We start from the raw sequence: 50584 nt of genomic DNA, 5'->3' as shown, positions 1-50584 counted from the left end.
CCCCGACCGGGGTTCGACAACTGGCGACAGCCAGTTGGACAGACTGAGAGCGCAGCGAACAGTCTGCCCGCAGGGCGAGCGAAGCGAGTCAATCCCCCCCTCACCGCCATATTTAAAGAAGAGCTCGCATGAAAATGCGGGCTTTTTTTTCGCATATTGCACGCCTGTGGGGGGGATGAGAACCCCCGACCGGGGTTCGACAACTGGCGCAGCCAGTTGGACAGACTGAGAGCGCAGCGAACAGGCTGCCCGCAGGGCGAGCGAAGCGAGTCAATCCCCCCCTCACCGCCATACTTTAAGAAGAGCTCGTACGAAAGTACGGGCTTTTTTTTCGCATATTGCACGCCTGTGGGGGGATGAGAACCCCCGACCGGGGTTCGACAACTGGCGCAGCCAGTTGGACAGACTGCGAGCGCAGCGAACAGGCTGCCCGCAGGGCGAGCAAAGCGAGTCAATCCCCCCGGTGCGAACTCAGCCGCCTCACTTATAAAAAAGCCCGTGCGTTGGCACGGGCTTTTTTATTTTAATCCTCAGCTATTCAACTTCCCTGCCGGCTGCTTTCCTTCAGGAGATGCAACCTGCCCAGGCTGAGCACCCCCCTCATCCCTGCGCTCCCCCAGCCAGTAATCCGCATTTTTGATCCCAAGCCGAACCGGATCAAACTGCGGATCAAGCCCCTGCGCGTTCTGGGTCTCGTAATCCTTCAGGCTGGCAAAGGCTTTTTTATGCAGGAGGACAATGGCAATAATGTTGAGCCATGCCATCAGCCCTACCCCGATATCCCCTAATCCCCATGCCAGATCCGCGGTGCGGATTGTGCCATATACCGTGGACGCCATCAGACATAATTTAAGCAGGAATGTCAGCCACGGGCGGTGAATTTTACGGTTAATGTAGGCGATATTGGTTTCGGCGATATAGTAATAGGCAATGATGGTGGTGAAGGCAAAGAAGAACAGCGCGATAGCGACAAAGTAATTGCCAAAGCCCGGCATCATACTTTCCATCGCCGTCTGCACATAGCCGGGACCTGCCGCGACGCCCGAAATACCGGTATAAAGCGCAGCGCCGTCAACGCCCTGGACATTATACAGCCCGGTGATCAGCAGCATAAATCCGGTCGCGGAGCAGACAAACAGCGTATCGATATAAACGGAAAATGCCTGAACCAGCCCCTGCTTCACCGGATGGCTCACTGCCGCCGCCGATGATGCATGCGGTCCGGTACCCTGCGCGGCCTCGTTGGAATACACGCCGCGCTTAACGCCCCACATGATAGCCTGGCCCAGGATTGCACCAAAGCCCGCTTCGAGGCCAAAAGCACTTTTCCAGATCAGCAGAATAACGGAAGGCAGTTTTTCAATATTGATGGCGATAATAACGCAGGCAACAATAATATAGCCGAGCGCCATAAACGGAACCACCATGCTGCTAAAGCTGGCGATCCTTTTCACGCCGCCGAAAATAATGAAGCTTAACAGTACAGCCAGCAATGCTGCCGTGACGTTTGGGTTAAGGCCGAAGGCAATATCCAGGCTGGCGGCAATGGAGTTTGCCTGAACGCCCGGCAGTAATAATCCGCAGGAGAAAATGGTGACGATAGCAAATAACCATGCGTACCACTTTACCCCCAGCCCTTTCTCAATATAAAAGGCGGGGCCACCACGGTATTCACCGTTAATTTTTTCTTTATATACCTGCCCTAACGTGGACTCTACGAATGCAGAGCTGGCGCCCAAAAACGCCACTACCCACATCCAGAAAAGCGCGCCCGGCCCACCAAAGGTAATGGCGGTGGCCACACCGGCGATGTTCCCGGTACCCACGCGCCCCGCCAGCGTCATCGTCAGCGCCTGAAACGACGATACGCCGGCATCGGTAGCCCCACCCTGAAACATAAGGGTAATCATATGTTTTATATGGCGTAACTGCAGAAAACGACTACGCAGTGAAAAATAGAGGCCAACACCCAGACATAAAAAAATTAACGCCGGGCTCCAGATAACACCGTTAATTGCACTAACCAGTTCGTTCATGTATGACCCTCAGCGTGATGTGCCAGGGAAAATGCTTCCCTGGTGTATTTCTTCTTAGAATTGTGTTTGAACAAGTACGAAACATAGATAATTAACCAGAATACACCAACTTAATTTTTACGCCTTAGCAAGGTTATGTGACAATATTCACGTTTAAATTTAGCGCAACAATTAGCACGATCATTATATTCACAGATATTTTGTGGGTATTATAAATACATATCACACTTCTGCGATTTTTATAAAACCGACCACCGCAAAATAATACGTAAACCCCGCCCCGTTCGACAGGAAATTAATATGAGCTAAGCAGAGAATTATATTATAAAGGGAATAAGCGAAGCTTCCCGGCATTATGCCGGGAAGGAATGGCTTAGTAAGTGGAATGATGAAGCTTTGCCTTAATCGGAATAAACTTCCAGCGTGCGCTGACACAGCGCCGAGCGGACGCAGTCCTCTTTGGTAAAGCGAACAACGCCTATCATTTCATCTTCCTCAAAACGTGACATGGCATCGCTGAGGCCGGACTTAACGCCCGACGGCAGGTCACACTGGGTAATATCGCCATTGACGATAACCGTCACGTTCTCCCCGAGGCGCGTTAAAAACATCTTCATTTGCGCAGCGGTCACGTTCTGAGCCTCGTCAAGAATAACGACCGCATTTTCAAATGTACGTCCGCGCATATAGGCGAACGGCGCGATTTCCACCTTGCCAATCTCTGGCCGCAGGCAGTACTGCATAAAGGAAGCGCCCAGCCGCTTCACCAGCACGTCATAGACGGGCCTGAAGTACGGGGCAAACTTCTCCGAAATGTCGCCGGGCAGGAAGCCAAGATCTTCATCAGCCTGCAGTACCGGACGGGTCACGATGATCCGTTCCACGTCCTTATGAATCAGCGCCTCCGCCGCTTTGGCTGCGCTGATCCACGTTTTCCCGCATCCGGCTTCCCCGGTTGCAAAGATGAGCTGTTTACTCTCGATAGCATTCAGGTAGTGCGCCTGAGCTTCATTTCGCGCCACAATTGGCGATGCATCGCGGCTATCCCGCGCCATGCCAATGGATTCTACGCCGCTCATCTGCACAAGCGAGGTGACCGATTCTTCTTCACGTTGCTTATGGCTACGTGAATCCCGTCTCAGCACACGTTTTGCTTCACGACGAGCTTTGATCACTGCTTTTTGTCTTCCCATGGATAGCACCTTGAGTTGTTGGTATTCATCACACGCGCCAGCGTCGGCACGATTATGCGCACGAACATCAGAGGGTTGGCTTCCTTGTAAGCCATTGCTTGCATTACCGGATGACGATACAGAACGGCTACGCGCACCGCTATGCACGTCGGTAGAAACAGGTTTTTGAGGTGAAGGGGAGATTGTAGTGGTGAGGAAATCGCTGCCGGAGTCTGAGCCTCCGCGCCGGGTGCTGCGGTTGATGTGTTTACCTTGTCCAGTACAGGACGCAACCATTCGCGATCTCCATAGTGAGTAACATCACTGCCGGGAACTACCGCTGTCTTATCTTAAGTACATCAGGCTTTATCATAAATGCAACATTTATTTTACCTGAATGCAACTTTTCAGACTGTCCCTACATGGAAAATCAGTCTCATATAGAAATATTACAGAAATATAACAATAAGATAGTCTATGGAAAAAATAATGTCCCTGCGAACGGTCGCAGGGACGATTATCAGGCTTCAATCAGCCCTTGTGCGAGATACGCGTTCCCGTCGCGCGGGCCAGGCAGGGCAAAGAAATAGCCGCCACCGATGGGCTTAATATACTCCTCCAGCGCTTCGCCGTTCAGCCGCTTCTGTACGGTGAGAAACCCTTTCTCGAGATCGTGCTGATAGCAGACAAACAACAGCCCCATATCAAGCTGCCCGGAGTTGGTCACCCCCAGCGAATAGCTGTAGCCCCTGCGCATCATCAGGCTGGACTGCGTCTCTCTGGTGCGTGGATTGGCGAGGCGAATATGGCTGTCCAGCGCGATGACATCGCCATCCGGATCGCGGGCATAGTCTGGCTCATCGTGCTCACTCTTCATGCCCAGCGGTGCGCCGGTCTGCTTGTCGCGGCCAAAGATAGTCTGCTGCTCCTTTAGCGGCGTGCGGTCCCAGAACTCCACGTGGAACTGAATGATACGGACAGCCTGATAGCTGCCGCCCACCGCCCAGGCCGGTTCGCCCTGGTCCGCCGTAACCCACACCACGCTGTCCATCAGCGCGCCATTGCTGCTGTCCGGGTTAGCGGTGCCGTCCCTGAAGCCCAGCAGGTTGACCGGCGTCTCTTTGCCTTTGCTGCGCGCCGCGTGGTCAGAGATAAACCCTTCCCGCTTCCAGCGCACGCTCAGCAGATCCGGAGCGTGCTTGATGATATCGCGCAGGGCGTGGATCACCGTGTCCTGGGTGTTGGCGCAGATCTGCAACAGCAGATCGCCGTGGCACAGCGCCGCGTCAAGGGAATCATTCGGGAAACGCGTCATTTTTTGCAGCGCTTTCGGCTTCTGCTTCGCCAGCCCGTAACGGTCATCAAACAGCGATGCCCCTACCGAGACGGTGATGGTCAGGCTATCGGGCGCAATAAACGCGCCGAGAATACCGGAATCCATCGGCGGCAGGCGCGGATTGGGCGTTTCCGGCGCCGGGCCGCCCGCGGTAAGAAAGGCGATGCGCGCGGTCAGCAGCCTGAACAGGCGCTCAAGGTCGGCCCTATCGCTCGCCAGGGAATCAAACGCCACCAGCATCATGGAAGCCTGCTGCGGCGTCAGGATCCCCGCCTGGTGCTCGCCGTAAAACGGCTGCGTTTCCATACGCGCATCCGGCGACAGCGTGCCCGGCGCGCTTTGCGGTTTGGCCGCATGCGCCACGGGACAGCCCCCCGTCAGGGCAAGCGCGCCGCCCAGCGCCCCAGCCCCTTTCAGTAAACGACGGCGGGAAGGCTCCGCTACGTCGTACTCGTCATGCTTGTTCATCGCGCTTAGTCCAGACCCAGCACGCCACGCAGCAGGGAGAGATCTTCCGCCAGCGTGGTAATCGGGCCTTTCAGCGCGTTACGATCGGCATCGGTCAGCTTATCGTACGTTACAAACCCGTCTCTGGTGCGGTATTTCGCCAGGATAGCGTCCACTTTTTTGAAGTTGGCATCCACCTTCGCCAGCAGCTCGCCGTTCTCTTTTTGCAGCTGAGGACGCAGCAGGTCGACAATTTTCTGCGCGCCGTCAACGTTCGCCTGGAAATCCCACAGGTCGGTGTGGCTGTAGCGATCTTCTTCCCCGCTGATTTTGCTCGCGGCGACTTCTTCTATCAGTCCCGCCGCGCCGCCAACCACCTTCGACGGCGGGAAGGCCAGCTCGCTGATGCGTTTTTGCAGCTCCAGCACGTCGGTGTTCAGCTGTTCGGCGTATTTCTCCATCCCTTTGGTGGAGTTATCGCCAAACAGGGCTTTTTCCAGACGGTGGAAGCCGGTGAATTTCGGGTCGGCGGCCTTCTGCTCGTAGTCGTCTTCACGGGCATCGATGCTGCCGTCAAGGTCAGAGAACAGCTCGGCAATCGGCTCAATGCGCTCGTAGTGCTGTCGGGTTGGCGCATACAGGGATTTTGCTTTGTCGATATCCCCCGCCTTCACCGCATCGGTAAAGGCCTTGGTGCCCGCCGCCAGATCCGCCGTCTCTTTGGTGACGTAGGCTTTATAGGCGGTAATGGCGTCGCCCAGGCTAAGTAAGGCCGTGCCTTTGGCGGCGTCTGCCGTCGCTGCACCTTTGACAATCAGCTTGCCCTTAGGGTTAGTCAGCAGGCCGCAGGTCATCTCGTACTCACCCGGCTGCAGGCTGGCGGTCATCTTCTGGCTGAAGCCCGGCGCGATATTCTCGCGCTCTTCCACCACCATCACGCCCTTCAGGATCTCCCACTCCAGCGCCTTCTGGCTGTGGTTCTGAATAATAAACTGGGTTTTGCCGCTGTTAACCGTGATGGTCATCGGTTCGCACTGCTTATCGGTTACGGTCACTTTAACCTGTGGAATATCCGCAGCCTGCGCCGCGAATGCGGACGCAATCAGCGCCGCCACACCAGCCCGTAACGTACTACGACGAAATTGAATTGCCATGGTCCTTCCCTTTTAAAGTATGTTGTAACTAACCGAGACGCGTCAGGATGCAGTACGCGACGCCTGAGCGCCCGGGCGTGCTGGTATGAAAAACAGCACCAGCGCCGGAATGAGGTAGATAAAGTACATCGCCACTTCGCTGACGCTCGGCGTTTCCTGATAGCCGAAGATGCCTTCGAGCAGGGTGCCGGTCAGTGAATGGGTGGAGAGGACGTTGCTGAGATCGAACGCCACGTCCTGGAAGTGGTTCCACAGCCCCGCCTCGTGGAAGGCGCGGATCGCGCCTGCCGCCAGCCCGGCGGCTACCAGCAGGATAAACAGGCTGGTCCACCTGAAGAACGCGCCGAGGTTCAGGCGAATGCCGCCCCAGTAAAGCAGGAAGCCCAGCATCACGGCGGCGGCAAGCCCCAGCACGGCGCCCAGCGGCGGCCAGATGCCAACGTCCTGCTGGAACGCCGCCAGCAGAAAGAACACGGACTCCAGGCCTTCACGCGCAACGGCAAAAAAGACCATCAGAATCAGCGCCCAGCCGTGGTTGCCGCTTTTTTGCAGCGCGTTATCCACCGCCTGCTCCAGCTGAACCTTCACGTTGCGCGAGACTTTGCGCATCCAGAACACCATCCAGGTGAGGATGAACACCGCAATTACCGCGACGATGCCCTCAAACAGCTCCTGCTCTTTCTGGGGAAACTCGCCGGTAGTTTCGTTGATGAGGATCCCGAGCCCCAGGCAGAGCGCCGCGGCGAGGAAAACGCCAGCCCACATCGCGCCAATCCAGCGTCCACGCTGAGTACGCTTCAGGTAACTGGCGATAAGGCTGACGATCAGGGCCGCTTCAAGCCCTTCACGTAACATAATGAGAAAAGGAACAAACATGCAGACACCTTTAAATGTTTATCTCGGTCAACTCATGCAAAGAAAAGTAAATTCTTGTGATAGTGATTATCATTACGCAAACAAGAAAAACAAGCGAAATGTAGGGCGTTTTGATGACCAGATGTAAACGCATTGCCGGGTAATCATTCGCAGGAAAACCGTTTTGTTCAGAAGATATAACAAAAATGTTCGTTTACGGTTAACCGCCGCTATGGCTAAATGTCCGCCTCGAAAACCAACTGAAAATAAACCATGTTTAAGATTGTCCATTTCCTGCTGGCGCTGGTGATTATTCTTGCGCTTGCCTGGCTGGTGAGTTTCGACCGCCGAAAAATTCGCATCCGCTTTGTTTTACAGCTGATCGTCATTGAAATCGCGCTGGCATTCTTTTTTCTGCACGCGGAAAGCGGTCTGTTCATTATTAAATACGTCTCCGGCTTCTTTGAATCGCTGCTGAAATTCGCTGCCGAAGGGACTAATTTTGTCTTTGGCGGGATGGGCGATAAAGGGCTGGCGTTCATTTTCCTTGGCGTGCTCTGCCCCATTATTTTTATCTCGGCCCTGATTGGTATTCTTCAGCACTGGCGCATTCTGCCGATCTTTATTCGGATCATCGGGACGCTGCTGTCAAAACTTAACGGCATGGGCAAGCTGGAGTCGTTTAATGCGGTGAGCTCGCTTATCCTCGGCCAGTCGGAAAACTTCATTGCCTACAAGGGCGTGCTGGGCGATCTCTCCTCTCGCCGCCTCTTTACCATGGCGGCAACGGCGATGTCGACGGTCTCCCTGTCGATCGTCGGCGCCTATATGACCATGCTCGACGCCAAATTTGTCGTCGCGGCGCTGATACTGAATATGTTCAGCACCTTTATTATTCTCTCGGTTATTAACCCGGCGCGCCCGGAAGCCGAGCCGGATATCAAACTGGAAAAGCTGCATGAGTCCCAGAGCTTCTTCGAAATGCTGGGCGAGTATATTCTGGCAGGCTTTAAGGTGGCGATGATTATTCTGGCGATGCTGATTGGCTTTATCGCCCTTATCAGCGCCGTTAACGCCCTCTTCTCCAGCGTATTCGGCATGAGCTTCCAGCAGATTCTGGGCTACGTATTCTATCCGCTGGCGTGGCTGGTCGGTATTCCGCTGAGCGATGCCTTAAGCGCGGGCAGTATTATGGCAACCAAGCTGGTGGCGAATGAATTTGTGGCGATGATTGAGCTGCAAAAAATTGCCCATCAGATGTCGCCGCGCGGGCTGGGTATTTTGTCGGTGTTCCTGGTGTCGTTTGCTAACTTCGCCTCTATCGGCATTGTTGCCGGGGCCATTAAGGGGCTGAACGAGCAGCAGGGCAACGTGGTCTCGCGGTTTGGTTTACGCCTGGTGTACGGCGCGACGCTGGTGAGCCTGCTGTCGGCGAGCTTTGCGGGGCTGGTGCTGTAAGCGAAAACGGCGGCTGAGGCCGCCGTTTTTGATTCAGAACTGCACGCACGCCGGCAAATCGACCCGCATTACCGACTCCTGCGCGAAGCGGGATTTATAGATCCCGCGCAGCGCTTCAATATTCGTCTCGCTCTGGGCATCTTTTGCGTGGATCAGCATCAGCGCCTTGCTCGGCTCGCGGGCCACCTTCCCGTCGTTCCCCAGCCACTGCCCGCGCGCGTCCATCACCGTTAAGCCGTCGCGAAAGCGCGGCGTCACGTCCCGGTCAACGAACTGCTGCCACTCGCTGGCGGTGATTTGCGCCCCGGCCGGGCGATTTAGCCCGAAATAGAGCGTGGTCTGCTGCATCTGGTTTTCCGCCTTGCAGGTTTCAGCTGGCGCGCGCTGCGAGGGTGCATTACAGCCCGCCAGCGTCACTAATGCTGCCACCATTAACCCTGTTTTAATCATCATTTATCATCTCGCACTGGTGAGCGGTCTATCCCCTCTCCCCTGTGGGGAGAGGGGATATGTTTTTACTCAGCCTGAAGCTTAGCTGGCGGTGCAGAGTGATAGTGCGCGTCCGCTTCAGCAAAGCGTTTCTGCATCGCGGCAGACGGCGCTTTACCCAGCAGGCTGAACACCACAATCCCGATGCTGCCGAAGATGAAGCCCGGAATGATTTCATACAGCCCCAGCCACGCGAACTGTTTCCAGACGATGACGGTCACCGCACCGATAATCATCCCCGCCAGCGCGCCGTTGCGGGTCATGCGTGACCACAGCACGGAGAACAGCACCACCGGACCAAACGCGGCGCCAAAGCCCGCCCAGGCGTAGCTTACCAGGCCCAGCACGCGGTTCTCCGGGTTCGCCGCCAGGGCGATGGCAATCAGCGCCACCAGCAGCACCATAAAGCGCCCTACCCATACCAGCTCTTTCTGGCTTGCGCCCTTGCGCAGGAAGGCCTTGTAAAGATCTTCCGTGATGGCGCTGGAGCACACCAGCAGCTGGCAGCTCAGGGTGGACATCACCGCCGCCAGGATGGCGGAGAGCAGAATACCGGCAATCCACGGGTTAAACAGGATCTGCGCCAGCTCGATGAACACGCGTTCGGCGTTCTGGTTCACCGCGCCCGCCTGTGCCGGGTTGTTATTGAAGTAGGCAATGCCGAAGAAGCCGACCGCGCACGCGCCCGCCAGGCACAGGATCATCCACGTCATGCTGATGCGGCGCGCGTGGACGATGGTGTGGTGGGAATCCGCCGCCATAAAGCGCGCCAGAATGTGCGGCTGACCGAAGTAGCCCAGCCCCCAGCCCATCAGGGAGACGATGGCCACGAAGTTCAGCCCTTTCAGCATGTCGACGTTTTCGATGCTCTTCTGCTTGATGACTTCGAGCGATTCGCCAAAGCCGCCGACGGTGAAAATCACAATTACCGGGGTCAGGATCAGCGCGAAAATCATCAGGCTCGCCTGCACGGTATCGGTCCAGCTTACCGCCAGGAATCCGCCCACGAAGGTATAGAGGATAGTCGCGGCCGCACCGGCCCACAGCGCCGTTTCATAGCTCATGCCGAAGGTGCTTTCAAACAGGCGCGCGCCCGCCACGATGCCGGAGGCACAGTAGATGGTGAAGAACAGCAGAATAACTACCGCCGAGATAATGCGCAGAATACGGCTGTTATCCTCAAAGCGTCCGGTGAAGTAGTCCGGCAGCGTCAGGGCGTTGTTGTTGGCTTCGGTATGCACGCGCAGACGGCCTGCCACCAGCTTCCAGTTGATCCACGCGCCAACGGTCAGGCCGATGGCGATCCAGCTTTCGGAGATGCCGGAGATGAAAATTGCGCCCGGCAGGCCCATCAGCAGCCAGCCGCTCATGTCGGATGCGCCCGCAGAGAGCGCGGTTACCATCGGGCCCAGGCTGCGCCCGCCCAGTATGTAGTCGTCAAAGTTTTTAGTGGAACGCCACGCCAAAAACCCTATCAGGATCATGCCAAAAATATAAACGAGAAATGTCACCAGCATCGGTGTGCTAATAGCCATTCAAATTCTCCAAAATGTCGAGCGACAGCCGTCCGGGCTGCCTTGTTATGTCATCACCGGAACGTAGTGATGTGTGTATGTGTTTCCGTTGGGCGCGCTATCCTGCCGTATACGCCTCCCACTGACAAACGATTTAACACTGCATTTACATGAATTTCATCCCTGGTTTTATACGTCTTTCCTATAGGTTGCACTCGCTCACGCTTTTACGGGTTGCACCTTTAAAAAGTGTTAAGCACCGCATAAAAACTGGGCCCGACAACATCGACCGGTGCATTTTCTCAGCTAACTAATCGTTAACAATCCATTCATTTTCCAGCTTGCAGACCAGGTCACATTTAACACGGTTGCACAAAGTTGCAACATGGTGGATATTTCACGCTATCTACAGAACGCTATTACAGAACAACAGGAGTTTTGGCATGGGGATGACCACCATGGGGGTTAAGCTTGATGACGCTACCCGCGAACGGATTAAAAACGCGGCGACCCGCATTGACCGCACGCCGCACTGGTTAATCAAGCAGGCGATTTTTAACTATCTGGAAAGGCTGGAGAGCGAAGACGGTCTGCCGGAGCTGCCTGCCCTGCTGGCGGGCGCGGCGAACGAAAGCGAAGACGCCGCGACGGCTGTTGAAGAGAACCATCAGCCGTTCCTCGAATTTGCCGAGCAGATCCTGCCCCAGTCCGTCAGCCGCGCCGCCATTACCGGAGCCTACCGTCGTGCCGAAACCGATGCCGTGCCGATGCTGCTGGAGCAGGCCCGCCTGCCGGAAGCCGTTGCCGCCCGGGCGCACAGCCTGGCGTACCAGCTGGCCGACAAGCTGCGTAACCAGAAAACCGCAAGCGGCCGCGCCGGGATGGTGCAGGGCCTGCTGCAGGAGTTCTCCCTCTCCTCACAGGAAGGCGTGGCGCTGATGTGCCTGGCGGAGGCGCTGCTGCGTATCCCCGATAAGGCTACCCGCGATGCGCTGATCCGCGACAAAATCAGCAACGGCAACTGGCACTCCCACATTGGCCGCAGCCCGTCGCTGTTCGTCAACGCCGCCACCTGGGGCCTGCTGTTTACCGGCAAGCTGGTCTCCACCCATAACGAAGCCAACCTGTCACGCTCCCTGAACCGCATCATCGGCAAGAGCGGCGAGCCGCTGATCCGCAAGGGCGTGGACATGGCGATGCGCCTGATGGGCGAGCAGTTCGTTACCGGAGAAACCATCGCGGAAGCGCTGGCGAACGCCCGCAGGCTGGAAGATAAAGGTTTCCGCTACTCCTACGACATGCTGGGCGAAGCGGCGCTGACCGCCGCCGACGCGCAGGCCTATATGGTCTCCTATCAGCAGGCGATCCACGCCATCGGTAAAGCGTCTAACGGTCGCGGTATTTATGAAGGCCCCGGCATTTCCATTAAGCTTTCCGCCCTGCACCCGCGCTACAGCCGCGCGCAGTACGACCGGGTGATGGAAGAGCTGTACCCGCGCCTGAAGTCCCTGACCCTGCTGGCCCGCCAGTACGACATCGGCATCAACATCGACGCCGAAGAGGCCGACCGCCTGGAGATCTCCCTCGATCTGCTGGAAAAACTCTGCTTCGAGCCGGAGCTGGCCGGCTGGAACGGCATTGGCTTCGTTATCCAGGCCTACCAGAAGCGCTGCCCGTTCGTCATTGATTACCTGATTGACCTGGCCAGCCGCAGCCGTCGCCGCCTGATGATCCGTCTGGTGAAAGGCGCGTACTGGGACAGCGAAATCAAGCGCGCCCAGATGGAGGGCCTGGAAGGCTATCCGGTATACACCCGCAAGGTCTACACCGACGTCTCCTATCTCGCCTGTGCGAAAAAGCTGCTCGGCGTGCCGAACCTGATTTATCCGCAGTTTGCCACCCACAACGCCCACACCCTGGCGGCGATCTACAGCCTGGCGGGGCAAAACTATTATCCGGGACAGTACGAGTTCCAGTGCCTGCACGGCATGGGTGAACCGCTGTACGAGCAGGTGACCGGTAAAGTGGCCGACGGCAAGCTGAACCGCCCGTGCCGTATCTATGCTCCGGTGGGTACTCACGAAACCCTGCTCGCGTACCTGGTGCGTCGCCTGCTGGAAAACGGCGCGAACACCTCCTTCGTTAACCGCATCGCCGACACCACCCTGCCGCTGGACGAGCTGGTGGCCGATCCGGTGCAGGCGGTTGAAAAAATGGCGGCGCAGGAAGGCCAGATTGGCCTGCCGCATCCGAAGATTGCCCTGCCGCGCGAGCTGTATGGCGCAGGCCGCGTCAACTCGGCGGGCCTGGATCTGGCGAACGAACACCGTCTGGCGTCGCTCTCCTCTGCCCTGCTCAACAGCGCGCTGCAGAAATGGCAGGCCAAGCCGATCCTTGAGCACTCCGTTGAGGACGGCGACATGCAGCCGGTGATCAACCCGGCCGAGCCTAAGGATATCGTCGGCTACGCGCGTGAAGCGACCGAAGCGGAAGTGGACCAGGCGCTGGAGAGCGCGGTAAACAACGCGCCAATCTGGTTTGCCACCCCGCCGCAGGAGCGCGCCGCGATTCTGGAGCGTGCCGCGGTGCTGATGGAAGATCAGATGCAGTCGCTCATCGGCATTCTGGTGCGCGAGGCGGGTAAAACCTTCAGCAACGCCATCGCCGAAGTGCGCGAAGCGGTCGACTTCCTCCACTACTACGCCGGTCAGGTGCGCGATGATTTCGACAACGAAACGCACCGCCCGCTCGGCCCGGTGGTCTGTATCAGCCCGTGGAACTTCCCGCTGGCGATCTTCACCGGCCAGATTGCCGCCGCGCTTGCCGCAGGCAACAGCGTGCTGGCAAAACCGGCGGAGCAAACGCCGCTGATTGCCGCGCAGGGCATCAATATCCTGCTTGAAGCGGGCGTGCCGGCGGGCGTGGTTCAGCTGCTGCCGGGCCGCGGTGAAACCGTCGGCGCTAAGCTGACGTCCGATAACCGGGTGCGCGGCGTGATGTTTACCGGCTCCACCGAGGTGGCCTCCCTGCTGCAGCGCAACATTGCTACCCGTCTGGATGCGCAGGGCCGTCCAACGCCGCTCATCGCCGAAACCGGCGGCATGAACGCCATGATCGTTGACTCCTCTGCCCTCACCGAGCAGGTGGTGGTTGACGTGCTGGCCTCCGCGTTCGACAGCGCCGGTCAGCGCTGCTCCGCCCTGCGCGTGCTGTGCCTGCAGGACGACGTGGCCGACCACACGCTGAAGATGCTGCGCGGCGCAATGGCCGAATGCCGCATGGGCAACCCGGGCCGTCTCACCACCGACATCGGGCCGGTGATCGACGCGGAAGCCAAAGCCAATATTGAAAACCATATTCAGACCATGCGCGCCAAGGGCCGTCCGGTGTTCCAGGCGGTGCGCGAGAACAGCGAAGATGCCCGCGAATGGCAGACCGGCACCTTCGTGCCGCCTACGCTGATTGAGCTGGCAAGCTTCGACGAGCTGAAAAAAGAGGTCTTTGGTCCGGTGCTGCACGTGGTGCGCTACAGCCGCAACAGCCTCAACGAGCTGATCGACCAGATCAACGCCTCCGGCTACGGCCTGACGCTCGGCGTGCATACGCGTATCGACGAAACCATCGCGCAGGTTACCGGCAATGCCAAAGTCGGCAACCTGTACGTCAACCGCAACATGGTCGGCGCGGTCGTGGGCGTGCAGCCGTTCGGCGGTGAAGGCCTCTCCGGCACCGGTCCGAAGGCTGGCGGCCCGCTTTACCTGTATCGTCTGCTGGCGAACCGCCCGGAAAACGCGCTGGGCGTGACGCTGGCGCGCCAGGACGCTGACTATCCGGTGGATGCGCAGGTGAAAGCCGTGCTGACCCAGCCGCTGGAGGCGCTCGTTAAGTGGGCAGAAAACCGCCCTGAACTGCGCGCCGTTGCTCAGCAGTACGGCGAGCTGGCGCAGGCCGGTACCCAGCGTCTGCTGCCGGGTCCAACCGGCGAGCGCAACACCTGGACGCTGATGCCGCGCGAGCGCGTGCTGTGCGTGGCGGATAACGAGCAGGACGCCCTGGTGCAGCTGGCTGCCGCGACGGCTACCGGCTGTGAGGTGCTATGGCCGGAAGATGCCCTGCATCGCGATCTCGCTAAGCAGCTGCCAAAAGCGGTCTCGGCCCGCATTCGCTTTGCCAAGGCCGACGCGCTGCTGGCCCAGCCGTTTGACGCGGTGATCTACCACGGCGACTCCGACCAGCTGCGCGAGCTGTGCGAGCAGGTCGCGGCCCGCAGCGGGGCGATTGTTTCGGTGCAGGGCTTTGCGCGCGGGGAAACCAACCTGCTGCTGGAGCGCCTGTACGTGGAACGTTCGCTCAGCGTCAACACCGCGGCGGCAGGCGGTAACGCCAGCCTGATGACAATCGGCTAACGCTGTGCTAATAAGGCTCCGGAGACGGAGCCTTATTTTATTGGGGAGAGTATGAAACGATTTCTTATCGCAGGGGCAGCCCTGCTGCTGAGCGCCAGCGCGCTGGCCGACGAGTGCGGCAACGCGACCACCCAGGCTGAACTGAACGCCTGTAGCGCGCAGCAGTACCAGGCCGCGGATAAAAAGCTTAACGAGACGTATCAGGCCGCCATCAAGCGCGCGGCAGCGCCCCAGCGCGACCTGCTTAAAAAGGCGCAGCAGGCGTGGATTACCCTGCGCGACGCGGACTGCGCGTTTATCGGCTCGGGTACGGAAGGCGGAAGCGTTCAGCCAATGATCGTGAGCCAGTGTCTGGCTGAGAAAACCGTAGAGCGCGAAGCGTTTCTGGCCTCGCTGATGCAGTGTGAAGAGGGCGACCTAAGCTGTCCCCTCTCCCCATAGGGGCGAGGGAGAAAAGACAGCACAGAACAGTCCCCTCTCCCCTTGGGAGAGGGTTAGGGTGAGGGAAACTAGCGCACGCGGATCCCTTCGATAATCATCCGCTGCACGTTTTCGAGGGTGCTCTGGAAAAACACCTCGTCCTGGAGCGTTTTTCCGGTTACCGCCTCAACCTGGGCCGCGAAGTCAGCGTAATGCTGGGTGGAGGCCCAAATCATAAAGATCAGGTGCTGCGGATCGACGGGGGCCAGCTTGCCGCTGGCGACCCATCCGGCAATAATCGCCGATTTATCGTCCACCAGCTGCTTTAAATCTCCCGTCAGCTCGGCCTGCAGCAGCGGCGCGCCCTGCAGCATCTCCAGACAGAACAGCCGCGAGGCCTGCGGATAATCGCGCGATACCTCCAGCTTCAGGCGAATGTATTCCCCGATTGCCACCAGAGGAGCCAGCTCTTCGCGAAACGCCTTAAGCGGCGCAAGCCAGATATCCAGGATCTGCTGCATCACGGCCACGTACAGGGCCTCTTTCGACGGGTAGTAGTAGAGCAGATTGGTTTTGGACACCCCGGCCTGCTCCGCCACCTGCTCAAGGCGCGTGCCGTGAATGCCAAACTGCGAAAACGTCTCCAGCGCGGCGCTGAGGATCGCCTGCTTCTTGGCGCTCACCGCCTGCGAACGTTTACCGGGTGTTTTCACTGCGCCTTGCGTCATTTCCGCTCTCCATTTTCTTTTCTGCGCTCAGCATAGCAAAACCGCCGTCTCGCCACGACCCTGTGCACCCCCATCGCGCATGAGTGCCTGTTTTGTGTGCAATGTTTTTGACCATTCAGTCCACATTTAACCGTATCAAACCATCAACCCGTGATTAACACATTAATAACATAGCAATTTTCAAAACTGGCACTCCCTTTGCAAAACACCGTTACACCTGCGACGTAATGAAGAGAGGTTCGTGATGAAAATTGGCGTATTTGTACCGATCGGCAACAACGGCTGGCTTATCTCGACCACTGCCCCGCAGTACATGCCGAGCTTTGAGCTGAACAAAGCCATCGTGCAGAAGGCGGAGCACTACCATTTCGACTTTGCCCTCTCGATGATCAAGCTGCGCGGCTTCGGCGGCAAAACCGAATTCTGGGACCACAACCTGGAGTCCTTCACCCTGATGGCCGGGCTGGCCGCGGTGACCTCCCGCATCCAGATCTACGCCACCGCCGCCACGCTCACCCTGCCCCCGGCGATCGTGGCGCGCATGGCCTCCACCATCGACTCCATCTCCGGCGGACGCTTTGGCGTCAACCTGGTCACCGGCTGGCAAAAGCCGGAGTACGAGCAGATGGGCATCTGGCCGGGTGACGAGTATTTCTCGCGTCGCTACGACTACCTGACCGAATACGTGCAGGTGCTGCGCGACCTGTGGGGCACCGGCAAAAGCGACTTCAAGGGTGACTTCTTCACCATGAACGACTGCCGCGTTAGCCCGAAGCCGTCAGTGCCGATGAAGGTCATCTGCGCCGGCCAGAGCGACGCGGGGATGGAATTCTCGGCGAAATACGCCGACTTCAACTTCTGCTTCGGTAAAGGCGTGAATACGCCTGCCGCCTTCGCCCCGACCGCCGCGCGGATGAAAGAGGCCGCCGACAAAACCGGGCGCGACGTCGGCTCCTACGTGCTGTTTATGGTCATTGCCGACGAAACCGACGACGCCGCCCGCGCCAAATGGGAGCGCTATAAGGACGGCGCGGACGAGGAGGCGCTGAGCTGGCTTACCGAGCAGAGCCAGAAGGATACCCGCTCCGGTTCGGACACCAACGTTCGCCAGATGGCCGACCCGACGTCAGCCGTCAACATCAACATGGGAACCCTGGTGGGCTCGTATGCCAGCGTCGCCAGAATGCTCGACGAGGTGGCCGCCGTACCCGGTGCGGAAGGCGTGCTGCTGACCTTCGATGATTTTCTCACCGGGGTGGAAACCTTCGGCGAGCGCATTCAGCCGCTGATGCAGTGCCGCGCCCACATTCCCGCCGTGACGAAGGAGGTGGCGTAATGACGACCCTTAACGCTCGCCCGGAAGCCATCACCTTTGCGCCAGCGCAGAGCGCGCTGATCGTGGTGGATATGCAAAACGCCTACGCCAGCCGGGGCGGTTATCTGGATCTGGCGGGGTTCGACGTTTCTTCCACCCGGCCGGTGATTGAGAACATCAAAACCGCCGTCGCGGCTGCCCGCGCGGCAGGCATGCTGATTATCTGGTTCCAGAACGGCTGGGACGACCAGTACGTGGAGGCCGGCGGCCCCGGCTCGCCCAACTTCCACAAGTCGAACGCCCTGAAAACTATGCGCAAACGGCCAGAACTCCAGGGCAAGCTGCTGGCGAAAGGCGGCTGGGACTATCAGCTGGTGGATGAGCTGGTGCCGCAGGCCGGGGATATCGTGCTGCCGAAACCGCGCTACAGCGGCTTTTTCAACACGCCGCTCGACAGCCTGCTGCGCAGCCGGGGCATTCGTCACCTGGTCTTCACGGGCATTGCCACCAACGTCTGCGTGGAGTCGACCCTGCGCGACGGCTTTTTCCTCGAGTATTTCGGCGTGGTGCTGGAAGACGCTACCCATCAGGCCGGGCCGGATTTCGCGCAGAAAGCCGCCCTGTTCAATATCGAAACCTTTTTTGGCTGGGTGAGTAACGTCGCGGACTTCTGCGACGCGCTGGATCCGCCGCTGGCCCGTATCGCCTGAGGAGAACCGCTATGCCTAAATCCGTGATTATTCCGCCGGGCACCGGTACCCCGATTGCCCCGTTTGTCCCCGGCACGCTCGCTGACGGCGTGGTATACGTTTCCGGCACGCTGCCGTTTGATAAAGACAACAGCGTGGTGTTTATCAACGACCCAAAGGCGCAAACCCGCCACGTTCTGGAGACCATCAAATCCGTGATCGAAACGGCGGGTGGCACCATGGAGGACGTGACCTTCAACAGCATCTTTATCACCGACTGGAAAAACTACGCCGCGATTAACGAGGTCTACGCGGAGTTTTTCCCTGGCGATAAGCCGGCGCGGTTTTGCATCCAGTGCGGGCTGGTGAAGCCCGAGGCGCTGGTTGAAATTGCCACCGTTGCGCACATCGCGAAGTGAGGCGGCCATGAAGCTTACCCTTTCACCGCCGCCCTTTGAGGGCGCGCCCGTGGTGGTGCTGATTGCCGGGCTCGGCGGCTGCGGAAGCTACTGGCTGCCCCAGCTCGCCGCGCTGGAGCAGGAGTATCAGGTGGTGTGCTACGACCAGCGTGGCACGGGGAATAACCCGGATACCCTGCCGGAAGGGTATACCCTCGCGCAGATGGCTGACGAGCTGGCGCAGGCGCTGGCCGCCGACGGCATCACCCGCTACTGCGCGGTCGGCCACGCGCTGGGGGCGCTGGTCGGCATGCAGCTGGCGCTCGACAGGCCTGATGCGCTCATCGCGCTGGTTTGCGTCAACGGCTGGCTCGCCCTCCATGATCATACCCGCCGCTGCTTTAGCGTTCGCGAACGTCTGCTGCAGGCGGGCGGCGCGCGGGCGTGGGTCGAGGCGCAGCCGCTGTTTCTCTATCCCGCAGGCTGGATGGCCGCCCGCGCCCCGCGCCTGGAGGCCGAAGAGGCGCTGGCGCTGGCCCATTTTCAGGGCGAAGCCAACCTGTTGCGCAGGCTGAACGCGCTGAAACAGGCCGACTTCAGCCTCCACGCCGCACGCGTTCGCTGCCCGGTGCAGATTATCTGCTCCACCGACGATCTGCTGGTGCCGTCCGTCTGCTCAGCTGAACTGCGTGCCGCCCTACCGCACGCCCACAAAACGGCCATGCGTCAGGGCGGGCACGCCTGCAACGTCACCGAGCCGGACGCCTTTAACACCCTGCTGCTGAACGGGCTTGCCAGCCTGCTGCACAGCCCCGAACCCGCTTTATAAGGAGCTTTGATGAGCGAAGCCATTAGCCCTACCGCGCTGGAGACGCTGTTCACCGGCGCCCGCACCCACAACGGCTGGCTGGATATGCCGGTCAGCGACGAGACGCTGCGCGAGATCTACGACCTGATGAAGTGGGGGCCCACCTCCGCCAACTGTTCGCCGGCGCGCATCGTGTTTGTCCGCAGCCCGGAGGGCAAAGAGAAGCTGCGCCCGGCGCTCTCCAGCGGCAACCTGACGAAAACGCTTACCGCCCCCGTCACGGCGATTGTCGCCTGGGACGGCGAATTTTATGAGCGCCTGCCCGAGCTGTTCCCGCACGGTGATGCCAGAAGCTGGTTTACCACCAGCCCGGCGCACGCCGAAGAGACGGCCTTTCGCAACAGCTCGATGCAGGCCGCCTACCTGATTTTTGCCTGCCGCGCGCTCGGGCTCGACACCGGACCGATGTCCGGCTTTGACCGACAGAAAGTCGACGAGGCCTTTTTTACCGGCACGCTGCTTAAAAGCAACCTGCTGATCAACATCGGCTACGGCGACTCGCGCAGCGTTTACGGACGATTGCCGCGCCTGACCTTCGAAGACGCCTGCGGGCTGGCGTAAGGAAAACTATGATGACACCTGATAAGCAAACCTTTCGCGACGCGATGGCCTGCGTGGGCGCCGCGGTTAATATCATCACCACCGACGGCCCGGCGGGCAGGGCGGGCTTTACCGCCAGCGCGGTGTGCAGCGTCACCGATTCACCGCCCACCCTGCTGGTGTGCCTGAACCGCGGCGCGTCCGTCTGGCCCACGTTTAGCGAAAACCGCACCCTGTGCGTTAACACGCTGAGCGCAGGGCAGGAGCCGCTCTCCAACCTGTTTGGCGGTAAAACGCCGATGGAGGATCGGTTTGCCGCCGCCCGCTGGCAGACGGGAGATACCGGCTGCCCGCGTCTGGAGAATGCACTCGCCTCGTTTGACTGCCGCATCAGCCAGGTGGTCAGCGTGGGCACCCACGACATTCTGTTTTGCGACATTGCATCAATCGTTCGCCACCCCGCCCCGCAGGGGCTGGTGTGGTTTGACCGCGGCTACCACGCCCTTATGCGCCCCGCCTGTTAACCCGCCTTAAGGAGGCAGAACATGTTCGGATTTCCCCACTGGCAGTTGAAATCGACCTCCACTGAAGCAGGCGTGGTCGCGCCGGATGAAAGGCTCCCGCTCGGGCAGACGATGGTGATGGGCGTGCAGCATGCGGTTGCGATGTTTGGCGCTACGGTGCTGATGCCCATGCTGATGGGGCTGGATCCTAACCTCTCCATTTTGATGTCGGGTATCGGTACCCTGCTGTTCTTTTTTGTCACCGGCGGGCGCGTGCCCAGCTACCTTGGCTCCAGCGCGGCGTTTGTTGGCGTGGTGATCGCCACCACCGGGTTTAACGGCCAGGGGATCAACCCCAACCTGAGCGTCGCCCTCGGCGGCATCATCGCCTGCGGGCTGGTCTATACCCTGATCGGTCTGGTGGTGATGAAGGTTGGTACGCGCTGGATAGAGCGGATGATGCCCCCCGTCGTGACCGGCGCGGTGGTGATGGCGATTGGCCTTAACCTCGCGCCGATTGCGGTGAAAAGCGTTTCCGGCTCGCCGTTTGAGAGCTGGATGGCGGTAATTACCGTGCTGTGCATCGGCGTGGTCGCGGTCTTTACCCGCGGGATGATCCAGCGGCTGCTGATCCTGGTCGGGCTGATTGTTGCCTGCCTGGCTTATGCTCTGCTGGCGAATGGTCTGGGGCTGGGCAAACCGGTAGATTTTACCCTGCTGCATCAGGCGGCCTGGTTCGGCCTGCCGCAGATAACGTCCCCCACCTTTAACGCCCAGGCGATGATGCTGATCGCGCCCGTGGCGGTAATTCTGGTCGCTGAGAACCTGGGCCACCTGAAGGCGGTCGCGGGGATGACCGGGCGCAATATGGATCCGTACATGGGGCGCGCGTTCGTCGGTGACGGGCTGGCGACCATGCTTTCCGGCTCGGTCGGCGGGAGCGGCGTCACCACCTACGCGGAAAATATCGGCGTTATGGCGGTGACCAAAGTCTACTCCACGCTGGTCTTCGTGGCGGCGGCAGCCATCGCGGTGCTGCTCGGCTTTTCACCAAAATTCGGCGCGCTTATCCATACCATCCCCTCCCCGGTGATTGGCGGCGCATCGATTGTGGTATTTGGCCTGATTGCCGTCGCCGGGGCGCGTATCTGGGTAGAGAACCACGTCGATCTGAGTCAGAACGGTAACCTCATCATGGTGGCGGTGACGCTGGTGCTGGGGGCGGGTGATTTCGCCCTGACGCTGGGCGGGTTTACGGTTGGCGGGATCGGCACGTCGACCTTCGGCGCGATCCTGCTTAACGCCCTGCTTAGCCGACGCGACGTGGCCGTGCCGCAGGGTAAGGTTGTGCGTCAGGAGCCGTGACATTCTGTGTCGGGTAACGGCTATGCCTTACCCGACCGGTCCGTTACGTAAGTTCAGCAGAAGGTAACGCGATCATTCTTGCTCAAATAATCGTTCGATAGATTTTGTGGGAAAGAACAGAGCGTTGCTGTTTTCTCCCTTCAGCGGGATAAAACCCTGCTTCAGATAAAACCTTTGCGCCTGTTCATTCAGGGCATCCACAAATATTCCGTGTACACCCACGGCCTGCGATGCCAGATACACCACTCGCATAGCGTGTGCAACAAGGGTTGTTCCCCACTCGTTTCCCTGGAGTGCTTTATGTATGGCGAGACGTCCCAGCGTCACGCTGGGTACGTTGCTGTAAGGGATGCGACGCTGCTGAGTGCTGGACGGAAGCATCGTTTTTTCAAAGCAGCTTCCGGATAACGTGTAATAGCCCAGGACGTGTGGACGGTGGCGTTCTTTAAGCAGGTAGCCTCGTAAAATACGTCCGTTATGCTGACGCACCAGATGTTCTTTAAGAAAGGTGTTGAGCGAGGGTTCACCACAATCGAAATCCTCGAAATTATAATCGGTTCCCTCTGACAGCATTTCGATCGTGAGATTGACCACCACGCTTCACTCCATGTTACGAAGACGTTCTGCCGCTCGCTTCAGCCGTTCATTTGGCTCTGGCGGATTGTCGATGGCATCCATCACCGCATTCCATGATGCTTCGTTTAATACGAGACGCCGATGCTGTTCGATGACTTCTGCAGCGCGCTCCGACGCGCTGTTCACCATAAACTGGGTGATCGTTTGATTGGTCATCGCCGCCGCTTCTTCAATCATAGTTTTGTCTTCGTCCGTTAAGCGAAGATCGATACGCTGTTTTTTAAGTGCTGGCATGGTGTCTTTCATCGTGTACGGTATTCATCCGTACATATCGTAGGTAAAGCCGCGCTTTTTTTCAATCAAAACCTTACTCCACGGTCAAATCGCTGGCTTCAGTCCTACGCTTTTTGAGTTTGAGCTCGCTGACCAGCACCCCGGCAATAATAAACGCCCCGCCTAACAGCGCCAGCAGCGGCAGACGCTCGCCGGCGATACGTCCGAAAATACCGGCCCATACCGGCTCTCCGGTATAAATGACCGTCGCGCGGGTCGGAGATACGCTACGCTGCGCCCAGTTCATGGTGACCTGAATGATAGCGCTGAAAATGCCCAGCCCCAGCGCCACCACGATAAGCCCGGTGGACATCGGCGGGACGGACTCCCCTGCCGGCACCATCGTCGCGAACGCCACCAGCGATGCGGTGGCAAGCTGCACGACCGTGACGCGCTTGACGTCCACCTTTCCCGCCCAGGCGCTAATCAGAATGATTTCCGCCGCAATGGCAACGGCGCCCACGAGGGTGATGATCTCGCCCGGCCCCAGCGCCAGCAGGTTATTTTCCGGCCCGGCTAACAGGATCAGACCGATAAACGCCAGCACGATGCCGGTGCACGACATCAGGCCCGGTATTCTGCCCAGGCACAGCCACTGCAGCAGCGGCACCAGCGGCACGTACATGGCGGTGATGAAGGCCGATTTACTGCTGGAGATAGACTGGAGCCCCCACGTTTGCAGGCTGTAACCCATGGCGATTGCCACGCCAATGGCGACACCCGCCTTAAGCTCACGGAGGGTCAGCCCGCGCAGGGTTTTAAGGGATATAAGCGCCACGGCAATCGCCGCCGTTGCGAAGCGCAGCCCGACAAAGAAAAACGGATCGCTCATCGTGACCGCGTACTGAACAGCGAGAAACGTTCCGCCCCAGAACATGGTGATCAGAATAAGAATGGCTTCCTGAGGCTTAATGGAGAAGGTAAAACGAGAAGCGGACATGGGGCACCGACGCTAAGAATCAAACCTGTAGTGTGCGATGCATCAGACGACAGTTCAATGTAGCAGGCATAAAAAAACCGCCGGGAAACCCGGCGGCAGGGGGTCAACCCGGCGTACTACTTGTTGCTGCTGCCGTGGCTATTTTTACCCCCTTTTTTACCAGCCTCTGACGCGCGCTGAGGGTCATTTTTAAAGTTACCCCCGCTGGACTGGCCACCTTTACGACCTGCTTCTGATGCTCTTTCACGGTCTTCAGCGAAATTACCTGAACCACCACGATGGTTTGCCATCTCGAACCTCCAGAGTGTGAAACATTAGACATCATATTGCATTCAGTAAAAGAGGATTCTTTCACCTCGCGGCTCAAGGACAGTGCCTTTATCTGTGCCGCGTGAAGTTAAGCTTAGTGTAATGCGGCCATCCGGCAAGCGAGAGGTAATATTCTGCAACATGATCTCAGCCTTTCGTATGAGATATCGCGCCGCTTATTCATAAGCCTTTCTTATCTTTTGAAAAATCTCTCCAGCCAAAGTTGTTTCATTTTGCTACAGCCAGCCTCAGGAAAAGATATTGTTATATATCAAATAAATGCCGTTCATTTTTGCAGTCTCGCCGTGATGTCATATCTTTAAAGTAACGCAGCGATTCGCTGTAAGAAAAACCAACGAGGAGTGATGCAAAATGGCAAAAGTTCTGGTGCTCTATTATTCCATGTATGGACACATTGAAACCATGGCTCACGCGGTAGCAGAAGGCGCAAACAGAGTAGACGGCGTTGAGGTTGTGGTAAAACGCGTACCGGAAACCATGCAGGCGGAAGCCTTCGCCAAGGCCGGCGGGAAGACGCAAAACGCCCCGGTGGCGACCCCGCAGGAGCTGGCGGAATACGATGCCATTATTTTTGGCACCCCTACCCGCTTCGGCAATATGTCTGGCCAGATGCGCACCTTCCTCGATCAAACCGGCGGGCTCTGGGCCTCGGGCGCGCTATACGGCAAGCTTGCCAGCGTATTCAGCTCGACCGGCACCGGCGGCGGCCAGGAGCAGACGATTACCTCAACCTGGACTACCCTTGCACATCATGGGATGGTGATTGTGCCCATTGGTTACGGCGCGCAGGAACTGTTCGATATTTCACAGGTACGTGGCGGAACGCCGTACGGTGCCACAACGATTGCCGGCGGCGACGGTTCACGTCAGCCGAGCAATGAAGAACTCACGATCGCCCGCTATCAGGGTGAATACGTCGCGGGTCTCGCTAAAAAACTGAACGGCTAACCCAACAGGAGGACAAGTATGCCAACGCAAGAATCCAAGGCTCACCACGTGGGTGAATGGGCAAGTTTACGCAACACCTCTCCGGAGATTGCCGAAGCTATCTTTGAAGTCGCCAACTATGACGAAAAGCTGGCGGAGAAGATTTGGGAAGAAGGCAGTGATGAAGTGCTGGTTCGCGCCTTCGAGAAAACGGACAAAGACTCGCTCTTCTGGGGTGAGCAAACCATCGAACGTAAAAACGTCTGAACGTTCCCCCCGCTCCGGCGGGGGGTTTTCTTCTATTTCGCCGCGCTGTTCATTACCGCATTGAATTTATCGATCGGGCAGAAGCCGTTCGCATCCACCGGGCAACCCTTAAGCTCCAGCGTTACGCGCTGCGCGGGGGACTGCAGCGACAGCACGCTGGCGTTCCGCAGCTGGGCTGAACTCTGGTAGACATACTCAATTTTCATGAGCTCGCGGTTGGCGTTTTTGTCGTGCCAGCGCTGGAAGACAATTTTGCCGCCGATTGGGGTGCGCTCCTGCTGGTCGTGCAGCTGATACGACTTAAAATCCAGCGCCGTCAGCAGCGAGGCGATATTGGAGTCATGCCCCACCAGCAGGGTAATTTTTGGCGCTTTTGCCTGTCCGGTCACCAGCGCATTATCGATGTACTTCACCAGCGGTTTAGCGACGTTTTGCGCGACGTCCGTCGAGGTAAAGAGCGAGTCCTGATAGCCATTTTTCAGCTTCGACAGCACGCGCCACTGCTGATCGGTTTTGATCTCGCCCCAGGCCACCCGATCTGCCGGGAAACCTTCGTAATACTGCAGGGTGAAGGCGTCCACCAGCGAGTTACCTACCTTCAGCGGCCCGGACACGCCCGGCTCCTTCTGGTAGTCGGCGCTGAAGGTATCTTTCGCCTCCGTCAGGGAGCAGACTTTTTTCTCCCTGCAGGACGGCGAGTCGCTGTAGTTCGTCAGCTGTTCCAGCAGCCTGTAGCTTTCATCAAGCTGCATTTTCTGCCGCTCCGTCTCCATCGCCTTCAGCGCCTTCTCGCGAAACGCGGGGGAATCGTCGGTAATGACCGGATTGAAGGTAGGATCCATGGTGCCCATCTTTTCCTGATGATGTACGGGAACATCGCACCCCGGGAACGCGCCGGCGATAAAGAACTGCGCGGTCGCCACGGTGCGCTGCAGGCTGTTGGCGTAGGCATAAACGGTGTCCGCTGGCGGACATTCTCCCGTCTTCACCATCCCCTGCTCTGCCAGCCACTCGCGCATGTAGTGGCCCATATACACTTCCAGCACGCCACCCTTGGTGGTCAGCTGGCCGCCAGGGACGTCCCACTCCGGCCACTGCTTCGGCGTGGATTGTTCCAGCACGCTGCCGTTGTTGGCGAGCGGCGCGCGCAGGTTGTGACGGCTCATTATCAGCACCTGCTGTAGCTGATATCCCTCAGGCGTCTCCTGGGCCTGTGCGCCCGTCGTTATGGAAAGCGTGCCCGCCACGGCGACAGCAAGTAGTGCTCTTCTCATCCCTATTTCCTCACACGTTTTTATTGTTACGCGGAGTGTGACAGATCCGTGACGGTTTTTTCGGGAAGCATTTCTCAAACTGATGATTACCTGCCGAGACGATCGCCGTATTGTTCCACCCAGTCGGCCAGCGGGGAGAGGGCATTTTGCAGGGTTAGCCCCAGCCCGGTGATTTGATACTCCACGCGCGGCGGGATTTCCGGGTAGACCGTCCGCGTTACCAGCCCGCGCTGCTCAAACAGGCGCAGCTGTTTCGTCAGCTCTTTTTGGGTGATGGGGGCCGCCGCACGCAGCAGATCGCCAAAACGTACGGGGGAATTGATCACAATCAGACGGTAGAGGATCGGGATTGCCCATTTACCGGAAATCAGGTTTACAAACTGCGTCATCGGACAGGCATGCACCGCCGATTTTTTTTCACAACACGCATTCAGCATTTCAGCCATATCACACCTTTTGCCTCTTTAGTATCCAATTGGTACCTGGTTTCCTTTCGATACTAACGTTTCTATAGTGCTTTCTCCAGAGACATTTCAGGAGAAGAAAATGGGTCGTTTAGCAGATAAATATACGCTGATTACCGGCGGGACCAGCGGTATCGGTCTCGCCACCGCGCAGGCGTTTATTGCCGAAGGGGCGCGGGTTGCCGTTACCGGGCGCAACCCGGAAACCCTCGCCGAGGCAGAGCGCATCCTGGGCGATAACGCCTGGGTGATCCCGGCCGATGCGGGTGACGCTGCGGCGCAAAAAGCGCTGGCGGAGACGATTGCCGCCCGCTGGCCGCGGCTGGATGCGGTGTTTATTAACGCCGGTGACGTGACGCACGCGCCGCTGGAAGCCTGGCAGGAGGAGGCCTGGGATCGGCTGATGGGCATTAACCTGAAGGGACCGTTCTTTTTGATTCAGGCGCTGCTCCCGCTGCTCAGTAACCCGTCTTCGGTGATTTTGTGCGGCTCCGTAAGCGCGCGCATCGGCCTCCCTTCCAGCAGCGTCTATGCCGCGAGCAAGGCCGCCCTGCTGTCGCTGGCGCGTACGCTGTCGGCGGAACTGCTGCCGCGCGGGATCCGCGTGAACGGCCTGAGCCCTGGCCCGGTGGAAACCCCGGCGTTTACGAAGACGGGCTTAAGTGAAGAGACGCTCAACGCAATGGTCGGGGAAATCATTAAACTGGTTCCGCTGGGCAGAATGGGTACCACCACGGAGCTGGCGAAGGCGGCGCTCTATCTGGCGTCCGATGAGTCAAGCTACACCGTAGGCACCGAACTGCTGGTGGACGGCGGAATGGGAAGTCTGTAAGTCAAAAGGCGCTGATGCCGGTCACCACGCCGACATACAGCGCCGCCCACAGGCAGGCAGAAAGCAGGCTGACGGTGTAAACCTTCACCGCGCTCATTCTCAGCATGCCCGCCGCCAGCGGGACGATATAGCGCAGCACCGCCAGAAAGCGCGACGTAAAGAGCACCAGCACGCCGTTTTTTCGTAACCGGTGCTGCACGCGTAGAAATTTATCGGCATGCCTGGCGGTAAAGCGCGTGACCCAGGGCGTATGCCCCATCAGCTGGCCGATATGGTAATTCAGCACCGATCCCACGGTGGCCCCCATCGCCACGGCAAGCCACGCCAGCCCGGGGGGCAGGCTCGACTGGCTAACGGCTATCCCCGCCAGCAGCATCACCGACGCGGGCGGCAGCACCGAGGAGATCAGCACCGTTGATTTACTCAACGCCATCACGACGAGCAGCGCGAACAGCTGCGCCGGATAGTGCGCAAAATGCATCAGCAGTGTGTCCAGCCATGCCATTTTACTCTCCTCGTCAACCATTTAATTCCCCATTAGAAATGAAAAAAGTTAAATAAAGCCTCAACGTCTTTTGGATATTATTCATTTAAACGATTCTTAAACATTATTAAAATTCTTCAGCAGCCATTTTAAATATGCGTATTATTCGTCACGTTTTACAACGATCTCGTTATGGCGAGGCTCCTGTACAAATACACGTTATCGCTCTGGTGGGTTCGAGAGAACCGGCACAGGGTAAAACAGGCACTGTCGAATCAAGGCTTTGTCAGTATAACTTCCCTTACGGGATACGGTGTACAGTGCTGAACCCAGGACGTGGGGATCTCCTCTTCGACATGCCCTGTCTTGCTCGCCCCTGAGAGATGTTATTATTCAAAGGGAATGTATTATGTCTTACGCTATTCACAACCAAAACCTGGCTTTTAACGACAGCGCAATTGCGCAATATATGAATACCGATTTTATTGTTATCGATATTTCATTATGCGTGGCGTTAGCGCGCGAGCAGTTTTTCGAAAAATTAAAGGACGATGATATTCCGTCGCATATTTTTATCGAAGATAATGGCCGACTCGCCGGTTTAATTGCCGTACGCAAATTATTGCAGGCCACGGATACCGTGCAGCCGGTTAAGGGGCTGATGATATCGGAGTTTATTCAGCTCAAACCGGAAGACGAACGGGCAGACGTCGCCGGGGTGCTGGCGCACGCGGGTGCGGATGTGGTGCCGGTGGTAACCCACGGCAAGCTGGTGGGCTGTCTTACGGAACGCGAAATCGCCCATCTGCTGGAAGATGACGTCACAGAAGACGCTCAGCTTCAGGGGGCAACGCTGCCGCTGGAGAAGCCCTATCTGGAGACCAGCGCCTTCAGCCTGTGGAAGAAACGCTCCGTCTGGCTGCTGCTGCTGTTTGTCGCGGAAGCGTACACCAGTTCGGTGATCCAGCATTTTGAAGAGGCGCTGGAATCCGCCATCGCGCTGGCGTTCTTTATACCCTTGCTGATTGGCACCGGCGGGAACAGCGGCACCCAGATCACCTCCACGCTGGTGCGCGCCATGGCGCTGGGTGAAGTCCACCTGCGCGACGTTGGCCGCGTGCTGCGTAAAGAGATGAGCACCTCGCTGATGATTGCCGCCACGCTGGGCCTGGCGGGCTGCGTCCGCGCCTGGATGATGGGCATCGGGATGGAAATCACGCTGATCGTCAGCCTGACGCTGGTGTGCATTACGCTCTGGAGCGCGATTGTGTCGTCGGTGATCCCGATGGTGTTAAAACGCTGCAAGATCGACCCGGCGGTAGTCTCCGCGCCGTTTATTGCGACGCTGATCGACGGCACCGGGCTGATTATCTACTTTAAGATCGCGCAGTATACGCTGGGGCTGGAGTAACGCGGTTCGCCAGTTGCCCCACAGCCAGCGCAAACGCCTCGATTGCCAGCGCGACATCCTCAGCCATCACCGACTCTGCCGGATGGTGGCTGATGCCGCCCTTACAACGTACAAACAGCATGCCCACCGGCCAGCGTTCCGCTAGCGCTATCGCGTCATGCCCTGCGCCGCTGGGAAGGGATAACGAGCGACCCTGCACCGATTCGACGGCCCTCCCCAACGCGGTTTGTAGCCCCGCGTCGCACGGCGTGGCGGCGATGCGGTAAAACTCCTCGGCGACGAAGTCCAGACCGCGACGTGCGGCTATCGTGCGCGCCTGCGCCAGCAGTTCAGTAAGCAGCGCGTCAAGCGGCGCATCCTGCGGACCGCGAATATCCAGCGAGAGTTCAACCTCACCGGGGATCACGTTCACCGCTCCCGGCAGGCAGCGCAGCGTCCCGACCGTTGCCACCAGATTGCCACCGTGGCGGTGGGTGGTTTTTTCAATCACCCCTGTCCACTCGGCGGCGGCGGCCAGCGCATCCTTACGGTGCGTCATCGGCACGGTGCCGGCGTGCCCGGCCTCGCCGGTAAAGCGGCAGTTCAGACGACGCGCGCCGTTAATGGCTTCCACCACCCCCAGCGCCAGCCCCTGCTGTTCAAGGCACGGGCCCTGTTCGATATGCAGCTCCAGGCAGGCGCTGAAATCCTCCCGATCGCGCGCGGCATGCGATACGCGGGCAGGATCCAGCCCAGCCTGCACCATCGCCTGCGCCACGCTGATCCCGCTGGCGTCGCGCGCTTCCAGCCAGCCCGGCGGCCAGGTGCCCGTCAGGCCGCGGCTGCCCAGCAGCGTGATGCCGAAGCGGGTACCCTCTTCGTCGCAAAAGCCCACGATCTCGATCGCCTGCGCCAGGCGGATCCCCTGCTGATGCAGGCCGTCCACCACCTCAATGGCGGTAAGCACCCCGAGCATGCCGTCGTAGCGCCCGGCGTTGCGCACCGTGTCCAGATGCGAGCCGAGCAGCACCGCCTGCGCCCCTTCCTGCCGGCCTTCATAGCGACCGCAGATATTGCCCACGCTGTCCTGCCAGACGGTCATGCCCGCCTGGCTCATCCACTGCCCCACCAGCTGGTTGGCCTGCAGATGCTGCGCCGAAAGATACACCCTCGTGAGCGCATCCGGGGTTTCGCTGATGGCGGCCAGCGCGTCGGCGCGGGCCATCACCCGTTCTGCCGCCGGGCTCATTGCGGCGTCTCGCGGCGATAGTGGTCCCACGCGGCCTGCATGGCGGCACCCTGCGTGGTGGTGAACTTCAGGTAGTTCAGCACCGACTCCAGCGCGCTCAGGGTGGTCATCACGCAGTCCTTGCGCGCGTTATAGCCCATGGTGCCAATGCGCCACACTTTGCCGTGCAGCGGCCCGAAGGAGGTGCCAATTTCAATCCCGAAATCCTCCAGCATCAGCTTGCGCACCTGGTCGCCGTCAACCCCCTGCGGGATAACCACGCCCAGCACGTTGTTCATCCTGTGCTTCAGGTCGCCGAAGGTCTCCAGCCCCATCGCCTGAACGCCCTTCAGCAGCGCGTCGCCGTGCAGCCTATGCCGCGCGATGCCGTTCTCCAGCCCTTCCTGGAGGATCAGACGCGCGCATTCCCGGGCGCCGAACAGCGCGGTGGTAGCCTCCGTGTGGTGGTTCAGCCGCTCCGGCCCCCAGTAGTCCATTACCATGCCGAGATCGAAGTAGTTGGAGTAGATCATCTCCTCGTCGCCGTCGCGGTGGGCGTCGGTACGAATGCCCTCCTCAACGCGCCTGCGCCGGCGGATCGCCTCCTCCATCCGCGGGCTCAGCGTGATCGGCGACGTGCCGGACGGACCGCCAAGGCACTTCTGCATGCCAGCGGAGACGGCATCCAGCCCCCAGGCGTCGGTCTCCAGCGCGTTCCCGCCGAGCGACGCGGTGGCATCGGTGTAAAACAGCACGTCGTAGCGGCGGCAGATATCACCAAGCTCCGCGAGCGGCTGCAGCATGGTGGTGGAAGTGTCGCCCTGCACGGTCAGCAGCAGGCGCGGACGGATGCGTTTAATGGCATCCTCCACCTGGTCCGGGGGAAACACCTCCCCCCACGGCACCTCGATGGTATGCACCTCCGCCCGGCAGCGGCGGGCAATCTCGCACAGCAGATGACCGAAGCGGCCAAACACCGGCACCAGCACCTTATCGCCCGGGCGAATAGCGGAAACCAGAATCGCCTCAATCCCCGCGCGGGAGGTGCCGTCCACCAGCATCGTCCAGCGGTTGTCGGTGCGGAACACGCCGCGATAGAGCGCCATCACCTCGTTCATGTAGTGGGTCATGGCCGGGTCGTACTGGCCTATCAGCTGGCTCGACATGGCGCGCAGCACGCGCGGGTCGGCGTTGATCGGCCCCGGCCCCATCAGCAGGCGCTGCGGCGGGTTGATTTGCGGAAAACGTGCGATATCCATGGTTAAGTCCTTATCAGTTGAGGCCGCGAACCGAGGAGATGAACTGCTTCAGTTCGGTGGTCTGCGGGTTGGCGAACAGCGTTTTGCTGTCGCCCTGCTCCCACACCTTCCCCTGGTGCATAAACACCACGCGGTCGCCCACTTCGCGGGCAAAATTCATTTCGTGCGTCACGAGGATCAGGGTCATCCCCTCGGCCGCCAGCTGCTCCAGCACCTTAAGCACTTCACCCACCAGTTCCGGATCCAGCGCGGAGGTGATCTCGTCACACAGTAAGACTTTTGGCGACATCGCCAGCGCGCGGGCAATCGCCACCCGCTGCTGCTGGCCGCCGGAGAGGCTCGACGGGTAGTAATCCAGGCGATCGCCGAGGCCGACCTTCTCCAGCATCTGCTGCGCCAGCGCCCGGCAGTCGGCGGCGCTTTTCTTCAGCACACGCCGCGGGGCGAGCATCACGTTCTCCAGCGCCGTCATGTGCGGGAACAGGTTGAAGCTCTGGAACACCATCCCGACCGAGCGGCTGATTTCGCGCGCCTGGGAGTCCCGGTCGGTAATGGTCATGCCGCCCAGCTTGATGCTGCCGTCCTGATACCCTTCAAGGCCGTTGATGCAGCGCAGCAGCGTGCTTTTGCCGGAACCGCTGCGCCCGATAATGGAAATCACCTGGCCCATGTCGATATCCAGATCGACGCCCTTGAGCACGTGGTTGTCGCCGTAGTACTTCTGCACCTGATTAATGGTGATGAGAGGCATTGAATTTCGTCTCCAGATAGCGGCTGTAGCGGGACAGCGGATAGCACAGAATAAAGTAGCCCAGCGCCACCAGCGCAAAGACCTTGAACGGCTGGTAGGTTACGTTGGTCAGCATGGTGCCGGCCTTGGTCAGCTCGATAAAGCCGATAATCGACGCCAGCGCGGTACCCTTGATCACCTGCACGGCGAAACCCACGGTTGGCGCGATGGCGATGCGCAGCGCCTGCGGCGCCACCACGCGAAACAGCGTCTGGCCGAAGGTCAGCCCCAGACAGCGCGAGGCTTCCCACTGCCCTTTCGGCAGGGCGCGAATGCTGCCAAACCAGATATCGAGCAGAAACGCGCTGGTGTAGAACATGAGGGCCAGCGAGGCGGCCGTCCACGGCGAGACGTCAATGCCGAACAGCGCCACGCCGAAGAAGGCCAGGAACAGCTGCATCAGCAGCGGCGTGCCCTGAAACAGCTCAATATAGCCGCGGATGATGCGCTTCACCGTGCGTCCGCCCGACAGGCGCAGCAGCAGGAGCGGCAGCGTCACCGCCGCGCCGCCGAAAAACGCCACCAGCGACAGCAGCACCGTCCAGCGTCCGGCCAGCAGCAGGTTGCGAATAATGTCCCAGTCGGTAAAGGTGGTCATCATGCCTGCACCCCCAGCCATTTGCGTCCCGCCGCCATCATCAGCTGGCGCAGGGTAATCGACAGCGCCAGGTAAATGCCGGTTGTCACCAGATAGACCTCAAAGCTCAAAAACGTTCTGGACTGGATCAGGTTGGCGGCAAAGGTCAGCTCTTCATACGAGACCTGCGACACCACCGACGAGCCGAGCATCACGATAATGCACTGGCTCACCAGCGCCGGGTAAATGCGCTGCAGCGCGGGCGGCAGCACCACGCGAATAAAGGTCTGCAGGCGGGTCAGCCCCAGCACGCGTCCGGCTTCCCACTGCCCTTTGGGCGTCACCTGGATCCCGGCGCGAATAATCTCGGTGCTGTACGCGCCAAGGTTTACGACCATGGCCAGCAGCGCCGCCTCCCCCGCCGTCATCTTCAGCCCCAGATTCGGCAGGCCGAAGACGATGAAGAACAGCTGCACCACGAACGGCGTGTTGCGGATGATTTCCACGTACGCGCCCCAGACCCGGCTATACCACGTCGTGCGTCCGCTGCGGATCGCCGCGCCAAAAATCCCTGTCGCCAGCCCGCCGATGGTCGCCATCACCGTCAGCTGAATGGTGATCCACAGCCCCGCCAGCAGCTCCGGCCAGTAGGGCCAGAGCGCCGAAAAATCGAGTTGCTCAGCCATAGCCTTATACGCCGAAGCTTGCCGGCAGCGGGGCCTTCAGCCACTGTTCAGACAGGCCGTTCAGGGTGCCGTTTTTAATGCCCTGCTCAATCAGCGCATCCACTTTGGCTTTCAGCGCCGGTTCGTTCTTCTTCAGACCAATAAAGCACGGCGAGTCTTTCAGCATAAAGCTCGGCACCGGGGCTTTAGCCGCGTTCTGGCGCGAAATGGCCGCCACCACGAGATTACCTGTCGCCACGTACTGCACCTGGCCGGAGAGGTAAGCGGAGAGCGTGGTGTTGTTGTCTTCGTAGCGCTTCACGCTGGCGTCCTTCGGCGCGAGGCTGGTGAGCACCATGTCCTCCACCGCCCCGCGCGTCACGCCGATGGTTTTTCCGCTCAGCGCGGCGGCATCCTTCAGCTCGGCCCCTTGCGGGCCAAACACGCCGAGGAAGAACGGCGCGTAGGCGCGGCTGAAATCGATCACCTTTTCGCGTTCCGGGTTTTTCCCGAGGCTGGAAATGACCAGATCCACCTTGTCGGTTTGCAGATACGGCACGCGGTTGGCGCTGGTTACCGGCACGAGCTGAAGCCTGAGCTTCATCTCTCTGGCGAGATAGCGCGCCATGTCGATATCGTAGCCCTGCGGCTGAAGATCGGTCCCGACCGAGCCAAACGGCGGGAAGTCCTGCGGGACGGCAACGCGAAGCGTGCCGCGCTTCTCGATATCCTGAAGCTGGTCAGCCTTCGCGGGCAGTTGTGCGAAGAGGCACGCGGCCCCGGCCAGTGCAATTAACAGTTTTTTCATGGTGCTTCCCCGTAACGTTAGCGTGAAACAAAAGATTCTTTGAATATGATTTTGCAACTTATGTGCCAGATAAGGCGAAGCGGGAAATTTTCTGTTAAAGCCTGATAAAACGCGGGCGGGGCGAAAATGTTCTCCATTTTCGCCCCGCCAGGCTGCACCATTTCAATGCAAAGCACCAGCCCGATGCCCCATTACCGTTGTTCGAGTTCGTCCAGCTGCTGGTAGAGGGAGGCAATCTCGTGAATGCGCGGGCGGCCCTTATCGAGGATCTCGTGCAGGAAGGCGTTCGCCAGCAGGCTGATCAGGCTGTTGACCGACGAGTAGCTGTCGTAGGCGGATACGCTGTCCAGCGGGGCGCAGAGCTGCCAGCTCGCCAGCGGAAACAGGCTGTGGGCCTGCGGCTCGCACATCAGCAGCACCGGAATGCCGCTGCGCTGAAGCTGCTGCATCAGCGGGCGAATAATGCGCGGACGACGGCGAAAGGCCATCATGACCACCAGATCGTCGGGCGTTAAATCCACCAGCTCCTCGCTCAGGCTCTGCCCCGGCTGCGGCAGCACCAGCACCTGGCCGCGCGCCTGCAGCAGCTGCTGGCGCAGGTGCAGCGCCGCGGGATAGGCGTTACGCATGCCGATAATGACAATCCGGCGCGCCCTGACCATGCAGGCCATGGCGTCGGCAAACTGCTGCGCGTCCAGGGCATTGACCCACTGGGTCAGGTTCGCCATCTCCTGCTTATAGTGACGGGCCAGCAGCGTGTTTCCCTGCACCGCATCGCGATTGTCGGCGAGCGGCATCCCGCTCTGGCGCAGGGTGCGCAGCTCGTCGCGCATCTCTTTATACTTCTCATAGCCCAGGCGCTTAAACAGCCGGCTCACCGTCGCTTTCGACACGCCGCTCAGCTGTGCCAGCTCGGCGCTGTTGTAGCTAATCAGGTCGTCAAAATGGTCAAAAATAAAATCCGCCACCCGCTGCTCCTGCGGCGATAGTGACGCATAGTGCGCTTTCAGTCGTTCATCAAGCTGTTCCATAACGCCTCTGTAACGTTTGTTTCATCCCACCTTTGCTATTCATTTAGCATGCCAGCTTCTGCGGCGAACGGCATGAAACTTTTTGTTCAGAACTGGAACAACTTTTGCAGCAACCTGTAACCTACAGGGTTATGAGGACACTCTATGCAAAGTAACGTCTCCACGCGCGGCATGGCCGTCGCGCCCCACCATCTTGCCAGCCAGAGCGCCCTGGGCGTGCTGCGCGAGGGCGGCAGCGCAATAGAGGCAATGGTGGCCGCCGCCGCGACCGTTGCCGTGGTGTATCCGCACATGAACGGGCTGGGCGGCGATGGCTTCTGGCTTATCGTTCCACCGCAGGGCGAACCGATCGCCGTTGACGCCAGCGGCGCGGCGGGGTCGCTGGCAACGCTTGCCGCCTACGACGGATTGCCACACATCCCCCACCGCGGCCCGCGGGCGGCGCTGACCGTCGCCGGCACGGTGAGCGGCTGGGACGAGGCGCTGACGATCTCGCAGGAGATGACCGGCAGGGCGCTGCCGCTGGCCCGCCTGCTGGCCGACGCCATTGACTACGCGCAGAACGGTACGCCGGTCACCGCGTCGCAGGCCCACGCCACGGCCAGTAAATACGATGAGCTTCACGACGTCCCCGGCTTCGCGGAGACCTGGCTGGTGAACGGCAAACCGCCGCATGCGGGAAGCCGCTTCTGCCAACCCGCCCTGGCCTTAACCCTGAAGCGCCTGGTGGAGGACGGTCTCGACAGCTTTTATCGCGGCCCGCTGGCGGACACGCTGGCGCGCGGGATGGCGACGCTCGGCATGCCCGTCACGCGGGACGATCTGGCCGCGCACGTGGCCCGGCGAACCGCGCCGCTGAAACTGCAGCACCGGCTGGGAGAGATCTTTAATCTCGCCCCGCCGACGCAGGGGCTGGTCTCGCTGGCGATCCTCGGCATTACGGACCGGTTAGCGATGGCCGATGCCGACGACGCGATGACCATTCACCGCATCGCGGAAGCGACCAAGCTGGCCTTCGGCCTGCGCGATGCGCACATCACCGACCCGCGCGAGATGCAAACCGACGTTCAAAGCCTTCTGACTCCCGCCGCCCTCCAGGAGCTTGCAGACAGGGTTGACGACGCCCGCGCGGCGCCGTGGGGCAACGGGAAAGGCCCAGGGGATACCGTGTGGATGGGGGTGATGGACGAGAGCGGCCTTGCCGTGTCGTTTATTCAGAGCATTTATCACGAGTTCGGCAGCGGCGTGGTGCTGCCCGACACCGGCATCGTCTGGCAGAACCGGGGGGCGTCCTTCAGCCTCAACCCGGAACACCTGCTGGCGCTCGCGCCGGGCAAACAGCCCTTCCATACCCTTAACCCGGCGGCGGCGCGCCTTAGCGACGGACGCGTGATGGTTTACGGCTCGATGGGCGGCGACGGACAGCCGCAAACCCAGGCGACGATTTTTACCCGCTATGCCGTACAGGGCGTGCCGCTGCAGGAGTCGGTAAACCGTCCTCGCTGGCTGCTGGGCCGCACCTGGGGGCAAACTTCCGACAGCCTGAAGCTTGAAGGGCGATTCACACCCGAGACGGTCACCCACCTGCAGGCGCTGGGGCATGAAGTGGAAATGTTCCCGGACTTTAGCGAAGCCATGGGCCACGCCGGGGCGATTGTGCGCCACCCTGACGGCCTGTTCGAAGGCGCATTTGACCCGCGCAGCAACGGCACCGCCGCCGGATTCTGAGGAGAGAGCAATGACGACACCACAACCCGACTGGCAGGCGTATCTTGCCCAAATGGAGTCCGTGCTCGGCGTCGAGCTGGACGATGCCCGCCGCGCCGCGCTGCGGGAACAGTTCAGCCGCATTGCCGCCATGGCCGCCCCGCTGATGGCGCTGCCGCTTGATGACCGTCTGGAGATCGCAGGAGTGTATAAAGCATGAGGCTACACGAGATGAGCATCGATGACGTTCAGCAGGCGCTAAGCGCGGGCAGCCTGAGCGCGCGCGAGATTGCCCGCCAGACGCTTGAGGCGGTTTCCCGTCTTAACCCGCAGATCAACGCCTGGACCACCGTAACGGAAGCCCGCATGCTCGCGGAAGCCGACGGCATCGACGCCCTGCGTCGGGAAAAGCGCCCGCTGCCCCCGCTGGCCGGCGTGCCTTACGCGGTAAAAAACCTGTTTGACGTTGCCGGACACACCACCCTCGCAGGGGCTGAACTGTTCAGCCAGCGCCCCGCCGCCGCTGACGACTGCTTTGCGGTGCGCCAGCTGCGCGGCGCGGGGGCGTTATTGTCCGGGATGGTGAATATGGACGCTTATGCCTACGGCTTCACGACCGAAAACAGCCACTACGGCGCGACCCGCAACCCGCACGATCTGGCCCGCGTCGCCGGCGGATCGTCCGGCGGTTCAGCCGCCGCCGTGGCCGCCGGGCTGGTGCACTTTTCGCTCGGCAGCGATACCAACGGATCGATTCGCGTTCCCGCCTCCCTGTGCGGCACCTATGGCCTGAAGCCCACCTTTGGCCGCCTGTCGCGCACCGGCAGCCATCCGTTTGTCGCGAGCCTGGATCATATCGGTCCCTTTGCCCGCCGCGTGTGCGACCTGGCGTCCGTGTATGACGCGCTGCAGGGGCGGGACAGCAGCGACGGTTTTCAGGCAGAGCGTTCGGGCGAACCGACGCGCCCCCTGCTTGAGCGCGGCCTGGACGGCCTTCGCTGCGCGGTGCTCGGCGGCTATTTCACCACCTGGTGCGACAATGATGCGCGCGACGCCGTTGCGCGGGCAGCGAAGGCGCTCGACGTGCAGGACGAGCTGCTGTTCCCGGAGGCCGAGCTTGCGCGCGCCGCGGCATTTATCATCAGCGCCGCCGAAGGGGGAAACCAGTACCTTCCCGCCCTTCGCCGCGAGCCAGACCGCTTTGAGCCGCACTCCCGCGAAAGGCTGCTGGCAGGGGCGATGATCCCCTCCGCCTGGTATATTCAGGCCCAGCGCTTTCGCGCCCTGGCACGCCAGGCGTTTAAAACGCTGTTCGCCCGTGCCGACGTGCTGATTGCCCCGGCAACCCCGCGCAGCGCCACGTTCATTGGCGATCAGACCATGGAGATTAACGGCCAGCCGCTGCCGATCCGCGCCAGTATGGGCATGCTGACCCAGCCGATCTCGTTTTTGGGCTTACCCGTCACCACCGTACCGCTGCGTACCGCGCAGGGCGCGCCGATTGGCCTGCAGCTGATTGCCGCACCGTTTAACGAACAGGCGTGCCTGCGCGTGGCGCGGGTGCTGGAAGAGAGCGGCATCACCGATGCCCGTGTGGCGGAGATGGCGGCATGATCAATCACGAAGACGTTAACCTGCCGCGGGTGGTCGCTGAGGTGACGGCCGCGTTTTACCGCTATGAAGAGGCGCTGGTGAGCAACAGCATTGCCGTGCTGGACGAATTGTTCTGGCACGACAAAAGCACGGTGCGTCTGGGGGCGGGTGAAAACCTGTACGGCATTGATGAGATCCGCGCCTTTCGCGCGGCGCGCCCCTCTGCCGGGCTGCAGCGAACGCTGCGTCACACCGTGATTACGACCTTTGGGGAAGATTATGCCGTGTGCAGCGCCGAGTTTACCCGCGAGGGAACGGAACGGATTGGCCGCCAGCAGCAGACGTGGGTACGGTTTGCCTGCGGATGGCGGATCGTGGCGGCGCAGGTGAGCTTGATGGCATAGTCGCAGGCCGGGTAAGGCGCAGCCGCCACCCGGCAAAAAACGGCTCAATTATTTCTGAAACGGATGCACATCCCGCCAATGGTCGGCAATCTGCTGGCGGGTACAGATCCACACCCGCTCGTGCTGCTGCACGTAGTCAAGAAACCGCTGCAGGGCGCGAAAACGCCCCGGCCGCCCCAGCAGGCGGCAGTGCATGCCGATGGACATCATCTTCGGCGCGCTTTCCCCCTCTTCGTACAGCACGTCAAAGCTGTCCTTCAGATAGGTATAAAACTGCTCCGCGGTATTAAACCCCTGCGCGGTGGCAAAGCGCATGTCGTTCGCATCCAGCGTGTAGGGCACAATCAGGTGCGGTTTACGGGTGCCGTCGGGACGCGCCACTTCCGTCCAGAAGGGGAGATCGTCGCCATAGTAGTCGCTGTCGTAGTCAAAGCCGCCGTGCTCCACCACCAGCTGACGCGTTCTGGGGCTGTCGCGCCCGGTGTACCAGCCCGTGGGCGGCTTGCCGAACAGGTCGGTCAGGACGTGTACCGCTTTCTGCAGGTGCTCACGCTCCTGGTGGATATCCATGTGCTGATAGTGGATCCAGCGCCAGCCGTGGCTGACCACGTCGTAATCCGCCGCCCCGATCGCCTCAACGATCTCCGGATGGCGCGCCAGCGCCATCGCCACGCCGAAGACCGTTAGCGGCAGGCCGCGCTTCTGAAATTCAGTGTGGATCCGCCAGAACCCGGCGCGGCTGCCGTATTCGTAGAGGGAGTCCATCGACATGTGCCTGTCCGGGTAGCTGGCCGCCCCGATAATGTCCGACAGGAACTGCTCTGACCCGGCATCGCCGTGCAGAACGTGGTTTTCCGCCCCTTCCTCATAGTTGAGCACAAACTGCACCGCGATCCGCGCCCGATCCGGCCACCGCGCGTGCGGCGGCTTACCCGCATAGCCGCGCAGATCCCGCGGATAATCCTGTTCAAAAAGCCCCATTGCCACCCCCAACACTTAAAATGGATCCAGCCCCTGAAAGGGCCCGCTTAACGCTTTTTTCTCCGGGAACGCCAGGTCCCCGTGCTTGCTGGTCGACAGCCCCAGCGCTACCAGCGATTCCACCATCTTCACCGCCGCGCTGACGCCGTCGATGACCGGCACGCGCAGCTCGCGCGTCAGCTCCCGGGCAAGCGTCGCCATGCCGCCGCAGCCCAGCACAATGGCGCCGCAGCCGTCCTCGTTCAGCGCCTGTATGCAGCGCGCGCGCACCTTCTCCTGCGCCAGCCCGCTGCCGTCTTCCAGGGCCAGCACCGGGAGGTCGATAGCGTGCAGCCCCGCGCAGCGATCGTAAAAGCCATACTGGTGCAGAAGATGGCGGGCAATAATCAGCGTGCGCGGCAGCGTGGTGACAACCGAAAAGCGCGTCGCGACCAGCGTCGCCGCGTGCATGGCGGCTTCGGCAATCCCTATCACCGGCCCCTGCGCCAGCTCGCGCGCCGCCAGCAGGCCCGGATCGCCAAAGCAGGCGATAACGTGACCGTCCACGCCCTGCTCCCTGCCTCTTTTGATCTGCTCCAGTACGCCCACGGCGGCGATGGCCTCATCAAAATGGCCCTCAATAGACGGCACGCCCGCACTGGGGCAGACCGCGAGAATTTCCGTGCCCGGTCCCGCTACCGCACGCGCCGCCGCGCCGATGGTTTCGGTCATTGCGGGGCTGGTGTTGGGGTTAATCACCTGAATACGAACGGATGACATTACGGCTCCTTGTGGCCGGCAAACAGCCGGGCAAAATCGGGAAGGCACTCGCCTGCCCGCTCAAAGCAGAGGCTGGCGACGATATGTTCAAAATGGTGCATTAAGGCATCGCTTAAGGGCTGCAGCGCTTTCTGACGCAGCAGCTCCACGAGCTGTTCATGATCGTTGCAGCGGCAGCCCTGACGCCACGGCGCGCCCCAGGCGGCGATCGCCAGCGAGGTGCGCTGGCTCAGGCGGGTCACCATGTCAGTCAGCACCTGATTGCCGGAGATGGCCTGCAGCTGAATATGGAAGCTGGCGGAGTGGCGGATCGCCGCCGGGCCGTCATAGGCCTCGTGCGCCTGCTGCTCCTGGCGAATAACGCCCTCCAGCGCGGCCAGATGCGGCGCCCGGCAGCGCGCCAGCACGTCCGGCAGGTTAGCGACCTCAAGCAGCGCGCGGGTACGAAAGATCTGCCGCGCGTCTTCCACCGTCGGGCTGGCCACGTGTGCACCACGCCTGGGCGTCAGGGTGACCATTTGCACAGCGGCGAGTCGCTGCAGCACCTTGCGGATGCCCGTGCGGCTCACGCCAAAGACCTCCGCCAGCGCCTCTTCCGGCAATTTACTTCCCGGCAATAGCTGGTGTTCGACAATCGCCGTCATCAGCGCCTGAAAGATGTATTCATCTTTGTCCTGCAGCTCTGGCGCGGCCTGCAGGCCGTTCGCGTGGTTCATTACCTACTCCGGTTTTTTACTTTTTAACATCAATTCGTATACATAAAATTAATGTATTGAATACAAGATTTATGATTTTTGGCCTGGATCCTGCAACGCCGTCTGCACAACCACTTAACGGGTTTTCATTAACAGGAGCAGGATCCATGCCAAACAGTCAAAACGCGCAGCAGATTACGGCAGCTGATTCCGGTGCGGCATACAGCCCACGCCTTTGCAATGAGGATCTGGCACCGACGCGTGACCAGAACTGGAGCTGGTACAACATCTTTTCTTTCTGGATGTCCGACGTTCACAGCATGGGGGGTTACGTCGTGGCCGCGAGCTTCTTTACGCTCGGGCTGGCAAGCTGGCAGGTGTTGCTCTGCCTGCTGGTGGGGATATGTATTGTGCAGCTTTGCGCCAACCTGGTGGCAAAACCGAGCCAGATGGCGGGCGTGCCGTATGCGGTGATCTGCCGCCAGGCGTTTGGCGTATTCGGGGCGAACATTCCGGCGGTGATCCGCGGGCTTATCGCTTTTGCGTGGTACGGCATTCAGACTTACCTGGCCGCAAACGCGCTGATGCTGGTGGCGCTGAAATTCTGGCCCTCCCTCGCTGCGCTGACGGTAGACGCCTTCCTTGGGCTTACGCATCTTGGCTGGATCTGCTTTGCCATCATGTGGGTTTTGCAGGCCTTGGTCTTCTGGCACGGTATGAACGCCATCAAGCGCTTCATTGATATCGCCGGTCCGGCGGTCTACGTGGTGATGCTGGCCCTGGCGGGCTGGATTGTATACAAGACCGGTTTTGACGGGATCTCCTTTACCCTCGCCAGCAAATCCCTGTCCGCGGGCGAGCAGGCCTGGCAGATGATCGCCGCGACGGCGCTGGTGGTCTCCTACTTCTCCGGCCCGCTGCTCAACTTCGGTGATTTCTCCCGCTACGGGAAAAGCATGGGGGAGATCCGCCGCGGCAACCGCTGGGGCCTGCCGTTTAACTTCCTGCTGTTCTCCCTGGTCACCGTGGTGATTGTCTCCGGCACCCAGTCGCTGTTTGGGCGCATGATCACCGACCCGATTGAAACCGTCAGCCGCGTGGGGAACGATCTGGCGGTGGCCATCGGCCTGCTGACGATGATTGTCGCCACCATCGGGATTAACATCGTGGCGAACTTCGTTTCGCCAGCGTTTGACTTTTCTAACTGCTCGCCGCAGAAGATCAGCTTCCGCACCGGGGGCATGATCGCCGCCGTCGGCTCAATCCTGCTCACCCCGTGGAACCTGTTCAACTCTCCGGAGCTGATCCACTACACGCTGGACGTGCTTGGCGCGTTTATCGGCCCGCTGTTCGGTATTCTGATCGCCGATTTCTATCTGATTAAGCGCGGCAGGGTGTCGGTAGACGATCTGTTCGACGACACGCCAAGGGGCAAATACTGGTACCGCAACGGCTTTAATCCAAAAGCCATCGCTGCGCTGCTCCCCTCCGTGGGCGTGGGTCTGGTGATAAGCTTTATCCCGGCCCTGCACGAGGTGGCGAACTTTAGCTGGTTTATCGGCGTCTTTCTCGGCGGCGTGACCTATCGCTGGCTGGCCCGGAAGGATCGCGAGGGCGCGTCCGCCGCGCACTTCACCGCACGCGAGGCCGCGCGCGCTATCAGACAGGAGCCGTGATGGATTACCAGACTGCGTTACGCGGTGCATTTTTCGATATCGCTCAGGTCTGCGACAGCGCGGACCTGATTGCCGACCACGCGCGCTACCGGGAGGACGGGCTGCTGTTTATCCAGCAGGGAAAAATCGTGGCGCTGCTGGACTGGCACGAGGGCGAGAAGCATCTTGATCCGCACAAAGGCTATACCGACCTGCGCGGCAGGCTGCTGCTGCCCGGATTTGTTGATACCCACGTTCACTATCCGCAAACGGAGATGATCGGGGCATTCGGCGAACAGCTGCTGGAGTGGCTGACCACCTACACGTTTCCGGTGGAGAGCCAGTTTGCCGATGAGGCCTACGCAAAAGAGATTGCCGAATTTTTCATTAACCAGCTGGTGAGCAACGGGACCACCACCGCGCTGGTGTTCTGCACCCTGCACCCTGGCTCCGTCGACGCGCTGTTTACCGAGGCGCTGCGCCTGAACATGCGCCTCATCGCCGGAAAGGTGATGATGGACAGGCACGCGCCGGACTACCTGACCGAGACCGCTGACGCGAGCTATCAGCAGACGCGGGCGCTGATCCAGCGCTGGCAGCACCGCGGGCGGCTGGGGTATGCCATTACGCCGCGCTTTGCCCCCACCTCCTCTCCCGAACTGCTCACGGCGGTCAGGCTGCTCAGGGAAGAGTTTCCGGATACCTGGATGCAGACCCACCTGAGTGAAAACCCGCACGAAGTCGCCTGGGTGAGCGATCTCTGGCCCGAGCACGAGCGCTACCTGGACGTTTATCACCACTATGGCCTGACGGGCGAGCGCAGCGTGTTTGCGCACGGTATTCACCTGCACCACAGCGAATGGCAGTGCCTGCACCACACCGGCTCTGCCGTCGCGTTCTGCCCCACCTCTAACCTGTTTCTCGGCAGCGGGCTGTTTCGCCTGCCCGCCTGCTGGCAGCATAAGGTGCGGATGGGCATCGGCACCGACGTCGGGGCGGGAACCACCTTCAGCATGCTGCGCACCCTGGGGGAGGCCTATAAGGTCGGGCAGCTACAGAGCTATCGCCTGCGCGCCTGCGAGGCGTTTTATCACGCCACGCTGGGCGGGGCCCACGCGCTGCGGCTGGACGAGAAGATTGGCAGCTTCAGCCCCGGCAAAGAGGCAGACTTCATCGTTATTGACCCGGTGGTGACGCCGCTACAGCGCCTGCGCCACCGCCGCTGCCGGGATATTTATGAGCAGCTTTTTGTGCTGATGACCTTCGGCGACGAGCGCAACATCAGCGAAACCTGGGTCAGCGGCGAACGGGTGTGGTCAGCTGCCCCGGTAGGTTGACCATCCGCCGGGCGCAATCACGAACGGCAGATGGAAGTGCTCGTCTGCTGCCTCCCCCGTCACAAAATCAATTTGCGCGCAGGGATAGAGCGTGCTGCGGCCGGTGCCGGTAAACCATTCACCGATGTCGGCCACCAGCCGGTAACGGCCAGCAGGCAGATCGGCAACAAATGCGGCAATGCGTCCCTGGGCGTTAGTGACCGCGGTCGCCAGCCGCTCCCCTTCCCGTTCAAGATGCACCGCTACGCCCTCTGCGGGCTTGCCTGTTGAAATATCGAGTATATGCGTGCTGAGCGTGCTCATTCGCCAATCGCTCCTTCCAGTCGTAGTAAGGTAATTTCCCGCAGCTGTTCGAGCGCAATCTCCAGTTCCTGCGCCTCGCTGTTTTCAAGCCGCGCGCGCAGGGCTTCTACTATTTCCCCGCTGGTTCGCCCTTTCGCGCGGATCAGAAAGACGCGTCCGAAGCGGGCTTCGTAGCGGGCATTTCCGTCCCGCAGGGCGTCGGCATGATGCTGCTCAACCGCCCCCTGCTCCTGGCGCGACAGCGCGGCCTCCGGCGTCGTTCCCGATGGGGTTTCGCCGATGCGCGGGTGCGCGCTCAGGGCCTGAGCCAGGGCCGCTTCATCCCACTTTTGCGCCAGCCCCTGCGCCGCGCTGAACAACGCTTGCTGGCTGGAATAGGGCCGTCCGCGAACCAGCGCGTCGGCCCAGGCGGGCAACGCCACGCACGCAGAGATCTGCGCCAGCGCCTCTTCGTAAGGCAAATGATTAAAGTCGTGTAGTGCGATCATGATGGCTCCGTTGAAAATCCTCGTCTACAGCCATTGCACAAATTACGCCACTCTTGCCGACGGCGTGAAACAGTCGATTCCGCCATCCTCAGCAGGAAACTATTGATTCATCCTAAGGCAAACCTCGCCCCAAAACGCACCTTAGCAGTGCAAACCCGCGATCCACAGCGCGCTTTTCGCCACGCTGCAGCCTGGTACGCAAATTGCTCACTCCTCTTACACCCTGCGAAAGGAGAGAAGCATGAAAGCGATTGTGATTGGGGCGGGCATCGGTGGGTTAAGCGCGGCCGTCGCGTTAAAAAACGCCGGAATAGACTGTACCGTCTTTGAGGCCGTGAAGGAGATCCGCCCCGTGGGAGCGGCCATCTCCATCTGGCCCAACGGCGTGAAATGTATGCAGCACCTGGGTATGGGCGACATCATCGAGACGTACGGCGGGCCGATGCGCTTTATGGCCTATAAAGACTATCGTCGCGGCGACACGCTGACCCGGTTTAGCCTTGCACCGCTCGTCGAGCGCACCGGCGGGCGCCCCTGCCCCGTTTCACGGGCGGAGCTTCAGCGCGAAATGCTGGACTTCTGGGGACGCGACAGGGTGCAGTTCGGCAGGCGCGTCGAAGGCGTATGTGAGGATAAGGCTGGCGTGAGCGTCACCTTCACCGACGGCAGCTCGGCAACAGGCGACTTTCTGATTGCCGCCGACGGCAGCCACTCGGCGGTTCGTCCGTACGTGCTGGGATACGCCCCGGAGCGCCGCTACGCCGGGTACGTGAACTGGAACGGGCTGGTGAAGATTGATGAAGCCATTGCCCCGGCGCACCAGTGGACCACGTTTGTCGGAGAAGGCAAACGCGTTTCGCTGATGCCCGTTTCCGGCGGGCGTTTCTACTTCTTTTTTGACGTGCCGCTTCCGGCAGGGCTGGCGGAAGATCGCACGACCCTGCGCGGCGATCTCGCTCGCTACTTCCGGGGATGGGCACCGCCGGTGCAGAGGCTTATCGCCGCGCTCGACCCCGAAACCACCAACCGTATTGAGATCCACGACATTGAGCCTTTCGACAGCCTGGTGCGCGGCAGGGTTGCCCTTTTGGGTGATGCCGGACACAGCACCACGCCGGATATCGGCCAGGGGGGATGCGCCGCGATGGAGGATGCCGTGGTGCTGGGGGAGTGCCTGCGTGAAAACCGCCGCATCGAGCTTGCCCTGCGGCAGTACGAAGCGCTGCGCTGCGACAGGGTTCGCGATCTGGTGCTGAAGGCCCGCAAACGCTGCGACGTCACCCACGGGAAAGATATGGCGCTGACCGAGGCCTGGTATCGGGAGCTTAAAGAGGAGACCGGGGAGCGCATCATTAACGGTCTGTGCGACACCATTCAGGGCGGGCCATTAGGCTGAGCGTAAGAGGAGAAACCATGAGAAAAGAACCTGCACCGCCCGCACGCTGCACCTTTGAGCCCGGAGACTGGCTGCGCCTCGCGAAATGCTGGCATCCGGTTGCCCGCGCGTGCGACATCGGCCCGGCACCGGTAAAAGCCACGCTGCTGGATGAGCAGCTGGTGGTTTATCGTATTAACGATCGCGTCGTGGTGGCCCGGGACGTGTGCCCGCACCGCGGCGTACCGCTGACGCTGGGCTTTCACGATGAGTACGGCATTATCTGTCCTTACCATGGCTTACGCTTTGGAGAAGAGGGTCGCTGCAACCGCATCCCTTCCAGCCCCGACCAGCCGGTTCCGGCGAAGCTGAACCTCATTAACTATGCGGTGGAGGAGCGCTTCGGCCTGATCTGGACCTGCCTGGACTTTGATCCGGACAATCCTGTTCCGCTACCCACCCTGCCGCACTGGGATGATGAGGGCTTTCAGCAGATCAACTGCCCGGCGTTTGAGGTAAATGGTTTCGCAGGCCGTCAGGTCGAGGGCTTCCTGGACGTCGCCCACTTCGCGTGGATCCACACCGACACCTTTGCCGATCCCGCTAATCAGCAGGTCCCCGCCTATCAGCCGCAGGAGACGTCCTTCGGCTTTGTTGCCGATTACTGGAGTTCCGTCAGCAATTATCCCGCCGGTTCACCTGTCCAGGCGCCGGAGGGTTTCCAGTGGCTGCGCCATTTTGAACTGCACCTGCCGTTTACCGCCACGCTGACCATCCATTTTCCCGGCGATGCAAGGCTGGCGATAATGAACGCCGCCTCGCCGGTATCATCGCGCGTGACGCGAATGTTTGCGCCGATTGCGCGCAACTTTGACCTGCATATTCCGGTAGAAGAGGTGCATGCCTTTAACCTGCGCATTTTCGAAGAGGATCGTCTGATGGTTGAAACCCAGCGTCCGGAAAGCCTGCCGCTGGACCTGACCCTTGAAGCCCATATTCCGGCGGATAAAAGCTCAATTGCCTACCGTCGGGGGCTAAAAAAGATGGGCTTTGGCGAGTTTTTCCTGGCATGACGGAGGCGGATATGTTGAACGTTATCGTTGACGGGCTGTGGCGCGAGGGAAATAAAAGCCTCGCCGTCAGGCTGGTGGCTGAAAACGGCGAAGCGCTGCCAGCGTGGCAGCCCGGCGCGCACGTTGATGTGCATCTGCCCTGCGGCGTGGTTCGCCAGTACTCCCTGACCGGGGCATGTGAAAACGCGAGCTATCTTATCTGCGTGGGCCGGGAAACCGCCTCGCGCGGCGGATCGCGCTATGTACACGAGACGCTGCGCCCGGGGCAGACATTAACGATCTCCGCCCCGCGCAATCTGTTTCCGCTTACTCAGTCAGAGCGGGTTGTGCTGCTGGCAGCGGGGATTGGCATTACGCCGCTGTATGCGATGGCCCTGCATCTTAACGCTGCCGGAACGCCGTTTTCGCTGCACTATTACGTCAGGAACCGGGAAAGCGCGGCGTTTGCGCGCGAACTTTCGCGGTTGGGTGAGTGCACTATTCATACCGCCAGCCCGCGCTCCGCGCTGGCCGGGCATCTGCCGCTGCCCGCGCCGGGGTTACACGCCTGGGTTTGCGGACCGTCAGGCTTTATGGCGAAAGTGCGCGAAGTCGCGCGGTCGAAAGGCTGGCCTGACGAGGCGGTGCACAGCGAGGCGTTTCAGCCCCCGGCACCGCTTATAAGCGGTGAGGCGGGCGAGATCTTCACGGTCAAACTGGCCTCCACCGGCGAGCGCTGGCCGGTGCCCGCGGACAAGACCATCGCCCAGGTGCTGCAGGCGAACGGCGTAGACGTACCGCTGTCATGCGAAATGGGGATCTGCGGAGCGTGCCTGACGCCGGTGATCGACGGGGTGGTAGACCACCGGGATACCGTGCAGTCAGAGGCGGAAAAAAGCGCGCCTGGCCAGCAGGTGGCTCTCTGCTGTTCGCGAAGCCATTCAGGGGAGCTGGTGATTGCGCTGTAAAACGAAAAAACCCTGCGATATTGCTATCGCAGGGTTTTCGAATTTGGCGGAAGCGTAGAGATTCGAACTCTAGAACCCTTTCGGGTCGCCGGTTTTCAAGACCGGTGCCTTCAACCGCTCGGCCACGCTTCCAAAGTGAGGCGCACTATAAACATCTCTGAGCATGATGTAAAGCGTGAAATGGCATAAAGTTGCCCCTCCTTCGTCATTTTCTTGCCCCTCGCATACTTTTTCATCGCACTCTGGCTAAAATGTAAACATTTATTTTTACATTAATTACGCTTATCAGATTCACTATTTGTCATTTAGACTCTTTTTCATACGACATACATTAACGGTACATCGTACGGCAAGAGGTTTCCCTTTATATTATGCATTCTCGATTATGAGTATTTTATTTATCAGCGATAACTATTATCTGTGTAGCGGGGTTTTAAGCGCTCAGACAACCGTCCATTTCATTCGCGACGACGAGGATATTCACGACCTTATCGGAGTCGATCCTGAACTGAATTTTATCATTGCGATAGAACAAGATAACCTACGTAACGGGGTCATCAGGCAGGTCAAAAAAATTAAGAATAGTTATATCGTCCTGATGCATGAGATAGAAATGAACAGGGCCGTGAAAATAGATAATATTATCTATTCGTCAATGCATTTTAATATTCGCCCTTTTCAGCAGCTGATGCGTTTTTACAGAGCGCTCAGAATAAACGCATTTACGCGGCGAGAATATGACGTGCTGAAGCTTTTCCATCTGGAAAATCATGAAATTGCCAAAAGGCTTAAACACTCCCAAAAAACAACCAGCACCTACCGCGTGAAGATCCTGGAAAAATTAAACATGCGCTCAAGAAACATTCTGGCGATGTCCCGCATGAAATCGGCGATTGTCGATCAGAAACTGTGAACCTTTCTCTGCCTCTGGATGCCACAGGCTCACGCACGTCAGCCTGAGTAAAGTTGCGCAGGGTGTTGCGCTCAATCACAACGCATGTATTATGTTATAACATAACATTTTGGGATTGGGTTTTATGTTATCAAAAACAGGGTTATTTCTTTCTGCATTACTCACCGTGACGCCTGCCGCTTTTGCTGCAACCGCCTACCCGCTGACGATTGAAAATTGCGGGGTAAAGCAGACCTTTACGCAGGCGCCGCAGCGCGTCGTTACCGTGGGTCAGCATGAAACGGAACTGCTGCTCGCGCTGGGGCTGGAAAAATCCGTCGCCGCAACGTCGGTCTGGTTTGGTCAGCTTCCGGACTCGCTGGCCGATGCCGGAAAAAAAATCCCCCGGCTTGCCGACAATTCGCCCTCCTTCGAAGCCGTCGTGGGGCAAAAACCGGAGCTCGTTCTCGCCCAGTACCACTGGCACATTGGCCCGCAGGGCGAGGT

The 50584-nt window shown here is 59.9% G+C and carries 51 protein-coding genes, 1 tRNA gene, 1 other RNA gene, 2 pseudogenes and 1 riboswitch (1 of these 56 cut by a window edge); of the genes and pseudogenes, 27 read left to right on the top strand and 28 right to left on the bottom strand.

What is annotated here, in order from left to right; genetic code table 11:
* The first annotated feature begins 154 nt into the window (after positions 1-154).
* Positions 155-291, top strand: a non-coding RNA gene (locus tag OWK27_RS16065) — RtT sRNA.
* Positions 292-530: 239 nt separating this feature from the next.
* On the opposite strand, the gene OWK27_RS16060 is transcribed toward OWK27_RS16065, so the two are convergent.
* The 5 genes from OWK27_RS16060 to efeU form a co-directional block, all read right to left on the bottom strand.
* Entirely contained in the window at positions 531-2036 is a 1506-nt protein-coding gene (locus OWK27_RS16060) for an alanine/glycine:cation symporter family protein (protein ID WP_242174553.1), read from the bottom strand.
* A gap of 401 nt (positions 2037-2437) precedes the next feature.
* Positions 2438-3229: a phosphate starvation-inducible protein PhoH gene (gene phoH / locus OWK27_RS16055; protein WP_017384762.1), complete on the bottom strand. Its 792-nt coding sequence runs from the start codon at positions 3227-3229 to the stop codon at positions 2438-2440.
* 499 nt (positions 3230-3728) lie between these two features.
* Positions 3729-5012, bottom strand: coding sequence for an iron uptake transporter deferrochelatase/peroxidase subunit (efeB, locus tag OWK27_RS16050; protein WP_267590761.1), 1284 nt, complete (start codon positions 5010-5012; stop codon positions 3729-3731).
* A 5-nt stretch (positions 5013-5017) separates the two neighbouring features.
* The gene (gene efeO / locus OWK27_RS16045) at positions 5018-6145 is read right to left on the bottom strand and encodes an iron uptake system protein EfeO (protein WP_267590760.1); all 1128 of its coding nucleotides are present in this window, start codon (positions 6143-6145) and stop codon (positions 5018-5020) included.
* A gap of 42 nt (positions 6146-6187) precedes the next feature.
* Positions 6188-7021, bottom strand: a complete 834-nt coding sequence (gene efeU / locus OWK27_RS16040) for an iron uptake transporter permease EfeU (protein WP_267590759.1) — start codon at positions 7019-7021, stop codon at positions 6188-6190.
* Between efeU and OWK27_RS16035 the strand changes: the two genes are divergently transcribed.
* Positions 7020-7148 (top strand): hypothetical protein, encoded by a 129-nt coding sequence (locus OWK27_RS16035; protein ID WP_256122491.1) that lies wholly within the window; start codon positions 7020-7022, stop codon positions 7146-7148. The genes efeU and OWK27_RS16035 overlap by 2 nt on opposite strands.
* A 125-nt stretch (positions 7149-7273) precedes the next feature.
* The gene (locus tag OWK27_RS16030) at positions 7274-8458 is read left to right on the top strand and encodes a NupC/NupG family nucleoside CNT transporter (RefSeq protein WP_148421803.1); all 1185 of its coding nucleotides are present in this window, start codon (positions 7274-7276) and stop codon (positions 8456-8458) included.
* A gap of 33 nt (positions 8459-8491) precedes the next feature.
* Here the strand turns inward: OWK27_RS16030 and OWK27_RS16025 are convergent, their stop codons facing one another.
* Both OWK27_RS16025 and putP read right to left on the bottom strand, forming a co-directional pair.
* The gene (locus OWK27_RS16025) at positions 8492-8911 is read right to left on the bottom strand and encodes a DUF3574 domain-containing protein (protein ID WP_267590758.1); all 420 of its coding nucleotides are present in this window, start codon (positions 8909-8911) and stop codon (positions 8492-8494) included.
* A gap of 62 nt (positions 8912-8973) precedes the next feature.
* Entirely contained in the window at positions 8974-10482 is a 1509-nt protein-coding gene (putP, locus tag OWK27_RS16020; RefSeq protein ID WP_267590757.1) for a sodium/proline symporter PutP, read from the bottom strand.
* A gap of 422 nt (positions 10483-10904) precedes the next feature.
* On the opposite strand from putP, the gene putA reads away from it, so the two are divergent.
* Positions 10905-14867 carry a trifunctional transcriptional regulator/proline dehydrogenase/L-glutamate gamma-semialdehyde dehydrogenase gene (gene putA, locus OWK27_RS16015; protein ID WP_267590756.1) on the top strand — a complete coding sequence of 1321 codons (3963 nt, stop codon included), beginning with the start codon at positions 10905-10907 and terminating at the stop codon, positions 14865-14867.
* A 51-nt stretch (positions 14868-14918) separates the two neighbouring features.
* Positions 14919-15308, top strand: a complete 390-nt coding sequence (locus OWK27_RS16010; RefSeq protein WP_193356328.1) for a lysozyme inhibitor LprI family protein — start codon at positions 14919-14921, stop codon at positions 15306-15308.
* Positions 15309-15376: 68 nt separating this feature from the next.
* Here the strand turns inward: OWK27_RS16010 and rutR are convergent, their stop codons facing one another.
* Positions 15377-16015 (bottom strand): HTH-type transcriptional regulator RutR, encoded by a 639-nt coding sequence (gene rutR / locus OWK27_RS16005; RefSeq protein WP_267590755.1) that lies wholly within the window; start codon positions 16013-16015, stop codon positions 15377-15379.
* A 244-nt stretch (positions 16016-16259) separates the two neighbouring features.
* Here rutR and rutA point away from each other — a divergent pair, with 244 nt between their 5' ends.
* Genes rutA through rutG form a run of 7 tightly spaced genes read left to right on the top strand, consistent with a single transcriptional unit; the run spans position 16260 to position 21693 of the window.
* Positions 16260-17351 (top strand): pyrimidine utilization protein A, encoded by a 1092-nt coding sequence (gene rutA / locus OWK27_RS16000; RefSeq protein WP_242174561.1) that lies wholly within the window; start codon positions 16260-16262, stop codon positions 17349-17351.
* Entirely contained in the window at positions 17351-18040 is a 690-nt protein-coding gene (rutB, locus tag OWK27_RS15995; protein ID WP_148420880.1) for a pyrimidine utilization protein B, read from the top strand. The genes rutA and rutB overlap by 1 nt, the downstream gene beginning before the upstream one ends.
* Before the next feature lie 11 nt (positions 18041-18051).
* Complete coding sequence (gene rutC / locus OWK27_RS15990; protein ID WP_148420882.1) at positions 18052-18438, top strand: pyrimidine utilization protein C; 387 nt, start codon at positions 18052-18054, stop codon at positions 18436-18438.
* A 7-nt stretch (positions 18439-18445) separates the two neighbouring features.
* Positions 18446-19246: a pyrimidine utilization protein D gene (gene rutD, locus OWK27_RS15985; RefSeq protein WP_267590754.1), complete on the top strand. Its 801-nt coding sequence runs from the start codon at positions 18446-18448 to the stop codon at positions 19244-19246.
* A 9-nt stretch (positions 19247-19255) separates the two neighbouring features.
* Entirely contained in the window at positions 19256-19846 is a 591-nt protein-coding gene (locus OWK27_RS15980) for a malonic semialdehyde reductase (protein ID WP_148420886.1), read from the top strand.
* Between the two features lie 8 nt (positions 19847-19854).
* On the top strand, positions 19855-20349 hold the full coding sequence (gene rutF / locus OWK27_RS15975) for an NADH-dependent FMN reductase RutF (RefSeq protein ID WP_176610670.1): 495 nt from the start codon (positions 19855-19857) through the stop codon (positions 20347-20349).
* Positions 20350-20370: 21 nt separating this feature from the next.
* Positions 20371-21693, top strand: a complete 1323-nt coding sequence (gene rutG, locus OWK27_RS15970; protein ID WP_267590753.1) for a pyrimidine utilization transport protein G — start codon at positions 20371-20373, stop codon at positions 21691-21693.
* 72 nt (positions 21694-21765) lie between these two features.
* Here rutG and OWK27_RS15965 read toward each other — a convergent pair whose 3' ends face one another.
* The 4 genes from OWK27_RS15965 to OWK27_RS15950 form a co-directional block, all read right to left on the bottom strand.
* Positions 21766-22290, bottom strand: coding sequence for a GNAT family N-acetyltransferase (locus tag OWK27_RS15965; protein WP_176610672.1), 525 nt, complete (start codon positions 22288-22290; stop codon positions 21766-21768).
* 3 nt (positions 22291-22293) lie between these two features.
* Positions 22294-22563: a DUF1778 domain-containing protein gene (locus OWK27_RS15960; RefSeq protein ID WP_148421116.1), complete on the bottom strand. Its 270-nt coding sequence runs from the start codon at positions 22561-22563 to the stop codon at positions 22294-22296.
* A 73-nt stretch (positions 22564-22636) separates the two neighbouring features.
* Positions 22637-23542 (bottom strand): DMT family transporter, encoded by a 906-nt coding sequence (locus OWK27_RS15955; RefSeq protein ID WP_267590752.1) that lies wholly within the window; start codon positions 23540-23542, stop codon positions 22637-22639.
* Positions 23543-23658: 116 nt separating this feature from the next.
* Positions 23659-23832, bottom strand: coding sequence for a general stress protein (locus OWK27_RS15950; protein ID WP_032639520.1), 174 nt, complete (start codon positions 23830-23832; stop codon positions 23659-23661).
* Between the two features lie 391 nt (positions 23833-24223).
* On the opposite strand from OWK27_RS15950, the gene wrbA reads away from it, so the two are divergent.
* The gene (gene wrbA / locus OWK27_RS15945) at positions 24224-24820 is read left to right on the top strand and encodes an NAD(P)H:quinone oxidoreductase (protein ID WP_176610674.1); all 597 of its coding nucleotides are present in this window, start codon (positions 24224-24226) and stop codon (positions 24818-24820) included.
* Between the two features lie 18 nt (positions 24821-24838).
* Complete coding sequence (locus OWK27_RS15940; protein WP_148420895.1) at positions 24839-25066, top strand: YccJ family protein; 228 nt, start codon at positions 24839-24841, stop codon at positions 25064-25066.
* A 32-nt stretch (positions 25067-25098) separates the two neighbouring features.
* On the opposite strand, the gene agp is transcribed toward OWK27_RS15940, so the two are convergent.
* Both agp and OWK27_RS15930 read right to left on the bottom strand, forming a co-directional pair.
* The gene (gene agp, locus OWK27_RS15935; protein ID WP_267590751.1) at positions 25099-26340 is read right to left on the bottom strand and encodes a bifunctional glucose-1-phosphatase/inositol phosphatase; all 1242 of its coding nucleotides are present in this window, start codon (positions 26338-26340) and stop codon (positions 25099-25101) included.
* Between the two features lie 86 nt (positions 26341-26426).
* On the bottom strand, positions 26427-26786 hold the full coding sequence (locus tag OWK27_RS15930) for a winged helix-turn-helix transcriptional regulator (RefSeq protein ID WP_176610676.1): 360 nt from the start codon (positions 26784-26786) through the stop codon (positions 26427-26429).
* Between the two features lie 100 nt (positions 26787-26886).
* On the opposite strand from OWK27_RS15930, the gene OWK27_RS15925 reads away from it, so the two are divergent.
* Positions 26887-27636, top strand: coding sequence for an SDR family oxidoreductase (locus OWK27_RS15925; protein WP_176610677.1), 750 nt, complete (start codon positions 26887-26889; stop codon positions 27634-27636).
* A gap of 1 nt (position 27637) precedes the next feature.
* Here OWK27_RS15925 and OWK27_RS15920 read toward each other — a convergent pair whose 3' ends face one another.
* Entirely contained in the window at positions 27638-28141 is a 504-nt protein-coding gene (locus tag OWK27_RS15920) for a DedA family protein (protein ID WP_267590750.1), read from the bottom strand.
* 158 nt (positions 28142-28299) lie between these two features.
* Positions 28300-28469, top strand: a riboswitch (M-box (ykoK) riboswitch).
* Positions 28470-28529: 60 nt separating this feature from the next.
* Between OWK27_RS15920 and OWK27_RS15915 the strand changes: the two genes are divergently transcribed.
* Positions 28530-29531 (top strand): magnesium transporter, encoded by a 1002-nt coding sequence (locus tag OWK27_RS15915; protein WP_176610679.1) that lies wholly within the window; start codon positions 28530-28532, stop codon positions 29529-29531.
* Here the strand turns inward: OWK27_RS15915 and hpxK are convergent.
* The 7 genes from hpxK to hpxU all read right to left on the bottom strand — a co-directional run bounded on the left by hpxK (position 29497) and on the right by hpxU (position 35868).
* Positions 29497-30759 carry an allantoate amidohydrolase gene (hpxK, locus tag OWK27_RS15910; RefSeq protein WP_267590764.1) on the bottom strand — a complete coding sequence of 421 codons (1263 nt, stop codon included), beginning with the start codon at positions 30757-30759 and terminating at the stop codon, positions 29497-29499. The genes OWK27_RS15915 and hpxK overlap by 35 nt on opposite strands.
* A complete protein-coding gene (locus OWK27_RS15905) occupies positions 30756-31997 on the bottom strand; it encodes a pyridoxal-phosphate-dependent aminotransferase family protein (RefSeq protein ID WP_267590749.1) in 1242 nt (413 codons plus the stop codon). Before OWK27_RS15905 ends, hpxK begins: the two co-directional genes overlap by 4 nt.
* Positions 31998-32010: 13 nt before the next feature.
* The gene (locus tag OWK27_RS15900; protein ID WP_148420907.1) at positions 32011-32748 is read right to left on the bottom strand and encodes an amino acid ABC transporter ATP-binding protein; all 738 of its coding nucleotides are present in this window, start codon (positions 32746-32748) and stop codon (positions 32011-32013) included.
* On the bottom strand, positions 32729-33385 hold the full coding sequence (locus tag OWK27_RS15895) for an amino acid ABC transporter permease (protein ID WP_267590763.1): 657 nt from the start codon (positions 33383-33385) through the stop codon (positions 32729-32731). The genes OWK27_RS15900 and OWK27_RS15895 overlap by 20 nt, the downstream gene beginning before the upstream one ends.
* Positions 33385-34050 (bottom strand): amino acid ABC transporter permease, encoded by a 666-nt coding sequence (locus OWK27_RS15890; protein WP_252003414.1) that lies wholly within the window; start codon positions 34048-34050, stop codon positions 33385-33387. The genes OWK27_RS15895 and OWK27_RS15890 overlap by 1 nt, the downstream gene beginning before the upstream one ends.
* Before the next feature lie 4 nt (positions 34051-34054).
* Entirely contained in the window at positions 34055-34837 is a 783-nt protein-coding gene (locus OWK27_RS15885) for a transporter substrate-binding domain-containing protein (protein WP_193356342.1), read from the bottom strand.
* A gap of 191 nt (positions 34838-35028) precedes the next feature.
* The gene (gene hpxU, locus OWK27_RS15880; protein ID WP_176610683.1) at positions 35029-35868 is read right to left on the bottom strand and encodes a MurR/RpiR family transcriptional regulator HpxU; all 840 of its coding nucleotides are present in this window, start codon (positions 35866-35868) and stop codon (positions 35029-35031) included.
* Between the two features lie 144 nt (positions 35869-36012).
* On the opposite strand from hpxU, the gene hpxW reads away from it, so the two are divergent.
* Genes hpxW through hpxZ form a run of 4 tightly spaced genes read left to right on the top strand, consistent with a single transcriptional unit; the run spans position 36013 to position 39572 of the window.
* Complete coding sequence (gene hpxW / locus OWK27_RS15875) at positions 36013-37596, top strand: oxamate amidohydrolase (protein WP_267590748.1); 1584 nt, start codon at positions 36013-36015, stop codon at positions 37594-37596.
* Positions 37597-37606: 10 nt separating this feature from the next.
* Positions 37607-37795: an oxalurate catabolism protein HpxX gene (gene hpxX / locus OWK27_RS15870; protein ID WP_176610685.1), complete on the top strand. Its 189-nt coding sequence runs from the start codon at positions 37607-37609 to the stop codon at positions 37793-37795.
* Positions 37792-39189 (top strand): AtzE family amidohydrolase, encoded by a 1398-nt coding sequence (locus OWK27_RS15865; protein ID WP_267590747.1) that lies wholly within the window; start codon positions 37792-37794, stop codon positions 39187-39189. Before hpxX ends, OWK27_RS15865 begins: the two co-directional genes overlap by 4 nt.
* The gene (gene hpxZ / locus OWK27_RS15860) at positions 39186-39572 is read left to right on the top strand and encodes an oxalurate catabolism protein HpxZ (RefSeq protein WP_267590746.1); all 387 of its coding nucleotides are present in this window, start codon (positions 39186-39188) and stop codon (positions 39570-39572) included. Before OWK27_RS15865 ends, hpxZ begins: the two co-directional genes overlap by 4 nt.
* A gap of 48 nt (positions 39573-39620) precedes the next feature.
* Here the strand turns inward: hpxZ and puuE are convergent.
* The 3 genes and pseudogenes from puuE to OWK27_RS15845 form a co-directional block, all read right to left on the bottom strand.
* A pseudogene (gene puuE / locus OWK27_RS15855) lies at positions 39621-40472 on the bottom strand (allantoinase PuuE); the annotation flags it as partial.
* Positions 40438-41312, bottom strand: a pseudogene (hpxA, locus tag OWK27_RS15850) (allantoin racemase). The pseudogenes hpxA and puuE, both read right to left, overlap by 35 nt.
* Positions 41312-42028 carry a GntR family transcriptional regulator gene (locus OWK27_RS15845; RefSeq protein ID WP_267590745.1) on the bottom strand — a complete coding sequence of 239 codons (717 nt, stop codon included), beginning with the start codon at positions 42026-42028 and terminating at the stop codon, positions 41312-41314. Before OWK27_RS15845 ends, hpxA begins: the two are co-directional and overlap by 1 nt.
* 146 nt (positions 42029-42174) lie before the next feature.
* Between OWK27_RS15845 and OWK27_RS15840 the strand changes: the two genes are divergently transcribed.
* Both OWK27_RS15840 and guaD read left to right on the top strand, forming a co-directional pair.
* Positions 42175-43683 (top strand): NCS1 family nucleobase:cation symporter-1, encoded by a 1509-nt coding sequence (locus tag OWK27_RS15840; protein ID WP_267590744.1) that lies wholly within the window; start codon positions 42175-42177, stop codon positions 43681-43683.
* Positions 43680-44999, top strand: coding sequence for a guanine deaminase (gene guaD / locus OWK27_RS15835; protein WP_267590743.1), 1320 nt, complete (start codon positions 43680-43682; stop codon positions 44997-44999). Before OWK27_RS15840 ends, guaD begins: the two co-directional genes overlap by 4 nt.
* Here the strand turns inward: guaD and uraH are convergent.
* Together uraH and uraD are read right to left on the bottom strand one after the other, a co-directional pair.
* The gene (gene uraH / locus OWK27_RS15830; RefSeq protein ID WP_176610693.1) at positions 44979-45302 is read right to left on the bottom strand and encodes a hydroxyisourate hydrolase; all 324 of its coding nucleotides are present in this window, start codon (positions 45300-45302) and stop codon (positions 44979-44981) included. The genes guaD and uraH overlap by 21 nt on opposite strands.
* A complete protein-coding gene (gene uraD, locus OWK27_RS15825; RefSeq protein ID WP_267590742.1) occupies positions 45299-45790 on the bottom strand; it encodes a 2-oxo-4-hydroxy-4-carboxy-5-ureidoimidazoline decarboxylase in 492 nt (163 codons plus the stop codon). The genes uraH and uraD overlap by 4 nt, the downstream gene beginning before the upstream one ends.
* A gap of 241 nt (positions 45791-46031) precedes the next feature.
* Between uraD and hpxO the strand changes: the two genes are divergently transcribed.
* Genes hpxO through OWK27_RS15810 form a run of 3 tightly spaced genes read left to right on the top strand, consistent with a single transcriptional unit; the run spans position 46032 to position 49185 of the window.
* The gene (hpxO, locus tag OWK27_RS15820) at positions 46032-47186 is read left to right on the top strand and encodes an FAD-dependent urate hydroxylase HpxO (protein ID WP_267590741.1); all 1155 of its coding nucleotides are present in this window, start codon (positions 46032-46034) and stop codon (positions 47184-47186) included.
* Positions 47187-47203: 17 nt separating this feature from the next.
* Complete coding sequence (gene hpxD, locus OWK27_RS15815) at positions 47204-48238, top strand: molybdenum cofactor-independent xanthine hydroxylase subunit HpxD (RefSeq protein ID WP_267590740.1); 1035 nt, start codon at positions 47204-47206, stop codon at positions 48236-48238.
* Between the two features lie 11 nt (positions 48239-48249).
* A complete protein-coding gene (locus OWK27_RS15810) occupies positions 48250-49185 on the top strand; it encodes a PDR/VanB family oxidoreductase (RefSeq protein WP_267590739.1) in 936 nt (311 codons plus the stop codon).
* 44 nt (positions 49186-49229) lie between these two features.
* On the opposite strand, the gene OWK27_RS15805 is transcribed toward OWK27_RS15810, so the two are convergent.
* Positions 49230-49317: transfer RNA gene (locus tag OWK27_RS15805), tRNA-Ser, on the bottom strand.
* Between the two features lie 253 nt (positions 49318-49570).
* Here OWK27_RS15805 and OWK27_RS15800 point away from each other — a divergent pair.
* Both OWK27_RS15800 and OWK27_RS15795 read left to right on the top strand, forming a co-directional pair.
* The gene (locus OWK27_RS15800; RefSeq protein WP_267590738.1) at positions 49571-50098 is read left to right on the top strand and encodes a LuxR C-terminal-related transcriptional regulator; all 528 of its coding nucleotides are present in this window, start codon (positions 49571-49573) and stop codon (positions 50096-50098) included.
* Positions 50099-50222: 124 nt separating this feature from the next.
* Positions 50223-50584, top strand: partial view of an ABC transporter substrate-binding protein gene (locus tag OWK27_RS15795; protein ID WP_267590737.1) — the start only. 643 nt of this gene lie beyond the right edge of the window; 362 of the gene's 1005 nt are visible here — the first part of the coding sequence; it begins with the start codon at positions 50223-50225; the stop codon falls past the right edge of the window.

It is taken from the genome of Enterobacter cloacae complex sp. 2022EL-00788 (assembly GCF_026627565.1).
Classification (GTDB): domain Bacteria; phylum Pseudomonadota; class Gammaproteobacteria; order Enterobacterales; family Enterobacteriaceae; genus Enterobacter; species Enterobacter pasteurii.
The sequence above is the reverse complement of the archived record's forward strand: the minus strand, read 5'-3'. Positions and strand labels throughout refer to the sequence as shown.

Coding starts and splice junctions, on each gene's coding strand:
- OWK27_RS16060 (WP_242174553.1), bottom strand. CDS start 2,036: ATGAACGAACTGGTTAGTGCAATTAACGGTGTTATCTGGAGCCCGGCG.
- phoH (WP_017384762.1), bottom strand. CDS start 3,229: ATGGGAAGACAAAAAGCAGTGATCAAAGCTCGTCGTGAAGCAAAACGT.
- efeB (WP_267590761.1), bottom strand. CDS start 5,012: ATGAACAAGCATGACGAGTACGACGTAGCGGAGCCTTCCCGCCGTCGT.
- efeO (WP_267590760.1), bottom strand. CDS start 6,145: ATGGCAATTCAATTTCGTCGTAGTACGTTACGGGCTGGTGTGGCGGCG.
- OWK27_RS16035 (WP_256122491.1), top strand. CDS start 7,020: ATGCAGACACCTTTAAATGTTTATCTCGGTCAACTCATGCAAAGAAAA.
- efeU (WP_267590759.1), bottom strand. CDS start 7,021: ATGTTTGTTCCTTTTCTCATTATGTTACGTGAAGGGCTTGAAGCGGCC.
- OWK27_RS16030 (WP_148421803.1), top strand. CDS start 7,274: ATGTTTAAGATTGTCCATTTCCTGCTGGCGCTGGTGATTATTCTTGCG.
- OWK27_RS16025 (WP_267590758.1), bottom strand. CDS start 8,911: ATGATGATTAAAACAGGGTTAATGGTGGCAGCATTAGTGACGCTGGCG.
- putP (WP_267590757.1), bottom strand. CDS start 10,482: ATGGCTATTAGCACACCGATGCTGGTGACATTTCTCGTTTATATTTTT.
- putA (WP_267590756.1), top strand. CDS start 10,905: ATGGGGATGACCACCATGGGGGTTAAGCTTGATGACGCTACCCGCGAA.
- OWK27_RS16010 (WP_193356328.1), top strand. CDS start 14,919: ATGAAACGATTTCTTATCGCAGGGGCAGCCCTGCTGCTGAGCGCCAGC.
- rutR (WP_267590755.1), bottom strand. CDS start 16,015: ATGACGCAAGGCGCAGTGAAAACACCCGGTAAACGTTCGCAGGCGGTG.
- rutA (WP_242174561.1), top strand. CDS start 16,260: ATGAAAATTGGCGTATTTGTACCGATCGGCAACAACGGCTGGCTTATC.
- rutB (WP_148420880.1), top strand. CDS start 17,351: ATGACGACCCTTAACGCTCGCCCGGAAGCCATCACCTTTGCGCCAGCG.
- rutC (WP_148420882.1), top strand. CDS start 18,052: ATGCCTAAATCCGTGATTATTCCGCCGGGCACCGGTACCCCGATTGCC.
- rutD (WP_267590754.1), top strand. CDS start 18,446: ATGAAGCTTACCCTTTCACCGCCGCCCTTTGAGGGCGCGCCCGTGGTG.
- OWK27_RS15980 (WP_148420886.1), top strand. CDS start 19,256: ATGAGCGAAGCCATTAGCCCTACCGCGCTGGAGACGCTGTTCACCGGC.
- rutF (WP_176610670.1), top strand. CDS start 19,855: ATGATGACACCTGATAAGCAAACCTTTCGCGACGCGATGGCCTGCGTG.
- rutG (WP_267590753.1), top strand. CDS start 20,371: ATGTTCGGATTTCCCCACTGGCAGTTGAAATCGACCTCCACTGAAGCA.
- OWK27_RS15960 (WP_148421116.1), bottom strand. CDS start 22,563: ATGCCAGCACTTAAAAAACAGCGTATCGATCTTCGCTTAACGGACGAA.
- OWK27_RS15955 (WP_267590752.1), bottom strand. CDS start 23,542: ATGTCCGCTTCTCGTTTTACCTTCTCCATTAAGCCTCAGGAAGCCATT.
- OWK27_RS15950 (WP_032639520.1), bottom strand. CDS start 23,832: ATGGCAAACCATCGTGGTGGTTCAGGTAATTTCGCTGAAGACCGTGAA.
- wrbA (WP_176610674.1), top strand. CDS start 24,224: ATGGCAAAAGTTCTGGTGCTCTATTATTCCATGTATGGACACATTGAA.
- OWK27_RS15940 (WP_148420895.1), top strand. CDS start 24,839: ATGCCAACGCAAGAATCCAAGGCTCACCACGTGGGTGAATGGGCAAGT.
- agp (WP_267590751.1), bottom strand. CDS start 26,340: ATGAGAAGAGCACTACTTGCTGTCGCCGTGGCGGGCACGCTTTCCATA.
- OWK27_RS15930 (WP_176610676.1), bottom strand. CDS start 26,786: ATGGCTGAAATGCTGAATGCGTGTTGTGAAAAAAAATCGGCGGTGCAT.
- OWK27_RS15925 (WP_176610677.1), top strand. CDS start 26,887: ATGGGTCGTTTAGCAGATAAATATACGCTGATTACCGGCGGGACCAGC.
- OWK27_RS15920 (WP_267590750.1), bottom strand. CDS start 28,141: ATGGCATGGCTGGACACACTGCTGATGCATTTTGCGCACTATCCGGCG.
- OWK27_RS15915 (WP_176610679.1), top strand. CDS start 28,530: ATGTCTTACGCTATTCACAACCAAAACCTGGCTTTTAACGACAGCGCA.
- hpxK (WP_267590764.1), bottom strand. CDS start 30,759: ATGAGCCCGGCGGCAGAACGGGTGATGGCCCGCGCCGACGCGCTGGCC.
- OWK27_RS15905 (WP_267590749.1), bottom strand. CDS start 31,997: ATGGATATCGCACGTTTTCCGCAAATCAACCCGCCGCAGCGCCTGCTG.
- OWK27_RS15900 (WP_148420907.1), bottom strand. CDS start 32,748: ATGCCTCTCATCACCATTAATCAGGTGCAGAAGTACTACGGCGACAAC.
- OWK27_RS15895 (WP_267590763.1), bottom strand. CDS start 33,385: ATGACCACCTTTACCGACTGGGACATTATTCGCAACCTGCTGCTGGCC.
- OWK27_RS15890 (WP_252003414.1), bottom strand. CDS start 34,050: ATGGCTGAGCAACTCGATTTTTCGGCGCTCTGGCCCTACTGGCCGGAG.
- OWK27_RS15885 (WP_193356342.1), bottom strand. CDS start 34,837: ATGAAAAAACTGTTAATTGCACTGGCCGGGGCCGCGTGCCTCTTCGCA.
- hpxU (WP_176610683.1), bottom strand. CDS start 35,868: ATGGAACAGCTTGATGAACGACTGAAAGCGCACTATGCGTCACTATCG.
- hpxW (WP_267590748.1), top strand. CDS start 36,013: ATGCAAAGTAACGTCTCCACGCGCGGCATGGCCGTCGCGCCCCACCAT.
- hpxX (WP_176610685.1), top strand. CDS start 37,607: ATGACGACACCACAACCCGACTGGCAGGCGTATCTTGCCCAAATGGAG.
- OWK27_RS15865 (WP_267590747.1), top strand. CDS start 37,792: ATGAGGCTACACGAGATGAGCATCGATGACGTTCAGCAGGCGCTAAGC.
- hpxZ (WP_267590746.1), top strand. CDS start 39,186: ATGATCAATCACGAAGACGTTAACCTGCCGCGGGTGGTCGCTGAGGTG.
- OWK27_RS15845 (WP_267590745.1), bottom strand. CDS start 42,028: ATGAACCACGCGAACGGCCTGCAGGCCGCGCCAGAGCTGCAGGACAAA.
- OWK27_RS15840 (WP_267590744.1), top strand. CDS start 42,175: ATGCCAAACAGTCAAAACGCGCAGCAGATTACGGCAGCTGATTCCGGT.
- uraH (WP_176610693.1), bottom strand. CDS start 45,302: ATGAGCACGCTCAGCACGCATATACTCGATATTTCAACAGGCAAGCCC.
- uraD (WP_267590742.1), bottom strand. CDS start 45,790: ATGATCGCACTACACGACTTTAATCATTTGCCTTACGAAGAGGCGCTG.
- hpxO (WP_267590741.1), top strand. CDS start 46,032: ATGAAAGCGATTGTGATTGGGGCGGGCATCGGTGGGTTAAGCGCGGCC.
- hpxD (WP_267590740.1), top strand. CDS start 47,204: ATGAGAAAAGAACCTGCACCGCCCGCACGCTGCACCTTTGAGCCCGGA.
- OWK27_RS15810 (WP_267590739.1), top strand. CDS start 48,250: ATGTTGAACGTTATCGTTGACGGGCTGTGGCGCGAGGGAAATAAAAGC.
- OWK27_RS15800 (WP_267590738.1), top strand. CDS start 49,571: ATGAGTATTTTATTTATCAGCGATAACTATTATCTGTGTAGCGGGGTT.